Source organism: Merdimonas faecis, from assembly GCF_001754075.1.
Classification (GTDB): Bacteria; Bacillota; Clostridia; order Lachnospirales; family Lachnospiraceae; genus Merdimonas; species Merdimonas faecis.
Genome location: NZ_MIEH01000017.1, coordinates 1 through 57,671, shown reverse-complemented (window position 1 = coordinate 57,671; position 57,671 = coordinate 1). Strand labels below are relative to the sequence as shown.

Genomic DNA, 57,671 nt, shown 5'->3' with positions numbered 1-57,671 from the left:
ATCCTGTTGGATTTATAAACTATATCTATTAGAGTTACTATAACAAAATTCAGATACAAATTCATTATATGGTACGAATTAATTTGTCTTTTCTTTCTGTCTTACCGCTTACCAAAAGAAAAAGCCTGTGGTTTCCCACAGACTTTTTACTCTTTCTCCGCTTCTTCGATCATCACATCCAGAACACGGTAAATCTTATTTTGTTCCTTTAGCGGCAGTTTCCTTATCCGTTCTTCACGCTCGATATACTGCTCATATTGTTTTATGCTCAGGACATCTGCCAACAGATCATCTGCCGATGCACCGATTGCATTGGCAATCCTCACAAATGTCGATAGCTTTGGCTCTTTCACGCTGCACTCGATGGCACTCAGGTAGGTACTACTGATGCCGACTTTTTCTGCCAGCCGTTCCTGTGTCAATCCCGCTGAAATCCGACTCGCCTTGATTCTTTTTCCTATTCCTTCCATCATGCCACCTCCCACTACATCTATTAGTTGAAATCATGTACCTCTAGTATATGTATTTCAACCCGCATAAAACAGAATCCAATCGAATTATAAAGTATATCTATTAGATTGACTTAAACTTGGCATAGAATTGTCTTTAAGTGGCATATTCATGCGATTGTAACGGTAAATCCCATATGCTAACATTGATATTGTCAAAATTATATGCAGACGTAAGATCACGGCCAGGGAGGGCCTCAATTCCTAAAGCCGTCATCTTCCAGGAGGTGAACGCAAACGACAATTTCATATGGAACATAGAAAGCAGTCTGATTGGCCAGGCTGCTTTTTCATTGCGTAAGACCGCAATGTGAGGCAGAAAACTATAAGCGATTCCGGGATCTCCACGAAGGGATCCCGGATCAGAAAAGGAGGGAAACACTTGATTCATCTAAAGCACAAACAGCACCGTATCAACCGGGGCGCAGTCCTCTATACCACTTTCCTCTTGGCAACTTTTGTATTCGGCTGTACCCAGACGGTTTTTGCCGCAAATATGTGGGACAAGGCAAATGAGATCATGCGGGATGTCTATAACCAGATTATCCTGATCTCCACGATTGCCGCTGTCGTTACAGCTTCTGTGGCTCTCCTTCTGATGAATTTTTCCAAATCCGGAAAGACCGTGGATGAGTCCAGAGCATGGCTGAAACGGATCATTATTACCTGGGCTATCCTAAACGGCTTAGGTTTTATAATGGCCTACATTACCCCTTTCTTCGCTGGCGGACAGTGGAACGGCTAAAAGGAAGGGGGCGTTCACATGGGCATTTTAGATGGAATCGTAGAATGGATTGCCGAACAGATCATGTATGTACTGGATCTGCTGACCACATCTGTGATTGGCGCGCTGGGCTGTTCTATGGACACGTTCTTGCGCTACTTTCCGGCTGCTGAAACCATGTATGACATTTTTGTAGCGCTTGCGTTAGGACTGGTCCTGCTGAACTGGGTCTGGCAGCTTTTTAAGAACTATTTCCTGGGTGTCGGCATCGAAGCAGAGGATCCCATCAAACTTTCAATCCGTACGTTTATGTTTATCTTCATGATCTTCTACGCCGAAGACATTGTAAACCTGCTTCTTGAGATTGCCGGGACGCCTTACGACTGGATACTCAACGAGGAACTTCCCCCCCTGAACTTTGCCAGTTTTAGTTCTGTTGTCACCGTCATCCTTGGCGTATGCGCCAGCGGCGCAGTGGCCATTACCAGCCTGATCCTGGTACTGATCCTGGCCTGGAATTACATCAAACTCCTCTTTGAAGCGGCAGAACGCTACATCTTATTAGGGGTACTGGTCTACACAGCTCCCGTTGCCTTTGCCACGGGTGCCTCACAAGCAACCTCAAATATTTTTAAGAGCTGGGGACGCATGATCGGAGGACAGCTCTTTCTGTTACTGATGAACGCCTGGTGCCTGCGGCTGTTTACCAACATGGTGGGAAACTTTCTTTCCAATCCATTATCACTTTAATTACAAAAGGAGGGCAAACATGAAGTACATCAAACACCTCATCCCCTGCCTGTCACTGCTCTTTTGCCTCATCCTCCTGTTCTCCCTGCCCGTCTCTGCGGCGGATCTGACAGAGGCCGAGGTGGAACAGGCCGTTGCTGAACAGGGAAAAGACGCCGTGACCGGAAACATTTTTATCTGGTTCCTCTGTGCCATCGGCTTTTTAAAGGTATCGCAAAAGATAGACAGCTTTCTGTCGTCTTTGGGAATCAATGTCGGAAATACCGGCGGGAATATGATGGGCGAACTGCTCATTGCAGGCCGCAGCCTTGCAGGCGCTTTCCACGGCCACGGCGGCGGTTTCCGGCACGCCGCCTCACCTGGTGCCGCAGCTGTCGATGGAAGTTTTCTATCCGGTGGCCTTGCAGGTGCTGTCGGGAGGCAGGCTGAACGAAGTGCTGTCAATGCCGCAACCGGATATTCCGAAGGCGGCATCGGGAATTCCCTGTACCAGTCATCCTTAAAGAAGGGCGGCGCCTTCGCCAATCAGGTCGTCGGCGATATCGCACGCGGGGATTATGGAAAAGTGGGCTCCATCACCGGAGCTGACGCTGTGAAAGCGTTTGCCGCATATATGGGCCTGAACGAAGCAAACGATGAGCCGGTCCCCAATTATACCAATATGGAGATCGGCGGAGGCCGGATTACCGGCAGCGAAACCATAGATGGGACCTCTACAGATTTCGCCATGTACGATTCAGAGCAATATGTCGCTCCAAGCGGCGACTATGAAACGGTGCAGTCCGTAGACGGCGCAACCTGGTATAAGCAATATGCCCAGGATACCGTAGAGCGCAGGCCATATACCGATGACAATGGAAACATTGCCTACCACGAATCCATTGTCCAGGTGGTTCCGCCTGCCCCTGCACGTAAGGACCGGATTTAGCCATGTCTGATCAGCAGCGAACCGGTTTAAACGACGCGATGCAGGTAGGCGCATCCAAGATCCTTAACAGGAACACCGCTTCCGCAGCCGGTGCTTTGGCCGGCGGTCCAGTGGGCGCTGCCAGCGCGGTCCTTGCCAGCAAGCGCACCCGGAAGGTTGGAGCTGCCCTGTTATCCATCCCCATTTTATCAGCTTTCTTTATCCTCATGCTGCCCGGGTTGGTCTTTGGTTCCCTAACCGATAACAGCGGTGCCCTCAATGATAACAGCAAGCTTCAGCAAAACCTGCAGGATGCCAACCAGGCAATCGTGGAGGTCCTACAGGAGTGCCATGATGCGGTTTTAGCAGAGGTCAATGCCGCCATTTCATCCTTACCGGAAGGGGACACCGCTGTCATCACAGACCCTTATGCCTATGGGATTGCCACCAATGCCAATCAGCTCATTTCCCAGTTTTGTGCCTCTCAGGATGACTATGAAAACATCAATCTTTCCCGTCTGAAAGAGGTCATACACCAAAACAAGGATGGGCTGTTCTCCTATAAAGAGACAACCGAAACCATAACAGTTACCCCAGAAGATGGATCTGGACCTGTGACATTTACCCAGCATACCTACTATATCCAGTATGCCGGGGATTGCTATTTTGCAGACCATGTCTTCCACTTAACCGATGAGCAGAAAGAACTGGCCAAGAATTATGCGGAGAACCTGACAACATTTTTTTGTACCGGTTCCGGCGTCGCCATCGCCAATGTCTCTGCAGAGGTCGAGGCTTACCGCAGTACCGTGCAGCGGATCGCCGCAAAATACGGCATGAGCGATTACGTGGAACTGATCCTGGCCGTCATGATGCAGGAAAGCGGCGGCATTGGCAAAGATCCCATGCAGGCATCCGCCTGTGGCTATAACACCCGATACCCAGGCGGTATCGAGGACCCGGAATACTCCATAGAGTGCGGGATTCAGGTGCTGCGTAACGTCCTTCAGAAAGCCGGATGCACCGGGCCGACCGATCTGGACCGGATCAAGCTGGCCCTTCAGGGGTATAATTACGGCTCCGCATATATCGACTGGGCGATGGAGCGGGACGGCGGCTATACAAAGGAAAACGCCATTGCTTACTCTGACATGATGTGCGCCCGGCCCGGATGGAATTATTCCGTATACGGCGACAAGGACTATGTAGACCATGTCCTGCGCTATTACATCATTACATCCACCGCCGGAAACTATCCTGCAAATGGGATGCAGATCCCGCTGTATATCCAGACTGACTACCCCAACATCCCTTACGGGAGCAGCAATCTCGCCAAATGCGGCTGCGGTCCCACAAGCTTTGCGATGGTCGCAAGCTACCTGACCAACTCCACAATCACCCCGGTGGATGCCGTTGCCTGGTGCGGCAATGCCTATTATGCTTCCGGACACGGGACCAAGTGGTCCTATTTCCAGGCGGCAGCCAACCATTTTGGCTGTGGCAGTGTTACACAGACCACCGATCCCAACGCAGTCCTGCAGGCCTTGTCCCAGGGGTGTCCGGTGATTTCTTCACAAACGCCAGGGTTATTTACAAAAGGGGGACATTTTATTGTATTGCGGGGCGTGACTGCAGGCGGCAAGGTCCTGGTCAATGACCCCAATGATAACGAGCAAAAGAACTATGTAAATCGGGAATTTGATATGCAAACGGAGATCCATGCCACCTCGGCCCAGTACTGGATCTTCCAACGCAAATAAAGGAGTTTTATCACCATGAGTAAGTTGAGAATTTTCATTGCCATTGTTGTATTCATCCTATTGATCCTCATCGGGATCTTCCTGCCACGGATCTGGAACACGCACGCTTCCAATCCCAAAAAGGATTCCGGCACGCCACCGAAATCAGCGGAAACGGAAGCCGATACTGCTTATACATTCCACGAGTTTGAAGGGCTATCCGCCTTCCTATCCAAGAGCCTGATCTCGGATCTCAAAGAATGTTTCCCGGTGTACCTAAGCCGCATAGAAAAGCCCAGCATTACAGACATCACGTTCCTTCCAGAGGAGACGCAATACCCGGACACCTATACGACACAGCTTTTCTTCCTGCTCTCGGATGACACCCGGCTGCCGGTTCGTTACCGGGCCGATCTTGGCGTGTTTCTATTCGGGGAGGAGGAAACGGAATTTACAACCAAGCAACAGGTTTACGAACAGGAAACGGATGATTCCCTGCCCGCTGTCACCTCTGAAGAGGTCGAGAACCAGCAGGAAGGCGGGTTAAATGACACGGGAAGCAAGGAGGTGCAGCCATGAGCAATTCCAACCAAGAAAAGCAGCATCCCGCACATATTCCACCAAATTTCATCGAAAAAGGCAAGTTCCTTGGCGGTATGTTTGAGATCCGAAATGCAATCGAGGGCGCGATCCTGGCAGGTCTCATTACTTACCCTGTTTTGCAGCTTCCTCTTACATTAACAGCGCGGATCATCCTTTTATGCATGACCGCACTGCCGCTTTTTATGGTTGCACTGATCGGGATCGGGGGCATGAGCATCACGGCCTTTTTCGGCAACGCCCTCGTCTTTTGCAAGAATCGACGGATCCTCTACCGCACAGACCAGGTTCCAGAGGCGCCGGTTGTAAAGCGGCAAAAAAGGGCCCGCAATAAGGAACCGAAAGCAAAAAAAGTCAAAAAGAAACGGGAGTGCGGCGAGGAAGCTCCTCCCCAGCAAACGGAAAAGCGTCCGCCAAAAAAAGAAAAACCCGTTAAAAAAAAAGAACGCCGCCAATATGATACCTCAACCAAGAAAGGCATCCGCAGGCAGGCGCGGGAAGACATCCGGATCCTAAAAGCGGAAAAGAAACAGAAAAAAAGGCAGAACCGTAAGGACAAGAAAGCAGCGAAACAGGAACAGAAACGGGCCGCAAAGCAAAAGAAGCGGGAAACAAAAGCAACAAAAGCCGCTGCAAAGCAGGCCCGCCAAAACGAGCGGCGTTCCAGCCGTGATGGTGCGGCACCAAGAAAAGGGATCGACTCTATTCGCAAAAAAGGAAAGGCTTTGTTCCTGGAAGAGTATCTGCCCATCGAGAAAATCGCAGGCGGTGTCATCTATACGACAGACCACCGGTATATCAAGATCCTGGAGGTTGATCCGATTAACTTTCTTCTGCGAAGCGCGCAGGAGCAGCAAAGCATCATTTACGGTTTCATTTCTTACCTTAAAATCAGCCCAGTAAAGCTGCAGGTCAAGATGATTTCGAAAAAGGCAGATATCAACAAACATCTGGAACTGGCAGCACGGGAACTGGAACAGGAAAAAGACCCACATTGTCAGGAACTCCAGAAGGATTATATCCAGTTTGTCAGAAATCTAAGTTCCAGAGAAGGGGTGTCCAGGCGTTTCTTTTTAGTGTTCGAATATGAACCCTTTAACATCAACAGAAAAGAAACAGAGAAGGAAATCCTAGCCCAATTGGAAACAGCCACCCAGACTGCCAAGACTTTTTTAGCTCAATGCGGAAACCATGTAGCGGAACATGACAATGAGGATGCGTTCGCTGCGGATGTTCTTTATACCTTGCTGAACCGTAGCCTTTGTACCGCCAAGCCTCTATCTGACCGTATCCGCGAAGTACTGGACCACTATGTTGGTGAGAATCGCGAAGCAGAGACCGATCAGATTCGGATAAACGAATTTATCGCTCCGAAGTCCGTAGATTTCTGTCATGCAAATTATGTCATCGTCAACGGTGTCTACCATTCTTACCTGATGATTCCCAGTGACGGATACAAAACCCGTGTGTATCCCGGATGGCTCTCGCTGTTAATCAACGCCGGGGAAGGCATCGATGTGGATCTGTATCTGCAGAAACAGCCAAAAGACCGGATTCAGCAACGGCTGGGGCAACAAATCCGTATCAACCGGTCAAAGCTGAAAGACGCATCGGATACCAACACGGACTATGATGATCTGGATTCTGCCATCCGGGCCGGCTACTACTTAAAACAGGGGCTTGCCAGTAATGAGGATTTTTACTATATCAGCCTTCTGATCACCATTACTGCCTCCACGTTAGAGGAGCTTGAGTGGCGAATTCAGGAGATGAAAAAATTACTCATCTCACAGGATATGGAACTGCGTTCCTGCTATTTTCTTCAGGAACGCGCCTTTTTGTCCACACTGCCGCTGATGAATCTGGATAAAAAACTGTTTCAACTCTCAAAACGGAACGCCTTAACCAGCGGCGTAGCAAGCTGCTATCCTTTCACAAGTTACTCTGTCTGCGACGACAATGGAATTCTGTTTGGCGTCAATAAACACAACAACTCCCTGGTCATTGCAGATATTTTTGATGCCAACCAGTACAAAAATGCCAATCTGGCAATCCTGGGCTGCTCCGGCGCGGGAAAAACCTTCACCCTGCAGCTTATGGCGCTGCGGATGCGCCGCAAAGGGATCCAGGTATTTATCGTTGCTCCCTTAAAAGGGCATGAGTTTTACCGGGCTTGTAAAAATATCGGTGGGGAGTTCATTAAGATCTCACCGGCCAGCCGGAACTGCATCAACATCCTGGAGATCCGGAAAACGGATAACTCCGTCAATGAGCTGCTGGACGGTCCTTCCATGGACAACTCGGCCCTCGCCGCAAAAGTCCAGAAACTACATATATTTTTCAGCCTGCTCATCCCGGATATGACCTACGAGGAACGGCAGCTTTTAGACGAGGCTCTGATCAAGACCTATGCATTAAAGGGTATCACTCATGAAAATGAATCCCTCAAGGATCCTGCCCATCCCGACCGGTATAAACCCATGCCCATTCTGGAAGATGTCTACGATATCCTGACGGAAAGCGATGACACGAAACGTATGGCTCATATCTTAAACCGGCTGGTCCACGGCTCTGCATCCTCTTTTAACCAGGAAACCAACGTGGATCTGACCAATAAGTATACGGTTCTCGATATCTCCGAGCTGACCGGGGATCTATTGACCGTGGGCATGTTTACCGTCTTGGATTATGTCTGGGATAAAGCCAAGGAAAACCGCACGGAAGAAAAAGCGATATTTGTCGATGAAGTCTGGCAGCTCATCGGTGCGTCCAGTAACCGCCTGGCTGCAGAATTTGTCCTGGAGATCGCCAAGATCATCCGGGGGTACGGCGGTTCTGCCGTCTTTGCGACGCAGGATTTAAATGACTTTTTCGCTCTGGATGACGGCAAGTACGGAAAGGGGATCATAAACAACTGCAAGTCTAAAATTGTCCTCAACATGGAAGAGGAAGAGGCACAGCGCGTCAAACAAATCCTACATCTTTCCGAAACGGAGCTGCTTAATATTACCCACTTCCAACGGGGCAACGGTTTAATCTCAACAAACAACAATAACATCACGGTGGACTTTAAGGCGTCGAACCTGGAAAAAGACCTAATTACAACGGACCGGCAGGAACTTCTGGAAATCCTGAATCGGCAAAAGAAAAAGGCCGGCTAACCTATGTTACATCTGAAAGGAGGAGTCTTATGCAAAACCAACACACAAGCAACTGTAAACGCACGATCGCACTGATTCTAATGCTCATTCTCGCAATCAGTGCCATTGCCGCAAACCAATTCCCTGTCTATGCCGCTGACGGCACGCTGAATTTCCAGGCCGGGAAAAATATCCATTACGGCGACTATGTCACCGCAAAAATGACCGTGGACGGAACCAATACCGCTTACTGCGTACAGCCAATGGAACGCACCCCGGCTTCCGGAACCTATGCGTACAATCTGCTCCCTAGCAATTCCGAACTCCGGAAAGCCTTATACTACCTGCCCGGAGGATATGGCTACGAGGAGCAGAACATCGAAAGCCAATACCTTGGCGGCTGGTCGGAAGATGACCGCTATGTCATCGGGCATCTGGCTGCCTCCTATGTATATGGCGGTTACGATGCTGGGAGCGGATCCTTCTGGGGCGCACCGCAGAACTATATTGATAAGGCGGTCGAACTTGCAAACGCAATCCGTTCTCTGCCAAATCCACCTGCTTCCTTCCGCGCTTTTATCATCCCATCCTCCAACAGCCAAACCGTTGCCGGCAGTTGGTACGAGGTTCCTTACGGTTGGATTGAGCTTCAGAAAACTTCAGCCAATCCTGGCATATCAGATGGCAATGAAAGCTATAGCCTGGAAGGCGCAAAGTATGGCATCTACAGGGGCGAAGATCTGGTGGAAACCTTGGTCACTGATGCAAACGGTTACGCAAAGTCCGGGAATCTGGAGATTGGATCCTACATCGTGAAGGAACTTGCTGCTTCCAAAGGCTACAGTATCGATACCAGCTCCTATGAAGTCACGGTTACCTCGGATACCACCAGCTCCCTTGACGTAAAGGAAATCCCATTGAACAATCCGATCGACCTGGTTTTAGAGAAACTGGACGCAGAACTGGGTACCGCCACCCCGCAGGGCGCCGCCTCCTTTGCCGACGCAGAATTTACCATCAAGTTCTATACAACACAGTCCGATACCGATCCGGCAGAAAGCGGCCTGGAACCTGCCCGCACCTGGATATTCAAAACGGATGCCGAGGGAACCTTTCACTTTACGGAGGACTATTTCCTCTCCGGCGACGAATTCTATTATGCCAGTGATGGAACCACCATCTGCCTTCCTTTAGGAACAGTCACCATTCAAGAGACAAAGGCACCGGAAGGATATTTGCTCAATGAAACCGTATTTGTCCAGAAAATTGCGGCTGAGAGCGATACGGAAAGTATCTCTGTGTACCAGACAACGGAAGTGGAAGAACAGGTCATCCGGGGAGACTTAGAGCTTGTCAAAGTCAGTGACCAGGATCAGAACCGGCTTGCCAATATCCCCTTTACCATTACCTCAAATACAACACAGGAAAGCCATACCATCCTGACCGATCAAAACGGATACGCCAGTACCTCGGCAAGTTGGAATAAACATACTTCCAATACCAACCGCGGCGAAACCGCAGAAGACGGCGTTTGGTTTGGGGAGTCCGAACCGGACGATTCCAAAGGCGCATTACTCTACGACACGTATACTGTGGAAGAACAGCGCTGTGAAGAAAACGAAGGCCGGAACCTGCTTTCTTTCGAGGTACAGGTCTATCGGGATTCCGTCACCATCGACCTGGGAACGCTGACCAACGATAAAGTGGAGCTCTCCACTTCTGCGGTCGATCAGGAAAGCGGATCCCAAATGGCCTATCCGGATGATAGCGTGACCATTGTGGACACGGTCGAAATGGAAGGCCTGCAGAAAGGGAAGGAATACCGGCTTGTTGGTTCCCTGATGAATCAGGAAACCGGTGATCCGATTGAAAACAATGGCAAGCCTGTCACAGCCGAAAAGACCTTTACAGCCAAAAAATCCATCGATTCTGTAGAGGTTACATTCACACTTGACGCAAGCGACCTTGCGGGCGTCACCGTCGTCTGCTTCGAGGAACTCTGGCAGGGCGAAGTGAAACTGGCCCAGCATACCGATCTCTCCGATCCTGACCAATCGGTATTATTCCCATCCATCGGCACAACCGCATCCGACGCCGATGACGGAGACCAGGAGGCCCGCGCGGATGAAGAAGTTACGATCACCGATGAGATTGCCTACAAAAATCTGGTGCCGGGGCTGACTTTCCGCATGGACGGCGTCCTTATGGATGCAGAAACCGGCGAGCAGCTCCTCATCGACGGAAAGCCGGTGACCTCCCAATTGGAATTTGTCCCGGAAGAATCTTCCGGAACTGTTGAAGTCTCCTTTACCTTCAACGGAAGCGGCCTTGCCGGTAAGAAATTGGTTGTGTTTGAGAAACTGTATCTTGTGACCGGCGGCACGGAAGTTCCGATTGCCTCCCATGAGGATCTGGAAAGTGCGGAACAGTCCATTCTGCTTTCCGAGAACCCGCCGGAAGTCTCTGAGGTTTCCCCGCCGGTAAAAACAGGCGACGATACTCCGCTTACCTTCTACTTCATCCTTGGCGGCGCAGCCCTCTTGCTGCTTGCCTGCACAGGCGGATATTTGATCTATAAGCGGAAACGTAACCAGAAAGACTCATAATTGCAGATAGGCCCGGCAGAAAACCGGGCCTCTTTTTAGGTGGTGAGACAATCATGCTGACTTCAGATCCAAAATTATTGTGCCGTTTTCTTACTTCCTGTGGCGGGAACTGGCACCGGACCGTATACGTATCCTGTAAGCGCTGCATCTGCGATACCCCTTGCGGCAACAGCGATTTTCTCTTTGTTTCTGATCAAAGTGGTCATCCTGTCTGCCTTCCCCTCGCAGATGCCACCATCCTGTTTCCCGAACGCCCGGTACCAGACGAGTGCCTGTTCGCTTTGACGATTCGGCAGTTCTGCGACTTTTATGCCGCACGTTTGCTGCAACTGCCCCACGGTCAATGTCCGGTAAGATGGCTGACACAGAAATTAACGGACACGTTCTATGACTGGTAGTTTGCGCTTTTGGGAAAGACACGGTAATTAACGATAGAAAGAAAGGAGGTTTTCACATGCTTCAAATCATACAGCAGATCGACCAGTTTTTTCTTACATTCATCGCAATCCCCTTGGTCTTTGTACTGCTTTGTCACTTCCGGGTATTTCATAGAGAACGCCCAAGAATCCATCAGGTCTATAAACTCTGTGTTGTTTTGATCCTGATCTTTTTGATCCGGTGTTTTCTTACGCAGTTTGTATTTACCCCCGTAAACTATCCACGCTTTGTAGACAGCCGCTATTTCCCGCTGATCGAAGCACTCTTCTATTCTGAATAGCAAAAATGGGGAAAATCACCATTTTTTGAATAATCCGAACCAGTTTTGGTGGTTTTCCTCTCGTTTCTCATCACCTGTATCTTTACAATAAACTCAAAAGAGAGGTGATCCCTAATGAAACAAAAACAGAACCTTCGCTGCAGTTACTGCGGCAGCCCTGCAGTCTTGAAACCGGCCGCCGAGGTCTTCCAGGATCCCAAACAGAAAGGCTACGTCTATGTATGCAGTCATTATCCTGTCTGCGATGCTTATGTGGGCGTGCATCCCGGAACCAAACTCCCCATGGGAAGCCTGGCAAATGCCGCGCTTCGGAAAAAACGGATTCTCGCCCATCAGGCATTTGACCAGATCTGGAAACAGGGGGTGATGTCCCGCAAACAGGCCTACTACTGGTTATCTGACAAGCTGGGAACAGATCCTGCCCATACACACATTGCTATGTTTGGAGAGTATCTTTGCGATCAGGTGATCTGCGAATCCCGGAAAGTCCTGGCAAACAAGCGAAATATCGCTTCTGCAGCATGAAAGGCGGTGGATCGAATGACGAAGCAACTCCTAAATCCCAGGCAGAAACAACTGGTAGAGGACCACTTATACTTGGTAGAGCGTATTCTGAAACGCCACAATCGCCTTTACGGACGGAGCCCCGTTACAGAATGGGACGATCTTTATCAGACCGGCTGCTTGGCGCTCTGCCGCGCAGCACAGCACCGGGATCCGAAACTGCCATTTGCGCCTTACGCCTGCCGGGCAATCCAAAACGCAATGATTGACTATTCCGTACAGGTTTCCCGTTACCATCAGATACATGGCCCCTGGGAAGATTTCCTAGAGGTACCGGATGACAACCCGCCGGACCCCCTGCAGTTCCTGCAGGAAACAGAGATCCTGGAAATCCTGACGGACCGGCACGCAAGCAGTACCGGCGTTGTCAGGAAAGGTATCTATTCTCTTGTCCGGAAGTCCATGGGTTATAGTAGTACGGATATTTCCAGGGATTTTCAAGTTTCATCCAACTCGGTCCGTGCCTGGATGAGCCTTGCGGCAAAACAGCTGCGCGCGGATGAGGATCTAAAACAATTCGCATCATAAAGGAGGATTTCTTATGTTGACCATTTTCACAGCCATCGGTAACCTGTCTTTAGAAAAAATCGATTCCGGGAAACGGATCCCTTTTGTCCGCGTCGATCCGCAAGATTGTTACGCCGTATGCCCGCACGAACTGATCCTCTGGTCCGGGCTTGCATTTCGCATTATGACAAAGAACGAACTGCAGGAGTACTACGATCTGGCCACCGCCCGGCAGGAGCTCCCCGGGAAACCTGACTTTGATTATATCTTGCGAAGACTTCTTGTCCGGGGTATCGTTGTGGAAGGGACCGGGCGTACTGCTATCGATGCGCTTTACCGGCTGTATAATGGTCTCATAAATTAAGACACTTTTTCGGACAATTTTTAATGAATCTGATATACTAAAATCAATACGAAAGAGAGGATTCATTACTATGTCCAGACAAAGAAGAAGTTTTAGCGCCAAATTTAAATCAGACCTTGTGATTGAACTGTTAAAGGGTGAGAAAGATCTCAATACCCTTGCCGCGGAAAATAACATCCAGCCAAACCTGTTGCGGAACTGGAAAAAAGAGTTCCTTAACAATGCTTCCCTTGTGTTCGATGACAAGCGTGAGGAAAACCTCAAAGAAAAACTTGCCGAAGAACGGAAAGAGAAAGCGGCGTATGCTAAGAAAGTCGGTCAGTTAACCATGCAGGTGGACTGGCTCAAAAAAAAATCTGAAGAAATTTGCGGACCTGACTACGAGAGTAAATTTAGTCCAAAACCTTTTGACGACTAAAGAACTCCCCGCTTCTGTTGGTGCCCGGCTTCTTGGTATTAATCGTACCAGCATTTATTATAGAGGCACGCCTGTTTCTGAAGAAGAATTGGCCTGCAAGGAGATCATTGACCATCTGCATACAGATAATCCTACCTGGGGTGCCAGACAAATGTCTGCGCAGCTCAAAGCCCGTGGATATCGGGTTGGTCGACGCAAAGCAAGGCGTTATATGAATGAGATGGACATTTATCCCATTTATCCCAAAATGAATCTTTCGAAACGGATGCAGCAGGCCAAGGTATGTCCCTATCTCCTGCGTAATGCGGTGATAGACAGGCCAAACCAGGCATGGTCTATTGATATTACCTATGTTCCCATCCGGCGAGGGTTCCTGTATCTGACAGCCGTAATCGACTGGTACAGCCGCTGTATTGTCGGCTGGGAAGTAGATGATACTCTCGATACAAGGATGGTGATCAACGCCCTGAAAAAGGCTTTCAAAGTAGCAAAACCGCAGATCCTGAATTCTGATCAGGGATGTCAATTCACAAGTCAGCAGTACATTGACTTCGTAAAGGAAAACGGCATCCGTCAGAGCATGGACGGGAAAAGCAGGTGGGCAGATAACATCATGATCGAGCGCTGGTTCCGCAGCTTTAAGTATGAAGAAGCTTATCTGACGCAATATAACAACATCCGTGAAGCAAGGAGTGCCATTGGGAAGTATATCCATACTTACAACTTTGAGCGCCGTCATTCCGCACTCGACTACCAGACACCGGCTGAATGCTACTATCCGGCAATGTTGTTGCCATATGTAGCTTAGCATATATGGGAATGGGAGTATTCCACCGTCCTATACCTCATCCCTGTAACTTATCCACCGTATCAGTTCATTATAAAAATCTTAGATTTTTGTCTTGACAACTGAGCCACTATACTGCTTGGTCAACTACGAATCCTGCCCGTAAAGGATCGGTTCCATGTAAGGCTCTTTGCCTGCATCAAACTTTGGCTGCGTGGCCAACTGCCGCTTCGCCGGTTACTCCATTACATGCAAAGGCCTCAAAACACACCCATGGAAGATCTTCTCTTAAAGCTGGTCTCGGAATCCTCCTTTTCTGTAGCCCAACTGATCGGCTACCTGGACGCCGGCTCCCGGACGGATCCTTCTTTGGATGAAACGCCACGTACCGACAGCCGTGACTATGTCGAGTACACCGCTCTTCACCATACCCAATACCCGGTACTGCAAGGCGTTGCAAACCTGTACCTAAAAAAACAGATTCTTTTTCTAAAATAAGGAGACCCTATGCCAAAACCGTTATTTACAAAGCTGGTTGCTGTTGCTGCAATCGGCTTTCTTTGTTTGCTGGGCGGCGGCGTATATGGCTTGAGCAGCGGCGACCGGATGCTTCTTACCCTAAGCGTCCTGATCGGCCTTTGCAGCCTGGTACGCTTCCTGCTCTTATTCAGAACGATCCGCTCCAAGTCCTATGATGTTCTAAGTGGAATATGCAAAAAGAAAGAGCCTTCCCTTTTCAGAAAAAATCAACAGATTACCTTTCAGGCAGATGATGGGAAAGAGTTTTGTTTCACATTTGAAAAAAGCATCCGGTTGTTGGAAGGACATCGGTATAACCTGTACTTTCGCAGGAATTCCAGCGGTCCGGAAGGATATAAGGACGCACCGCCGGATCTGTTAGGCTTTGAGGAAATCGTAGAATATTCCAGCCAATCATAAAGCGCAAAAAAAGTAAAGGAGCTGGAAACATAGGATTTTTTTTCTATTTCCAGCTCCATTAACTGTTTAATCCACTTTCCGCCACATCGAAAATAATCGATACAATAGTAGAAAAGTTTAGATTAACCGTCTAAAACAGTTCTCTACTAACTTATCTGTCTCCCTAATAATAAGTGGGGTTATCAAATTATTCATTACAATTTTCCTTTACAAAAAAAATATTTCCTGATAAAATTCTTTCTTCCTACTTTCTCTTTCCTTTTTCGATCTTTCAATATCTGACCATCCTTTAAATAGATAATCTTGTCAGCATAGTTTGCTATTTTAGGGTCATGTGTAACCAATAACACTGTTTCCTCAATTCCTAGTTTATTTTACATATTGTATCTATCACATGCTGTAACGAATAAAAGTCCAGTTTGCCAGTAGGCTCATCTGCCAACAGGAGCTCCGAATCTGACACCATCGCTCTACATATGGCAATTCTTTGCCTTTCTCCTCCCGAAAGTTCATGTGGCTTTTTGTTTATAAATGAAATATCTGAGGTTTTCTGTCAAAAACCCATTTATCTTATATATGATTGTTTCATATTAGGAACACTGTAAATACAAGGCTTTTCGGAGCCTGCAATCCGAAAAAAATAAAAATTGATCTATCACATTACGCGAAAGGCCGTCCAGGTGCTATCTTGGGCGGCTTTTTTGCGTGGATAGACCGGAAGGAGGCCAAAAAATAATTACAGAAATTTAAGCCCGAAAATTGTGCAACTTTCACGAAAAGGAGGTTAGTGAATGGCAGATGAAAAACTGAACACGGGGCCCGAGGCGGCAAAAACCGAGGAGGCTCCCGCGCCCGTTGCGGCCGATCCAGCCCGCAGTGAGGCCACGGCTCCCGAACACCAGCCGGAGCAGGCCGGGCCTGCCGAGCCCGGTGATGTGGTCATCTCTGCGGATCAGATTGACGCGCTCATGGCGGATAAGCGCCGGGCGGCCCGGGCCGAGGTGGAAAAAGCGGAAACGCCCCCGGAACAGGAGGCCGGGGCTCCTGCGATGGAGCATCCTGCCGCTGAAAAGGGGGAGCCCGAAAAGCCGCGCCGTGGCCGTCCCCCGAAATCTGAAAAGGCGGAGCACACCGAGGCGGAGTCTGAAAAAGCACCGAAGAAGGCCGGGCCCCGCAAGGGCCGCCCGTCTAAGGCTGACAAGGCGGCCCCCGGCGAGGCCCAGCCGTCCAAACGAGACAAATTGTCCCGAAGTGGCGGGAAAGCGCCCGAGGCTCCGGCTCCCCCGGATGCCGGGAAAGGTACTCCCACAAAGGAGGCTGCTCCCCCGGAGCAGGCCCCGCAGGAGCCTGCTGTGCCGCCCCGTCCCGTTGAGGAGGGCAAGCTGGTTTATCTGAAACTTTCCGAGCTCCATCCGTTCCACACATTCCGGCCCCACCCGTTCAAGGTGCGGGACGATGCGAAAATGCAGGAAACGGTGGAGTCCATCAAACTCAACGGCGTTATGGTTCCCGGCCTTGCCCGCCCCGAAAAGGACGGAAACGGCTATGAGATTGTGGCGGGCCATCGGCGCTGTCGCGGCAGTGAGCTGGCGGGCCTGGAGGAAATGCCCTTTATTGTCCGGGATATGACCGACCATGAGGCGGTTGAGGCCATGAAGGACAGCAATAAGCAGAGGGATCAGACGCTCCCCAGCGAGCTGGCCGCCCTTTTGGATCTGGAAGTGGAGGACATTAAGCACCAGGGCGGGCGGCTGAAAGGCGTGGCCGAGGGGGATGTGGGAAAACGCTCCGTTGAGATCGTGGGTAACGCGCATGGCATGAACTATAAGAAGGTCATGCGTTATCTGCGCCTTAACCATCTTGTCCCGGAGCTCATAAACAAGGTGGACGATAAAAAGATGGGCTTTATGCCTGCGGTGGAGCTCTCCTACATTAAGCCGAAAAACCAGCGTCTGATTGCCGTTTCCATTGACGGGGAGCAGGCGTCCCCCTCTCTGGCCCAGGCCAAACAGCTCCGGGAGCTGGATAAGGAGGGCAAGCTCAACGGCGATGTGATTGACGGCATCTTATCAGAAAAGAAAAAGGAGGATCGCGGCGTGATTATTTCGATGGCTGAACTGGAGAAATACTTTGGCAAGGAGGCTACTCCCGCCAAAATGAAGGAGCAGATTATGACCTTGCTGGACGAGTGGAAAGAGAAACAGCCGCCCGAGCTGGCAAAGGCCCCGAGAAAGATGGAAAAAGACAAGTAACTTATCCACTTCGAGACAAATTGTCCCGAGGGGCCCCGCCCCTCTTGCAGAGGGCTCTGTGGTGATATATCCCCCGTCGCCGCCTATATTCCTGCACAGCCGGGAGTGGGCCGTCAAGGGTGCAACGCACCGCCGCTTGCGGCGGCCTGCCCTTGACGGTCTGCCCCGGCTGTGCTACTTAAAACGGCGCGGCGGGGGCATATATCCTCCAGAGCCGCCCCCTTTCCCATGAATGGGAAAGGGCGGGGGGATTGGGCTGAAGTATCCTTAATAAAAGATCGGAGGTTTTGACAATGAAACGCCCACTTGCTTATATTACCGCCGCATGGCTTGGCGGGGACAGTGAAAACGCGGAACAGGCGGCCCGGTATTGCCGGGCGGTGTACGAGGCGGGGTTTTCTCCCATCTGCCCTACCCTGTATCTACCTTTGTTCCTTAATGATGCCGTTCCCGAGGAGCATAAAAGCGGGATTGACATGAGCCGTGACCTGCTCCGCCGTTCCCATGTGCTGGTGGTCTGCGGCCATACCATGACCGAGGCCATGAAAAACGACATCGCCGTTGCCCAGCGCCTGGGGATTACGGCCACTACTCTTGAGGGCATTTTGACCGTCAAGGGCCAGGGCCGCCGCTGATGGCGGCCCTTTTTGAAGCCTACATCACGAACCTGGGGAAATACAACGAGGGCGAAGTGGTAGGAGAAACGCTGAAATTCCCCACCACAACGGAGGAAGTGCAAGCGCTCCTAAAGCGCATCGGCGTGGACGGGGTGCGGTATGAGGAGTTTTTCATTACCAGCTTTGACGGCGATGTGCTGGGGCTCTATGGCTATCTGACGGAATATGAAAATCTGGACGAGCTCAACCATCTGGCCTGCCTGCTCTCCGAACTGGATCAGAGCGACCTGGAGAAATTCGAGGCCGTGATTGACTGTGGCAGTCATACTTCCAGCGTGGCAGACCTTATCAACCTTACGCAAAATCTGGACTGCTACGAGTTTTATCCCGATATTGAAAACGAGGAGGATTTGGGCCGCTATTTTTCGGAGGACTTGCCGATCCCGGACGAGCTGAAAGATTACTTTGATTATGAGGCATACGGGCGGGATATTTCCATCAACGAGGGCGGCCACTTTGCCCCCGGCGGCTATATTGTCCAGACCAGCGGAGACTTCAAAGAGTTTTACCGCGATACAAAGGACATTCCCGCCGAGCACCGGGTTTTCTCCTATCCGAAACTTTCCATCCGGGAGCAGATGGCGGCCTACAAAGAGATTATTGACGGCTCCTCCCTGGAAGGCTATCGGAAACTTTCTAATAAGGAGCGTGAGGAACGATAGGCGGCACTTCGAGACACTTTGTCCCGAGGTGGCCGCCGGAAAGGAGGCGGTGTAACTGATTGATGAAGATGTTTCCCGGCGCACGATTGCCGTATCTGTCCGCGCCAGCAAGCTGACGGCCCGGGGCCTTGCCTATGTGGTGGGAGCTGTGGGCCGGAAGATCCGAAAGGCCCACCGGGAGCACCAGACGCCCCACGGCAGGCAGAGCGTGAAAAAGCTCATGGCCCACGGCGCGGCCACAAACAGCATTGAGCTATCCGGGGACACGAAGGCGTTTGACCGGGTGGCCCGGAAGTGGAATGTGGACTATGCCTTTTACAAAACCGGGCCGGACAAATATCTGCTGTTTTTCAAGGCTGGGCAGGCGGATGCGATTACCGCCTGCTTTTCTGAATACTCGCGGAAGGTGCTGAATAAATCCAAGTCCCGCCGTGTTCCTATCCGGGAACAGCTTAAACAGGCGGCGGATCAGCTTGCGAAGGAGAAACCGCGCAAGCGGGAACGGGTAAAGGAGGCGGTTCGTGAGGACAGATAAAATCAAGAAATATGTACTTCCCAACATCCCCTATCTGTTCGTGCTGTGGGCCTGCCTAAAGCTGGGGACGGCCTACCGGCTGGCCGGGGGCGCGGATTTGCCCCATAAGCTCATGGGCCTGGGCCAGACCATCGGCCCGTCCTTTGCCGACTTTGCGCCGGGGCTCAATCCCCTTGACTGGCTCATCGGCATCGTGGGCGCAGTGGGCTTTCGGCTCTTGATTTACTTCAAAAGCAAGAACGCCAAAAAATACAGACGGGATGAAGAATACGGATCGGCCCGGTGGGGCGGGCCTAAAGACATCGCCCCTTTCGTCGATCCGAAGTTTGAAAACAATATCATTCTGACCGGGACGGAGTTCCTTACTATGAACACCCGCCCCAAAAATCCAGCCAACGCCCGCAACCTAAACGCCTGCGTCATCGGTTCGTCCGGCTCGGGAAAAACCCGCTTTTGGCTTACTCCCCAGCTACTCCAGGCCAGCGCGGACAAAAAGGGCGGGTGCAGCTTTGTCTGTGTCGATCCGAAAGGCGGGGTGCTCTCCCAGGTGGGAGCTTTCCTGCAACGGCGGGGGTATCGGATTAAGGTTTTCAATTCCATTGATTTCTCAAAATCCATGCACTACAATCCGCTGGCCTATATCAAGAATGAGGCGGACATCCTCAAATTTGTGGATGCGCTGATTTCCAACACCAAAGGCGAAGGCAAGGAGGGCGATCCGTTCTGGACGAAGGCGGAGACGCTCTTATACTGCGCTCTGATTGCCTATATCATTTTTGAGGGGCCCGCCGAGGATCGGAACATGAACACGCTGGTTGATATGATTTCCGGCATGGAGGTAAAAGAGGACGATGAAAATTTCCTAAATGCCGTGGACTATATGTTCAAGGGGCTGGAAAAACGCAAGCCGGACTGCTTTGCGGTCAAGCAATACCGCAAATATAAATTAAGTAGCGGCAAAACCGCCAAGTCGATCTTGATTTCCTGCGGTGCGCGTCTGGCTCCCTTTGACATCCCCCAACTTCGGGAGATTATGAGCTATGACGAGATGGAGCTTGACCGCATCGGGGATCGGAAAACGGCGGTGTTCTTTATCATTTCGGACACCACGCAGACCTATAACTTCCTTGTGGCCCTGGCCTTTTCGCAGATGTTCAATCTGCTTTGCGAAAGGGCCGACAATGTTCACGGGGGCCGCCTGCCCCACCATGTACGGGTGCTGTGGGACGAGGCGGCCAACACGGGACAGGTGCCCCAGCTCGAAAAAATCTGCGCCGTGATCCGCTCCCGGGAAATTAGTCTGACCTTGTTCTATCAACAGTTGGCGCAGTGCAAGGCCATTTACGATAAACACGCGGAGACAATCCTCGGAAATATGGACAGCGTGGTATTCCTGGGAGGCCGCGAGGCCAGCACCATCAAGGAAATATCGGAAAACTGGCTGGGGAAGGCAACCATCTATATGCAGACCGATGGCCGCTCGAAGGGGCAGTCGGAAAGCTACAATCTGAATACCCAGCGGCTGGGCCGGGAGCTGATGACGCCCAGCGAACTGGCAACCATGCCCGGGGACAAGTGCATTTTACAGCTTAGGGGCCTGCCCCCGTTCTACTCCCCGAAGTATGACCTAAAAAAGCACCCGAATTATCAATACACGGCTGAGGCCGACAAAATCAAAAACGCTTTTGATCTTGATAAGCTCATCAACCGCCGCAGGCGGCCTGGGCTTAACGAGGCGTGTGAGATGTATGAGGTGGCTGTGCCGGACGATGCGCTCACGGAAGAGGACGAGGACATCCTCAACTATGACGACATCGACGATCCAGACGCCTTTGCATAAATGGACTTTGGGACAAAGTGTCCCGAAGTTGTAACCTGCCGCCAGTGATGGCGGCTTTTTTCATGGCCGGGGAACACCCGGAGAAATGGAGGCTCTATGCAGTTCTTTTCTTCCGCTATTGATACTTTACAGACCCTTGTTGTGGCTCTCGGCGCTGGCCTGGGCGTGTGGGGCGTAGTCAATCTTCTGGAGGGCTACGGATCGGACAACCCTGGCTCCAAAAGCCAGGGCATGAAACAGCTCATGGCGGGCGGCGGCATCATCCTGCTCGGCACTACGCTGATCCCTCTGCTGTCCGGCCTGTTTTAAGGTAGCGGCTTATGGGATTTCTCACCGACTGGCTGACCGACTGGCTCAAAAGCCTGCTCATTGAAGGCATTTTAGGCAATCTGAGCGGCCTTTTTGATACGGTAAATGCCCGAGTCGGGGAGATTGCGGGGGAGGTGGGAACAACTCCGGCGGCGTGGAACGCCGGAGTTTTCTCCCTCATCCGCCAGATTTCCGAGACGGTAATTTTACCGATTGCCGGGTTAGTCCTAACCTATGTGGCAGTCTATGAGCTCATTCAAATGCTGATAGACCGCAATAACTTACATGACATCGACACCTGGATGTTTTTCAAGTGGATTTTCAAGACGGCGGCGGCCATCCTCATCCTCTCCAACACCTTCAATATCGTAAACGCGATTTTTGATGTGTCGCAGAGCGTGATTGCAAGCTCGGCGGGGGTGATCCAGGGCTCCACGGACATATCGCCGGATATGCTGGCGGATTTGGAGGCCACGCTGGAAACAATGGGGCTGGGCTCCCTTTTGGGCCTGTGGCTCCAGTCTATCTTTATCGGCTTTACCATGACCGCGCTGAATATCGTGATTTTTGTTCTAATCTATGGCCGTATGCTGGAAATATATATGCTGACCAGTTTAGCGCCCATCCCGGTGGCTACCCTGTCCAACCGGGAAATGGGGCACATGGGGCAGAATTATCTGAAGTCTTTGTTTGCCATCGGTTTCCAGGGGCTGTTGATCCTGCTGTGCGTGGGCATCTATGCGGTGCTCATTCAAGAGATCGCCACAAGCGGCGATCCTATCGGCGCGATATGGGGAGCCGTGGGTTATACGGTTTTGCTCTGCTTTATGCTGTTCAAGACCGGGACGATTGCAAAAAGTATCTTTGGCGCACATTGAGAAAGAGAGGTTGAACTATGGCGAAAACGCAGGAGGCGGCGGGCCGGGGAGCCCCCGCTGTGGATATGGCGCAGGAGGATTTCCGGCGCTTATTGTTTGAGGCTCCGATTGCGGAGCTGGCAGAAAACCAGGGCATCAGCATTGATGAGGCGGTAAGGCTCCGGGTGGAGCAGGCGGTGGCGGAGGCCACTATGCCCCAGGTAACGGTGCGGCCCATTGAGCCCCAGGGCAAGCTCATCGGCTTTGCCAGCGTAAACATCGGGGGCGTGGTGGTGGATGATTTTAAGGTGGTGGACGGGAAAAACGGGGTATTCCTGGGCGCTCCCAGCAAGCCCGATCCCACCAGCAGGACGGGCTACCGCACTACGGCGCGGGTAACAAACCGCGACTTGCAGGCCCAGCTTGACCGGGCGGCGGCCCAGGGATACAACCAAGCAGTGGAAAAGCTGCTGGCCCGGGCCGAGGCGGTACGGCCCGCATCAATCCGGGAACAGATGGCGCAGGCCGCAAAGGAGGCCGGAAAGGAAAACGCCGCCCGGCCCGCCCCGGCAAAGGGCAAGGAGGCAAGGGATGACCGATAAGGTGGCTTTGGGACAAATTGTCCCGAAGTCCCCGGACTGCCCGGAGGGGCTGTTCCTTATGGACGGCATCGAGGGCCTGCGCTCCCTCCCCCGTCATTCGGTGGATATGCTCCTTACCGATCCGCCCTATGGCACTACCCGGAACTTTTGGGATGTGCCCCTGCCGCTCCCCGAGCTGTGGGAGGCTGTGAAATGGGCTGTCAAGCCGGAGGGCGCGGTGCTGTTCTTTGCACAGTGCCCCTATGACAAAGTGCTGGGGGCCTCCAACCTTTCCATGCTCCGCTATGAGTGGATCTGGTACAAGGAGCGCGGGACAGGCTTTCTCAATGCAAACCGGGCCCCGCTGAAAAAATCAGAGAATATCTTGGTATTCTATCAGAAGGCCCCTCTTTACAGTCCGCAGTTTACTTACGGCAAGCCGTACAGCCGCGTCCATGCCCGCAGCGGCACCAGCCCGAACTATGGGAAATTTGAGCGGCAGAGCTCCAAGTCCAGCGATGGGCGGCGCTATCCGGGGAATGTGCTCTTTGTCCCCACGGTAACGGGCGGCATCCATCCCACGCAAAAGCCTGTGGAGCTGTGCGAGTATTTCATCAAGACCTATACCCGGCCCGGCGAGCTGGTGGCGGACATCTGCGCGGGCTCCGGCACAACCGCCGTTGCCGCCCTCAATGCGGGCCGCCGCTTTATCTGTTTTGAAACGGCCCCGGCCTTTTACGCCCCGGCCACGGAGCGCATCCGTATGGCGCGGGCGGCGGTGGAGGCCGGGGAGAAAGGAGTCTGACTATCGGAGATTATTCTATCATTTATGCCGATCCGCCCTGGCGCTACGCGCAGAAGGGCCTGCAAGGGGCGGCGGAGCATCATTATCCCACAATGGGAATAGACGAGTTATGTGCGCTCCCGGTGGCGGAACTGGCCGCCCCGGACAGCGTGCTTTTTTTGTGGGCGACTTTCCCCCAGCTCCCCGAGGCCCTGCGGCTCATTAAAGCGTGGGGCTTTCAGTATAAGTCCGTGGCTTTCGTCTGGCTGAAGAAAAACAAAAAGGCCGACAGTTGGTTTTACGGCCTGGGCTTTTGGACGAGGGGAAATGCGGAGGTCTGCCTGCTGGCAACCAGGGGACACCCGAAACGGCAGGCGGCGAATGTCCATCAGTTTATCATTTCCCCCATTGAGGCCCACAGCAAAAAGCCGGACGAGGCCCGGGAAAAGATCGTTGCCCTTATGGGCGATCTTCCACGGGTGGAGCTGTTCGCAAGGCAGACGCCGCCCGGCTGGGATGTGTGGGGAAACGAGGTAGAAAGCACCGTCCCGGACTTTGGGACAAATTGTCCCGAAGTCCCCGGGGAAAGGAAGGAGGTTGATCTATGCCCTATGTGAATGTCCCTAACGACTTATCCAAAATCAAAACAAAGATGGCCTTTAACCTTACAAAACGCCAGCTTATCTGCTTTGGCGGCGCGGCGGCCATCGGCATCCCGTCCTATCTGCTGGCCCGGGAGCCCCTGGGGAATACCGGGGCCATGTTCCTTATGCTGGCGGTCATGCTCCCGGCGTTTTTGCTGGCGATGTATGAAAAAGACGGGCTCCCCTTTGAAAAGGTGGTAAAAAATATCCTCCGGGCCAAGTTCCTGCGGCCCGGGGTGCGGCACTATCAGACGGAAAACCTGTATGCCCCGTTTACCGGGCGGGGCGCTGTGAGAAAGGAGGATGCGATTGCGAAAGGCAAGCAAGAAAAGCAAAAGCAGCCCCGGAAGGGGTAACAGCCGGGCGGCTCTGTCCGTCCAGCAGACGATCCCCTATCTGGCGATGCACCCGGACGGGGTGTGCAAGCTCCCCGGCGGGCTCTACACGAAAACCGTGGAATACGAGGACATCAATTATTCCGTGGCAAGCACCGAGGATCAGACGGCGATTTTCGGCGGCTGGAGCTCATTCCTCAACTACTTTGACAGCTCCCTGCCGTTCCAGCTTTCCTTTATCAACCGCCGCTCCCATTCCCGGAGCCGCTACAAGGTCAACATCCCCCAGGCGGACGATGCCTTTAACAGCGTCCGGGAGGAATTTACCGGGATGCTGAAAAATCAGATTGCGAAAAGCAACAACGGCATTGAACGCTCCAAATACATCACTTTCGGCATACCCGCCGAGGGGATCGCGGAGGCCCGCCCCCGCCTGGAGCGCGTGGAGGCCGATGTGATGGGAAACTTCAAGCGGCTGGGCGTTCCCTCCGAGCCGATGGACGGGCGGGCGCGGCTGGCCCTGCTCTATGGGCAGATGCACCCGGGGAGCCGGGAGCCGTTCCGCTTTTCGTGGAAGGACATCCCGCAGACGGGGCTGGGCACAAAGGACTTTATCGCCCCGGACAGCTTTGACTTCCGGCAGTCCCGCTCGTTCCGTATCGGCCAGTATTGGGGCGCGGTGTCCTACTTACAGATTTTAGCATCCGAGCTCTCGGATAAGCTCCTTGCTGAGATTTTGGAGCTGGATGCGGAAATGACGGTCACGCTCCATATTCAGACGGTGGATCAGCTAAAGGCCATCAAGACCATTAAGGGGAAAATCTCGGACATTGGGAAAATGAAGGTGGAGGAACAGAGGAAGGCGGTGCGGGCCGGGTACGATCCCGACATCCTGCCGCCTGACCTCATTACATTCAGCAAGGACGCGGCGGAGCTCTTGGCTGACCTGCAGTCCCGCAACGAGAGGATGTTTCTGCTGACCTTTACAGTGGTAAACCTTGCCCCTACCCGCCAGCGGCTGGAAAACGATGTATTCACAGTGGGCGGTATCGCGCAGAAATACAACTGCTCCTTAAAGCGGCTGGACTGGCAACAGGAACAGGGCTTTGTGTCCTCGCTGGCTCTCGGCTACAACGAAGTGGAAATTCAGCGGGGCATGACAACCAGCTCCACGGCGATTTTCATTCCCTTTATGACCAGGGAGCTGCGGATGGGCGGGCAGGCCCTCTACTACGGCATGAACGCCCTTTCTCATAATGTCATCATGGCTGACCGCAAAAAGCTGAAATCGGCCAACGGCTTGTATCTTGGCTCTACGGGCTCGGGAAAATCCTTTGCGGCGAAAAGGGAGCTCTTAAATGTATTCCTTGCCACGAATGACCGGATTGTGATTGTCGATCCGATGGGCGAATATGTCCCGCTGGCCCGCAGATTGGGCGACCAGGCCCAGGTGATCGAAATTTCCCCGGACAGCCCCCACCACTTAAACCCGATGGATGTGGAGCTCAATATGACCGCCGGGGAGAGTCCGCTTTCCATGAAAGCGGATTTTCTGTTGTCCCTGTGCGAGCTTGTGGTGGGCGGCAAGGAGGGCTTACAGCCCATTGAAAAAACCGTCATTGACCGCTGTGTGCGGCTGGTCTACCGGGAGCAGGCCCTGGGGATTGCCACGGAACGGACGCCGCTTTTGCAGGATTTGTACGAGGAGCTTTTGCGCCAGCCGGAGCCGGAGGCCCGCCGTGTGGCAACGGCCCTGGAGCTCTACTGTACCGGCTCCCTCAATCTCTTTAACCATCCGACCAATGTGAAAACGGACAAGCGGGTGGTGTGCATCGTGCTCAAGAACATGGGAGAAAACCTCCGCAAGATCGCCATGCACATCACAAACGAGTTTGTCTCCCAGGCGGTGGACGCCAACTTCCGGGAGGGCGTGGCGACCTGGTGCTACTTTGACGAGTTCCATGTCCTGCTCCGCGATCCGCTGACGGCCAGCTACTTTGTGGCGGTCTGGAAGATGCTCCGCAAAAAAGGCTGTGTCCCCAGCGCACTTACGCAGAATGTGAAAGACCTCTTGGCCAGCCGGGAGATTGAGAACATTCTGGACAACACGGATTTTATGATCCTGTTGTCCCAGGCCCAGAGTGACCGGACGATTTTGGCAAAACAGCTCGGCATTTCCGAGCACCAGCTTTCCTACATTACCCACTCTAATTCCGGCGAGGGCCTGCTGTTCTATGGGAATGTGACCATCCCCTTTGTGGATCGGTTCCCCCGCGGGGAGATCTATGACCTGCTGACTACCCGCCCGGAGGATATGAAGAATGAAACGAAAACCGAATAATGGCGCGGGAAACGCCGGGGGCACTTCGGGACAAAGTGTCCCAAAGTCTCCGAAATCAAAATTCCGGCAGAAAAGCCAGCAGGAACAGGCGGCGGCGTCCAAGCTCCGTATGGAAAAGCGCGGGGAAAAGCTGGAGGCCGCCAAAGAAAAGCTGGCGAAACAGAAACCGCCGAAAAAGCCGGGCCCGGTCAAGCGTGTGGCCCGGGTGGCCAGCGGCTCCGTCCACGGCTTTGTGCATGGCAAGATTTATGAAAACGAGCACGAAAATGTGGGCATCGAAGGGGGCCACCGCTCCGAGCTTGTGGGCGAGGCCGTCCTGCGGCATGGCTCCCGGTATGTGAAACGGAAAATCCGCGAGCACCCGGCAAAGGCTGTCCGACGGGCCGAGTCCAAATATATCAAGGCCACGGCGGACTATCACTTCCGCACCGCCGCCCAGGAGCACCCGGAGCTTTCTAAAAATGCCCTGTCCCGCTACTGGCAGAAACGGCGGCTCCGCAGGCGGTATCAAAAGCAGGCAAAGGAGGCCGCCAAACAAGGGGCGCGGGCCGCTGAAAAAACGGCTGTTACTACGGAAAAGCTGGCGGCCCGGGCGGTGGGCTTTGTCAAACGCCATCCCGTGGGCTGTCTGCTGGCTCTGGCCTGCGTCCTGCTTGTGCTGGTGATGCAGTCCTGCTCGTCCTCCCTTGTCACACTGGGGAACAGCACCATCGGCGCGGTGGGGGCCAGCACCTACCCTTGCGAGGATGGGGATATGCTGGGGGCGGAGGCCGCCTACTGTGACTTGGAGGCGGAGCTTTCCGGCTATCTGGAGAGCTACGAGAGCACCCACGACTATGACGAGTACCATTTTGACCTGGACGAGATCGAACACGATCCCTATGTGCTGCTGTCCCTTTTGTGTTCGCTCCATGAGGGGCAGTGGACGCTTGACCAGGTGGAGGGCTCCCTGCAAATGCTCTTTGACCGCCAGTACATTCTGACCGAGGATGTGGTGGTGGAGGTGCGCTACCGGACGGAAACCCGCACCGACAGCGAGGGCAACGATTACGATGTGGAAGTCCCCTACAATTACTACATCTGCTATGTGACGCTGGAAAACAAAAACCTGTCCCATCTGCCCGTCTATGTGTTGAGCGAGGAACAGATGTCCCGGTACGCCATCTACATGGCAACATTGGGAAACCGCCCCGACCTGTTCCCCGGCTCCGAGTATGTGGGAAAGTACACCGAAACGCCGGACGGCTACGAAGTGCCCGGGGAATATCTGGACGATGAAACCTTTGCCGCCATGCTCTCCGAGGCGCAGAAATACATCGGCTATCCCTATGTGTGGGGCGGCTCCAGCCCGTCCACTTCCTTTGACTGCTCCGGCTATGTGTCCTGGGTGATCAATCACTCCGGCTGGAATGTGGGCCGCCTGGGGGCCCAGGGGCTCTATAACATCTGCACGCCGACCAGCAGTCCGAAACCCGGTGATCTGGTCTTTTTCAAAGGCACTTATGACACGCCGGGCGTGAGCCACTGTGGGATTTATGTGGGCGACAATACGATGTTGCATTGTGGAGATCCCATCGGCTACGCAAACCTGAATACAAGCTACTGGCAGTCTCATTTCTACGCCTACGGGCGTTTACCATGATTGGAGGTTATCTATGGCAACGGCAAAAAGCGCGAAAATCCAGGCCGAGATTGATAAGGTCAAGGCCAAAATCAGCGAACAGCAGGCCCGGCTCAAGGAGCTGGAGCAGAAAAAGCTGGAGGCGGAAAACAGCGAGATCGTGGATATTGTGCGGGGCATGAGCATCCCCTTGGCGGAGCTCCCGCTCCTGTTTGAAAAGCTGAAGGGCGATGGAGCTTTGGGACAATTTGTCCCGAAGTCTGAGGACGATAGGAAGGAGGAAAACTGAATATGAGACAATGGAAGTCTATGGCGGCGGCGCTTTGTGCCGCCGTTCTTTTATGCGGCTTTTCGGCTGTCCCGGCCTATGCTTATGCGGACGGCGGCGAGGGCGAGGACTACGGCGATCCCACCATGACCGAGGAAACCACGGCCCCGGAGCCGGATCCCACTATCGAACCGGGCGAGGGTTTTTCGGAGGAAGGCAACCTTGTTACCCGCGATCTGCTCTATGACGAGCATACCAACAAGCAGTTTATCACGGTGCAGACCAGCGGCGGGAACACCTTTTATATCGTCATTGACTACGATAAGCCCGTGGACGAGGAAGGCGAACAGTACGAAACCTACTTTCTGAACATGGTGGACGAGGCCGATCTGCTGGCGGCTGCGGAGGCTGCTGGGGTGGAGCTGGGCGCCTGCTCCTGTGCGGAAAAATGCGCGGCGGGGGCTGTCAATACGGATTGCCCGGTCTGCGCGGTCAATATGACCGAGTGCGCGGGCGCGGAGCCGGAGCCTGCGGAAACGGTGGAAACCGGGGAGCCCGCCCCGGAGGAGGAACAGCCGGAAACGGGCGGCAATCTGGGGATGCTCCTTTTGGTGCTGGCCGTGGCGGTGATCGGCGGCGGGGCTGGCTGGTACTTTAAGATTTACCGCCCGAAACATGAAAAGGCCGCCGAGCCCGAGGAGGACTACGGCGGGGAGTTCCCGGACTATGACGGGCCGGAGGGCTACGGCGACGAAGAGGACGGGCCGCCCTGGGACGAGGAGGATGATGACGGAAAGGGGGCGGACGAATGAACTTTACCAACAGTCCCTTTGAGAAAATGATGAAACGGCCCCCGCGCCAGCAGGCTCCCTCCGCCGTGAAACCGCCCAGGGGCTCCCGGTGCTCCGGGTGTCCCTACTGGCGGGGCATCGGATGCGTGTCCTGCTACCGGGAACTTCTGAAGGCCCCGGCTGGCGGGAGGTGAGGCCATGCCCCGCGAGCTTACCCGGGAGGAAAAGGCGGCCATCCGCGCCCTTGTGGTAAAATGGTGCGCCAACTATGACCGGGAGTGCGGGTGCCTGCCGCTGGACGGTGAGTGCTATATGCTGGGGAAATGCTGGACGGGTGCATACTGCCGCTACTTCCGGGAGGCCGTCCTGCCCCTTGCCCCGGCGCTGGAGTCGGCCCTCTTGACCGAGGGGCCCAGGCCGGATTTCAAGCCTTGCCCCATCTGCGGCGGCCCCGTTCCTCCGGATCGGCGGCAGGCGTACTGCTCGGCGGCCTGTGCAAAGAAGGCCCACCGCCGCCAGCAGAGGGAATATATGCGGAAAAAGCGGGGCTGGTCTGTTGACAATTAGGCCGCTGAAAAACCGCTTGTAGCAAGGCTTTCCGGGGCCCGTTTTGGGGTGGGCCGTATCAGACTATGGCCTGCCCCGTTTTAGCCCGGATGCTGTCAACATTTACGCTGTGGGACTTTGGGACAATTTGTCCCGAAGTGCCCGTTTTTAAGGAGGTGCTGTTTTGGAAGAAAATCAAGGATATGTGATCCGGCAGTCCGTACTGTTTGACAATGGCCGGGGCTTTGCGATGGGGGAAAACTTCAAGGCCCCTAATCCCTTTGTGACCTGGCAGTTTACCCAGGAGGACGGGAAACGGGACTACTACTGGGGCCACTACTTCAATGAGGAGGGTGAGGCCATCGGGGACTACAATCGGCGGGTGTTCTACCATGAGCGGGATTATGGAGTGCATCGACTGGAAACCTCCGGCCCGGATTTTTTCAAGTATTACTCTACCCAGCGGCCCGTGGATATAGCCACTTATCCCCGCCCGAAGGACAACCTGCCTGTGGCCCATCTCAACTACAACGCCCGCCAGCCGGTGGAGGGCGAGTCATTCCGGGCATGGGGCGAGCTGTGGTATCTCCACCCGCTGACGGAAAAACAGATGGCTGATTATGAGCTGAGGCCCGCCCATGACAATCCCGTGGGCCGTGAGCCTGTGCCGGAGCGGGGCGCGGCAAAGAAACCGCCGATTGCCCGGCAGATGAAAGAGGCCGGACGCAAGGCCCGGGAACACCGGGCCCCGGATGCGCCGGATAAGAAAAGCCCCAGCCGGGGCGACAGATAGGAGGACTGCGCGATGGAGAAAAAACGGGAACAGGAACTTGCTGACCAGGAGGCCCTGCGGCTGTACCGGGAATTTCACGCCCCGATCCCGAAAAGGCCCCCGGAACGGGAAAAGCCGTTGGACAAGGTAAAGGAGCCGCCCCGGGCCAGCCGGAGCCTGGAACGGGAGGAACGATGACAAAGAAACGCCGCCGCCCCGTCCATCTTCATGTGATGGTATCGGAGGAGGAGCAGGCGCTCATACGGGAGCGCATGGCCGAGGCGGGCATCCGCAACATGGGAGCCTATATGCGGAAAATGGCCCTAAACGGCTATGTGCTCCATGTTGACCTGTCCCCCGTCCGGGAGCTGGTATCGCTCCAGCGGCGGTGCTCCAACAACCTAAATCAAGTGGCGATCCAGGCCAACACCTACGGCGGCATTTATCCCGAAGAGATCAAAGGGCTGCAACGGGACTATGAAACGCTGTGGGGGCCCTTGTCCGATCTTTTGAAAAAGCTGTCTGCGATTGTGGAGTGTTAGCCCTGCCGGGGAGCGGTTTAGCCGTTCCCCGGCTTTCACTACTTCGGGACAATTTGTCCCGAGGTGCTGAAAGCCGGAGCCATCCTTGTTGTCCCTCCCGGACAGAGGTATAATTATCATATAGGGATAACCTGTCAATCAAAAGAAGGAGGTATCAAGCTATGCGGATCATTCTGAAAATCATCGCGGCCCCTTTTGTGCTGGCCCTTACGCTCCTGGTAGCGGTATTAAACTTTAGTGTGTCTCTTGCATCCTGGGTGTTCGGCATCCTGGCCTTTTTCCTCGCATTGTGCGGCCTGTTTGAACTGTTCATCCAGGGCAATCCACAGTGGGGGATTACGGGGCTGGTGCTTGCCTTTTTACTTTCCCCTTTCGGCCTGCCCGCCGCAGCCGAGTGGCTGGTCTGCAAACTGGACGATCTCAATTACTCGTTAAAGAGCTTTATCACGGGATGACGCTTTGGGACAATTTGTCCCGAAGTCCTATGCGGCGGCTGGAGAACAGCCGCCCTTTTTCTTGAAAAGGAGGTGCGGCCACGGCTACAACTTACATCCGGCCCTACAAGGTAGCGGCGGGAAAAAGCGCCGTTCAGACGATGGAGGAGCGGTTTGCCTATGGGCTCAACCCGAAAAAGCTGGGGGCCGTGTCTGCTTATCTCTGCGATCCGGCATCGGCCCCCGCCGAGTTTCTTCTGACAAAAAGCCAGTACCAGGCGGAGACGGGCCGGGCCGTGGAGCGCGGGGCCCTGTTCTTTCAGATCCGGCAGGCGTTTCCGCCCGGTGAGGTCACGCCGGAGGAGGCAAACAAAATCGGCTATGAAACGGCCATGCGCTGGACAAAGGGCAAGTATCAGTTTTTCGTCTGTACCCACATTGACAAGGGCCATCTGCATAACCATATTTATTTCAATTCTACGGCCTTTGACTGTTCCCGGAAGTTTCATAACTTCATCGGCTCGTCCTTTGCTCTGCGGCGGCTCTCTGACCGGGTATGTATTGAACATGAGCTGTCGGTTATTCAAAATCCGAAACAGCACAGCAAGGGCCGTTTCCTCCACTATGGCCAGTGGATCGGGGAAAAACCGCCGTCTGCCCAGCAACGGGTGCGGCTGGCCGTTGTGGAGGCTCTGGGAAAAAAGCCCGCCGACTTTGCGGCCTTTCTGCGGCTCATGGAGGAGGCTGGCTTTGCGGTAAAGCATGGGCGCGGCGGTGCGCTCTCGTTCCTGGCTCCGGGGCAGGATAAGTACACCCGCCTGCGGGCATCCACCCTGGGGGACGGCTTTGATCCCGAGGACATCCGGGCGGTAATCGCCGGAGAGCGGCCCATCCCGGAGCTCCCGGAGGACAGGCCGGCCCCGTCCCGGCGCGTCAATCTGATGATTGATATTCAACAGCGCATGGCCCAGGGCAAAGGCCCGGCCTATGAGCGGTGGGCGAAGGTTTACAATCTGAAACAAATGGCCGCCGCGCTCCAGTATCTCCAGGAGCATAACCTTACGGACTATGACGAGCTGGCCGCAAGTACCGAGGCGGCGGTGGATCGCTTTCATACTTTGGCCGGGGAGCTGCGGGACACGGAGGCGGCGCTCTCACAGACTGCCCGGCTCATGGGGGTTACGGTGGACTATGCAAAGACGCGGCCTGTATTTAACGGCTACAAGGCGGCCCGGTACAGCAAGAAGTATTTGGCGGAACACGAGGCGGAGCTGGCTACCTACCGGGCGGCAAAGGCGGCGATGAATGAGATATTAGGCGGGGCAAAACTCCCGAAAATGGACGCGCTGAAAAAGGAGCGCCGGGAGCTCTCCGAAAAGAAAAAGACCCTTTATGCTGAGTACCGCAAGGCCCAGGCGGATATGCGGCAGGCTGTGGCGGTCAAGGCGAACATTGATTATCTGCTCGGCCACACGGACGGGCGGGAAAATAAGGCCCAGGAGCGTTAGCCCGGGCCGCAGGCAACAGGCGCATCGCGCCGGGACTTTGGGACAATTTGTCCCGAAGTCCAGCGGGTTTGGGGAGCTCCCCAACAAGCATTTTTGCGGGCCTTGTGCCTGCAAAAATTTCGGAGTGTGGCCACACCCGAATTGCTTGCCGTTTGCGGCAACCCCTATACATGGCGCGAAAAACGGAGGTCGCGTTTTCTTACGTTCCCTCCGTTTCCCTGGCTTTTCTGATACCCTCTGCGGCTCCCTCGATAATGATTAGCTCCTTTTCATCCATGCCGTTCAGCATCCGGTCAATATGTTTCCGGCGCTCACTCTCGCCGCCCAGCTTGTCCGGGTAGAAAAATTCATCTACGGAAATATCAAAAAGGGTGACGAGTTTGTAAAAGGCGTTGAGGCTGGTGTGCTGTCCCCGGTTCTCAATATACATGATGGAGCGAGGGGTGAGGTCTACAAGCTGGGCCAGATACTCCTGCGTCCAGCCCTTGGCTTTTCGTCTGCGCTTGATTTCTTGGCCCAGGGCATGACAGTCCAGGCGTTTTTCGTATTGGTACATTTTCATATCACCCCTATATTATTTTACATTTCGGGGTTGAGTATGAGAACGAAACAAAATTTTATATTTTAGTAGTATTTAATTTCATCTTGACTGTGTTCTCACCATTTAGTATACTATTAGTATACTAAATAGAATGGTGGTTTAATATGAACAGACAAAACAAAAAAGAGGCTATTGCAGCTTTACACAAAGAGCAGATTATGAAAGCGGCTGAAAGACTGTTTTCTGAAAAAGGTTTTGCACAAACTACAATCAACGATATTTCAAAGGCATCTGAATATAGTCGCCGTACAATCTATACCTATTACGAAAGCAAAGAAGATATTTTACATCATATTGTCGAAAAAGGATTGCTTATCTTAAAACAGAACATTGAGGAGAGTATAAACCTCAATGAAGATTTTATAGAGCAGTACAAGGGGATTTGTATTGCGATGAGTAAATATCAAAAAGACTACTCACATTCCGCAAACAATGTAAATAGTGCTAATTCTGCCAACCTTGATTTCAATAGCCTTTCAGACACAGTAAAACATATTTTAGTTTTGGGAACGGAAATTAACAATCTGCTGGCAGAGTTTATTGAGGGCGGAAAAAATAAGGGTATTGTCCATCCAGATGTTGTTCCAATGATGACAGTATATATTTTGTGGTCAAACATTGACGCCTTACTTGTACTTGTCCAAACAAAAGGAAAATTCATAGCAAAGCAGTTTTCGATTTCGGAAAAGGACTTTTTAGATTATGGCTTTAGACAGATTATCAATTCAATTTTGAAGGAAAGGGTTTGAAATGAAAAATCGCACATGGCTGATATGTCCAATATGCGGCGGAAAAACCCGAAGTCAAATTCGGGAAGATACAATTTTGATAAACTATCCTCTTTTCTGCCCTAAATGTAAACATGAAATACTGATTAACGTACAACGGCTGCACACCATCATTGTGCAGGTATCAGAAATAAAAGCGGTAAACCTCTAACCAGAACTTTGGGACAAATTGTCCCAAAGACTGAACAAGGAGAATGAAATGGATAAAGACAACTCGTATTTATCTCTTGCATCAATCGGCGGGGCGTTGATGGAACAGCAGGTCACAAATAAAATACTTTCTTGTAATCAAGATACGGCGGTATACGGATTAGTATTAACACAAGAGCAAGCCGTTGCCCTCGCACATACCCGGACAAGTGCCTTAAAGGATACGAAACGGATTGAATTTAATAGCGGTATTATCGACAGGCTGATTATGGCATTTTGTAATTCACCGTATATATCAAACGAAAACTACGAAGATACTTTACATGAACTGATTGGAATGTTCTACGATTTCAAAAACGATACTTGGGATGCTGTAACAGATGACGAACTAATCAGTTTTATGAAAAAAGCATTTAACGGGCGCTGTCATGGCTCACTGGAGCTGCTTTCAAGTGAGGCGTTGCCGCAATTATCCAAACATATCCACAGTGGACGTTCTTTTGGAACATTCAAGCAGTATTCGGAGGAACAGTATGACCGTACTTGATGTTTTACATCCAATCTTACCAGAGCAGTTAAATTCAAGATATTACTTTCAATCCCTTATGGAGCGGGCGCACCTTTGCGGGCTACTGTCGGATCAAGAATTATCAAAAATCCAAACGGAACTGTTAATCATTCTTGCGGAGCAGACCGACAAATGGAGCCAGGGAAAAAGTAGCTCCATCCCCATGGAAAAGGCGCAGGAACTTTTGACTTCTGCCGCTTTTGTGATAGGAGTGCAGTTAAAGTCCTATCAAGCACCGGAAAACGCGGTAGAGGCATTGAAAGCAGAACCGTTGAAGTCTCTTTTTGAAAAGGGCTTAAAATTAGTACAGCGCAAGATAGCAATTTCACGTCACCGCCAAAAGCGTATAACGGCACATTTGCTTAACACACCCAATGTATATTATCGCTCCACAATCGCAGATGGCATTAACGGTTTTTTCAAATTATACCGCCCACAATTTTCCGCCCAGGATATTCACATAACGGCTGATTATCCCACCTACTTGGGCAGGCCAAATTTTGATGGCATTGAATTTATTGAACGGTATTTGCGGTGTATTGAAGCGGAAAATGAATTTTGTATGCACTTTTCTCCGCAGGACATACACCATCTGTTGTGCGGGCTTACGCAAGATTACCGCAGTATTCCAATGAACCTGTTTGAACCTGTATTTCTATCTGCGCTTGGACTTGCCATCCTGCACCGCAACCCTGAACGGCTTGATTTGTCGAGGGAAGATATTGTTTCTTTGCATCGGCTTTTTTCTGGAAAATCGAAACAAGAAATACAATCTGTTCTTGAAAATGCGTTTTGTGATTTAGACAAAAAGATGGAACTGCCGGAAATTTCAAAACGCTATATTCGTTTGTGCATCCCCAAATTTGCTGAAACAATCCAAAAATCAGTTGCCTTAAAAACGATGGACAAAGTATTTCTTGCCCCGGCCTATCCAGAACGTGAGACGAAAATCACAATTTCTTATGGAGAACATATGGACGATACAAAATATCAAAAGCTGGTCGATAGGATTTTACAAGCAAATAATAGCAAAGATAGAGTAAATCTGATATTGCAAGAAGTCCACTCACTGGCAGACCTTTTGGATATATTATCTGATGCGGAGCTATATAAGGAGGATTTTGAACTTTTAACAAATTTGTTGCCCGCTCCTGTTTTTGCTGCTCTACTTAACCAATATCCAAATGATGATTTTTTGGAGCGGGAAAGTGAGAAACTGTTATACGATGCGTTGCAGAGCAGAAAGCAACATATCTCCCCCGAAGAAATGCGACAGATAAAGAAAGTAACTGCTGCACTTAAAAACGGAAATATTGACCGAGAATAAAGAGCCAGACGCTAAGACGCAGAGCCGATAAACTCGTGAGAAATCACGGTTTATCGGCTTTTTCTGTTTCCGCGCAAAACCGCTTTTAGTATTTGGGATATGAATAAACGGCGGTTTTGAAATAACAAATTTCAAGCCGCCGGTTTCTTTTTGAAAAATTAGAATACGGAGGGTGTGTTAAAGTCGCCCTTTTTAAGGATACGGCGGTGTCCGGGAGGTATCGCCGTGTCCTTTTTCCTTTTCCATTCCCCTAACCTGTCAAAAAAAGTCCACCCGTCCGGCAGGATCAGTCCGGCGGTGGATGCGAAATTTGGCAGTACATAAATGAATTTGTAGTTTCATGCGCTTGTGTGGCTTTGTGTCGCGCAGGCGCTTTTCTTTTATCCCGGCCCCACTTCGAGACAAAGTGGCCCGAGGTACGGAGCGGCTCCCCAGGGTGCCGCTCCCCGCCGGGCCCCGTTTCGGTCACTCGTCCACACAACACCGAAACGGAGGTTTACTTATGACTACGATCAATCTGAAAGATTTTTATTATTGGTACACTCAGGATCAGCTCATCGAGGTTTCTGACGAAGTGGCGGAGGTCTTTCTTGCGGATGCCCGTTATGAAATGGCCTATCAGCGGCGTCTCTCCCGGCACAAGGCGCAGTATTCTCTTGACTGTGAGGACGGGATCGAATACTCTGCCTGCCTGCATGAGCCCACGCCCCAGGAACTTTTGGAGCGGATGGAGCTCTTTATCCGTCTGTGGAACGCGCTCAACTCTCTGCCGGAAATCCAGGGCCGGAGGATTGACGCGCACATCATTCTTGGCAAAAGCATAAAAGCGATTGCCGAGGCTGAAGGCGTACATGAGGAGTCTGTCCGCCAGTCTATCAAAAGAGGGCTGGAACGCATGAAAAAAATCTTTTGATTTTTCCGTTTTCCCCACTTGGAAATGATGAAAAAATGTCTCGGTTTATGAGAGGAGGTTTTCTTTTCTCCGCAGACGAACAAGGGCGGCCCCGAGCATGATCCGGGGAGCCGGGCGGCGGGTACGCGGTGACTTCCCCTAAATGGGAATGAGCGAACAACACCAGCGCCGCAAGTGGGACGGGCCATCTCACGGCCACGATCCGGCAGTGGACAGGCTGGCCGCCTGCCCCTCCGGGCCGCCCTCTCGCCTGTGAGGGAACGCCGCGCCGAGTATCGTTGTCTTTGGACAGGTCAAGAAAATGGGCGCGGCGTTCCCTAAATTTTATCAAAGGGGGAATGAAAAAATGAAGTACGATCCTGCACTGGCCGCTATGCTGGCCGAGCCGTGGAGCAATAACGCCTGCCGGGGATATGTGATGTATGCGATGGAAAACTGCGGTTTTTCCCCCGAGGACATCCGGCGCGTTGTTCGGGAGCTCCATTATGTGTTTGACTTCAAGTCTTTAGCCGAGGCCCAGCATCATTACGAGAACGGGCCGTATTAACTTCGAGACAATGTGTCCCGATGTGAGGACAGGCCAAAGGGCGGCACTTTTGCGGTGCCGCTTTTTTGCGTTTCCCCACAGGACAGCGGGAGGCGTTTAACAATTTGAAAGAAGGAGGTTTTACCGTGAGATTATCCGCAAAGGAACTGGAACAAATGAAAAGCGTTGACATTGGCGCAGTTGCCCCCGAGTCTCTGCCCGATGTGAGCGGTATGACCTTTGACAACGCCCTTTCCCGCAAAGAGCGCATAACAAGGTTTTTACAGATTGTCAAAAATCCGTACTGCTTTTGCATCGGTGGTGTCGGCGTTCAAATCGAATTTTCGGAGAGCGGGCCCTCCCTGCAGGACACTTTAACGGACTATTTGATCCGGCAGAAAAGCGGGCTGTAACTTCGGCTGCGGCCCGCCCTACTTCGAGACAAAGTGTCCCGAGGCAGAGCCATCCTTGTTGTCCCTATGGGACAGAGTTATAATATAAGTGTAATGTGATAGGGAAGGAGGAACAATGTCACGAACAAAAAACAGAGGGTTTCAGCAGAGTTTCTCTCCCTCTTATACCATCCGGCGCTGGCGGCTGGGGAAATATATCCGGCTATCCAAAGAGGACTTGAAAAAGGGAAAGGACGATAGCAACAGCGTAAAAAACCAGCGCGATCTGCTCAATGATTTTTACCACAAGCACATAGACGAATTTGAAAGCACTTCCGAATATGTGGACGATGGGCACACGGGAACGGACGCCAACCGCGAAAATTTCCAGCGGCTCCTGGCCGATGTAATGAGCGGAAAAATCAACTGTGTTGTGGTAAAAGACCTTTCCCGTTTCGCCCGGAATTACAGCGATGCAGGAAGTCTGATTGATAACCTGTTTGTGCAGATGGGCGTCCGCTTTATCAGCCTTGCCGAAAATGTGGACAGCTTTACAAACCCGGACAGCGTTTCCAGCATTATCGTCCCCATTACGAATGTAATGAACGATCAATACTGCTATCAGACTTCAAAGAAAATCCGGCAGGTATTTGATTACAAGCGGCGCAACGGGCAGTACATCGGCTCCTTTGCTCCCTACGGCTATATAAAAGATCCGAAAGACAAGCACCAGTTGATTGTCGATCCCGAGGCCGCCGAGATTGTAAAGCTCATTTATAACATGACTTTGCAAGGGGAAACAAGACGGGCCATCGTCTACCACTTGAATGACCACGGCATCCCCAGCCCGACAACCTATCGGAAAAATAAAGGTCTGCCGTATTCCTGCTCTGTATCTGACAATCCCATGTGGGGAGATCGGGTGCTGAAAAACATTCTCACAAATCCCATTTATACCGGGGATTTAGTCCAGGGCCGCCGCCGTGTAAAAAGCTACAAGGTACATGAGATTGAGGCGGTGCCGGAGGAAGAATGGGTGCGGGTGGCTGATACCCACGAGGCAATCATAGACCGGGAAACCTTTGATAAGGTGCAGGCCCTTTTGAAACGGGACACCCGGACGGCCCCACGGAAAAAGGAGCTCCATCTGTTCAGCGGCTTTCTCCGCTGTGCGGACTGCGGAAAATCCATAACACGGAGCCAGAGCGGAAAAAATGTTTATTACGCCTGCTCTACTTACAAATACCGCTCCCGGGCCGCCTGCTCCATGCACTCAATCAAGCATGAGCGGCTGGAAACTGCCGTCCTGTTTGGTATTCAGTACCAGGTGCATTTGGCTGTTTCCTATTCCGAGGCGATTGCCCGTATCAATTCGGCCCCAATCAAAAAAAGCCAGTCTTTCCGACTGGACGATCTGATTACCGCAAAGGAGCGGGAACTGGCGAAAATTACCCGCTACAAACAGTCCCTTTATCAAGACTGGAAAGACGGGGAAATTACCCAGCAGGACTACCGTAACATGAAAGCCGACTATGAACGGCAGGCCGCCGCCCTTTCCGATGTGCTGGAACGGCTGACAACGGAACGAGCAGAACTGGCAAACGGTGTTGACAATGAACATCCGGCGCTGGTGGCATTTATGAAATATCAGAACATTGAAACGCTCAACCGGGAAATCCTTATTGAGCTTGTGGATCACATAAAGGTCTACGAAAACGGCAATATCAAGATTAAATTCAAGTTTGCTGACGAGCTCCGCAAGATTGCCGAGTACATTGAAATTAACACTTCTGAAATTCCCGCCGTGGCGGGCTGATGCTCGCCACATCCTTTCTGGCAGTGTGTTTTCCTAATATGAAACATTCATATTTATACTATCCTGCTATGAAAAAGAATATTATTAACAATTACAAAAACTGACTCCCAATTCTTTAGAAATTCATTTAAATATATAACCCCCTCGTTAGTTAAAGAATAATACTTTTTCGTAGGCCCTATAGTAGATGGATACTCTTCTGTAATAATGAATCCCTGTTTTACTAGTCGTTTTAGTATTGGGTAAACAGTCCCCGCCTTTATATCTTCAAATCCTTGTTCTTTTAATCTTTCTATTAATTTGTAACCATAAATGCTTTCTTCTGACAAAAGTTTTAGTATACACCCTTCTAATATTCCTCTATTCAGTTGTGTTCTATCATACATATCTATTATCCTCTTTGTCTATTCCATATACTTATTTATATATTTCTTATCTGATTAGTCTGATTCGCATACTTCTCCTCCATATCTTTTTGGAGCAGTGTAGCATATTTCTCTTTGGCAAAGTTTAATCCCTTCTATGTTATGGTTACTAAAAAGATTGTTTTCCGTCTTTCTCGTTTTCGCCAGCAACCTGCAAATCTCCTCTACGCTTCCTATATTTAAACCACCAAAGGATGAATAGTTAGGATATAACATAATAGTATGGACATTCACCTCATGCCACTTTACCCTTTCAAAGATTTATCCAATATACCCTTGTTAATCCAAAAATAACAATTTGCTACTTTCAATTGTTTTCCCCAATACCTTTAACAAAGCTAACATTACACCACTAGCCCCCTCTAGTAATGAATAATTATTAATATATCTTTCTTCTCCTATATTTTTTTCATGATATTTTAATGTTTCACATATTTTCTCTTCTATTGTAATTAAAAAATCCCTATCTTGCGTTTCCAAATATGCACAAATTTGTATCATTAACAACCCAGCATATCCATGGCATACAATTGGTTCAAATAAATTGTTATCAATTAATGATCCTGACATAATTTTCAGAAGTTCATTTTTATAGAACCTATAATCTAGTTCTTCCTCACAATATTTTGCCACTTTCATTAAGCCGAAAACAATACTCCCATTTCCATAGCACCAGCCATTATTAAATGTATAGTCTGTTACCTCTTTTTGCTTAAAACCAGACAATTTTAATTGCGTTGGAAACTGAAGTCTGCCCTTATCATCGATCCGCATAAACTCCACATACAAATCTTTTAAGAATTGTATTGATTCTTGAAGTCCTTTTGTTTGAAAACCTTCGTGCATTGCTTTTGCCATTATATATAGCGGTCCTATAATGCCATGCGCCATTCCAAAATCAAGATATAAATCATATTTTGAATGTGTATTTTTATACTCTGATAGTTTTATTACAAAATATTTTGTGACTTTTTCTTCATTTTTATCTGTCAAGTAAATAAGATATTTTAACATCCCTAAAATAATATCTTTCTGTTCTTTACGATATTCCAGATAGTAATTCAGCATTCCGGACACACCATATATAACATCGTAAAGAACAGGAACTGTTTGTGTTTTATAATACAGCACAATTTGTGTCTTATAGAATTCATCCATCCAGCAGTCACAATATTTTTGAAACTGGTTTAAATGTATTCCCTTTTGGTTTAAAATTCTCAAACTAAAGGCTATATTGCCTATTCCTTTGCTCTGCCCCATATAGTTTAAATATGTAGTGTCACCGCTATACAATTCATTTTTTATTGTAGATAGAATTGTCTCAATTATATCTCTAATTTTATTCTTATACTTTTTTAAAAAGGACACATCATAAATTTCTGAACAAAAAAGCAATACATCATCATACTCTTCTCGTTTTATTTTTTTATTTTCGAACGCATATATGAAATCATCCGTATATTTACAAACCGTTTCCTTAATCGCTTGAATTATTTCTTTATTATCCATCATATAACTCTTGTACGAAATTTGTAAAAAGTAAATATCGTATTTCCTTTCTCCATATCTCAAAACCAATTAGTACATCTCTTCTTTTACATTTGTAACCTCCAGAATATTCCTTTTAGCGTCAAATCACAATTACTTAAGAGACATAGTATCTATGAAATAAGAACACACTTCAATAAATACCAAACTAAACTTTATTGGTATTTAATTTCTGTCTTTTATCACGATACTTTTGTTGTTGAATTATGTGATATAATGTATTTCGGACAATTTCTGTGTATTTTTCTTCATACATTTTATCTCCGGTCAGTCTGTTACAATGCATATGAACAAGGGATAATATTATATTCTCTTTGCTATTTGTATTTTTCTTCTTATATATTTGAATATATAATTGCTCGGCAAACGTTTTTAAAACCATTTTTTCTTTAATATATTCTTCTTTTATATCCATATAAACTTCCTCTTTCTCTTCTAATACGGCTTGTACATATGAATAATATTGTTTTTGCCCTTCTCTATATTCTTTTCTATATTGATCTTGTCTTCGTATGACATTTAAAATATCAAACATTTCTTCTAAATCATGTGTCAAATTTTTTAATACAAAAGTGATACCAATAATATATGCTTTTTCTAAATCCTCCTTACTATTCAAATCATAGTGTTTTAGAGTTTTTTCTACTGTTATGGAATCTTTAAAAAATATTTTTTCGCAAGCTTCAATAAGTTCTTTTCCACCATATCTATTAGTTTCTCGTAAATATGTATCAAATACCACTACACTGATTAACTGATTATCAATCAACTTTTGAATCCACATGTTTATTTTAGGTAGATAATAATATGCATCCTCTTCATTTTCAAATTTAATTCGTATTCTTAGGTGTTTCCCATTTTCATCTATGTATCGTAAGAAAAAATGTTCTGCACAATTAATATCACTAAACAACTCTGGAAGCTTGACACTTAAAATTTCGTTTTCACGATTATTTATTCCGTATAATTTAAAATATATCCATCCGTCTTCACATAATATTTTTTTACGCTCCTCTTCGCATAGCAAACTACAATCATTAAGTCTTTCATATATATCTTCATTTTGTTCTAAATTTAGCACACTAAACACACATTCGTTCACATAACCTCTACCCTCCTTATCTTTCACTATCGTTCGATCCAATAAGCCCTTCTCTATTTCAGAAAATTGCAATCTTTTGTTTCTCTTAAATTCGTTATATAATAAATGAATATATTCTTCTTTATCCAATTTAACTATGATTCTATTATCTGCTGTCGCATAATAAACAATTGTATCCATTTTATAGGTTTTTCGGAACTCAAATAATTGAGCCTTAAACTCTTCGTAAGAACCTTGTACAATATCAGCGCCTTCCACAAGCCACATTTTAGGTAATATAACAATGCCTTCAAGTATAATTCTTGGTAAGTATTTGTAATGTAACTCCGAAGGAAGAATAGACAGCCTGCTTAATGGATAATTTTCATAATCTTGTGAAATCCCCAGTAAAAGTCTAGATATTTCACTAATTAATGTTGGATTTAACATATTATCCATAACAAAACGCAAGCGCTTTTTCAGTTTTTTTGAATATAAATACATTTTGTTATTATCCATACCAACATAAATGTCGTCCAATGTAATTTCTCGATCATCCTCCTCAGAACAGCAGCCCATAACTATATAATAATTCCAATTCCTATTCATATTTAAAACATTACTATGACGTCCGTGATTTCTGAATTCTCTAATTTCAACAGTTACATATTCACTGCATAATACTTCTTCTTTCTGATACAATTTATTGTAATCCATTAATTTATTCTCATCTAAACACTGTGAAAATCGTTGTATCATTGAACCCGCTCGATTAGAGCCAAAGTTTGGTCCTACCCATAGACGATACTCACCATTTGTATCTGTAATCAAAACGTTCACATCAAAAGAACTTATAAATGTTGGACTACTTTGTATTTTCGCAAAATCTTCTGCCACCAACCTTATCTCTTCTTTTTGATTTATAAGCGCTTGTTGAACTTTAGTATTAAAGATACTTATAATTTCTTTTTCCCCTGCAGAATGGATACTACTAATATTAACCAAACCACATCCATTAAAGTCATTTTTATCAATTATATTTCTAATTGGGACCTCCACATTTGTCCCATATACCTCTTGAAATTTTTTTTGTAGCTGAGATGTGGAATTAAATCTAAGAGGAATTTTATACAATACTTCAGCTAGGTTCTCTACTTGTTTTTTTATGTTACAATCCAAAACATTCTCTAAATATTGATTTCCAACATTAATAATAATATAGTTTTGCGCTTTTTTAATCTCAGCCATTTTTTTATAAACATCTAAAAGAACCTCTTCTGTCTCTGTTTTTTGAAACTCCAATAACCCCTCATCAATTGACTTTAATTTATCAAGATACTCTCCTGAATACTTCATTTCTTTAAGTTGTTGTATTACATACTCTAACGAATTGGAACAATATGCTGGTATACGAAGATTAGAAATCAAATATTCATTCTCTAGCATATCAATTAATGTCTTCATTATTATTCTTTCAGAAACATCCGCATATACTTCTTTTACTTTTTCTAACAAATCCGATAATAATATAAAACTCTTTGCTGCGTTCCTAACCAGATCAATCAAACCAGTGTGACGTATACTATTTTCTTTTATAATCTGTCTTTCTTTTTCTATTTCCCCATGACTTGTAAAATATGGATTTTTCACCCTATCTCCACTCATATAACACAATGAATTAAATTTAACTTTTAATCCATCTTGTATATCCTTTTGACTCTCTAATATTTTGATAACATGATTAATCCAGTTATTGTCAACGCGTAAATCTAAAATGTATTCTCCACGCTTTATTTTTGTATTTGCCCCGAAATTTCCAAGCGATACTGTCGCAAAATACCCAAATGGAGTTGGCCTACCTACACTTCGCAAAAAGTATTTTAATAATGATTCTTTTAAATTTTCGTACTTCTTTTTATCAGCAGGTTTAGAAATATAACTATGATATAGTGATGGGCTGGAAGCTAATAAGGCCTTTCGAAAAAATTGATCTAATTCTTTATCTTGTTGTATGAATTCATATATATCTAATTCTTGCTGCTCATATTTCTCTAAATAATCTACTGACAAACCAGGGGTTCTAATCATATAAATATCTTGACATTCTGCTTTCATCTTCAACATCTCCTTCATCCATTATTCCAGTTTGAATTTCAAATAGGGATTTATACAACTGATTTGTTTTTAATAGTTCCTCATGTGTTCCATTCCCTATGATTTCCCCACAATCTAATACAAGAATATTATCAACATCCATCACGAGGTTATTAAATTTATGTGCGACAATAATCCCTTTCTTCTGATTGATTAGTTTTGAATACAATTTTGACAAATTATATTCTGAAATGGCATCTAATGCAGCATTGGGTTCATCCATGATATATAAATCCGCATCTTTTGAAAACGCTCGTGTAATCCCAATTTTTTGCCATTGTCCAAGAGAAATTTGTTTACCACCATCAAACCAATATCCTATTTGACAATCTAATTTTTCTGGTGTTTCATTTATCAATCCATCTAATTTAAATTTCTTGCAAAATTCTTCTAATATATCATCCTCCTGCATAAGATTTAAATTTCCATAAGCTATGTTCTCTCTAAAGGTGGCTTCATATTTATAAAAATCTTGAAACATCGTTGCAATTCTCTTTGTTACTGATTCTTTATTAATTTTTCCAAACTCTATCCCATTAATTAATATTTCACCTTCATAGTCATGATAAAATCCCATTAATATTTTAAGCAGTGTTGTTTTTCCACTTCCATTTGGCCCCACAATCGCTATCGATTGTGTTCCTTCAATTTTAAAGCTTATATTCTTTAATACATAATTTTGATCTTCTTTATATCTGTAATAGAGATTTTTCACTTCTATACTTTCCAAATTTTTTATATTAATCAGTTCGCTATCAGAATGATGTTTTGCCCCTTTTTCTTCTTCGGATAAATTTAAATACTCAATTAATTGATCAACAAACATACTTTCTTGATTCATTTGAGACAAGGACTGCAATATTGCTGTAATTTGCGTTTTAATCTGTGTAATAGTTTTCATATATGTTACAACATTTCCAATCAATATTTCTCCCGAATACCCACAAAGTATGATATAGAAAAATATTATTCCATCTATCATAGTTTCAAAGAAAGTCGCTCCTCCCAATTGAAAATAACTAGTCTTTCTGAGTTTTAAATCTTCATAATTAAATTTTTCCTTATAGCGCCTATATTTTTCAATAAAATAATTGAACAAATTATATATTTTTAATTCCTTATAAGCTTCTCCTGCGGTCACTAAGTGTTGAAAATACCAACATTTCCTTGAATCATTTGTTCTTTCTCTTAGTAAAAGAAATGTTTTTCTATTAATTTTATTATTGATTAAAAACTTGACACATGGCACAACTAGAACGCATAATAAAATCCATAGACGAAATTCTAGAATAATCAACAGATAAGATATTGTCATCACAGTACTAGAAATAATGCCTATAAATAATTCAAAAAAAACCAAAAGCTTTCCTTCCACTTCATATTGAGCTCTTGAAATCATATTATAAATTTCACTATTCTCATATGATTTCAATTCCAACGCTGCTGCTTTTTTTAGAACTTTTTGGCTAATATTCAAGTTGTAGCCTTGTGCAAATTTGAATTTGTAATAACTTGTAAAATAATTTATCAGCCCTTGGATCAAATCAATACCTATATAAATAAATACAAAAACTAGTAATGTTTCCAAATTTGCCCTTTTTTGTATACCATTCATAATATTTTGCGACATTATAGTTGATATGGGTGGTAATACTCCCAATATAATAGTTATAGTTATAATAACAAACAAATATAAAGGATTATATTGTACAATAGTCTTTGTTACCCACCATATATTTTTTATCATATTCGTTTTGTTCTTCATATACATCAATCCACTAACAATATTTTCCCAAAAGAAAGATTTAATGTTAAGCTATTCTGCATTGCTAGTATCGCGCCGGTACTTCCATCTAAAAACGAAAAGTTATTGATATAGTTTTCACTATCTCGTTCCTTCTTTTGATGTTCAATCAGCGTTCTTTCCAAATTACGCTTTATATTTACAAGACATTTTTCGTCTTTACTCTCTTTAAATGCATATACTTGTGTTGAAATTATACCTGCAAATCCATGACATATAATCGGACTATCTAGGTTATATTCAACTTCCTCTCGATCTATAAGATCAATAAATTTATTTAAATAAAATTGATACATAGATTCATCTTCCATATATCTCGATGTCTTCATTAAATTTCTAATAATCCCTAGATTTCCATAACACCATCCACTGTTTTCTGTGAGATCGGTACTTTTTCCGGTCACAAAACTTTCCACTGCCAATCTTCTCGGAAATAGGACATCGCTTTCTAGTTCCACACAAAAACGTCTATATAGTTCCCTTAATCGCTCTATCGATTCGTCTAACTCCTGTTCTAAAATCCCTCTCCATTTTGCTTTGGCAAGTGTAACCATTGGCCCTGCTATGCCATGAGCTGTCCCAAAATTAATATGCCCTAATTTCATCTGCGCTCGTTCTTTCTGTAAAAACTGCTGTTTCTTTCTAATATGATATCTGATAACTCTATTCCCCTTATATGTATAATCCTTCGCCAAATATATCAAGTATCGAATAAGTTCTCTCATTGTTAACATGTCTTTTGAATCCTCCAATATATCTTGGCAATCTAACAAATAGTAAACTACACCAGAAACTCCTCCTAATATGTCATAATCAGAAAATGTAAGTTTCGATTGCTGAAACCTTTGTATTTTTCTATAATTGTTATTTAATATTACTTTGTTCAACAATTTCGACGTTTCTTGTAATCCGTCTACTATTTTATTCAATTCCCGAATTGAAAAAGCAAGTAACCCTAACTTGCTATACATTCCTGTATCAAAATAGCTCAAACATTTTTTTGGATATTGATTTATAGCAAAAATCAAATTACTAATTGCATTTAAAACATTTTGATCCATCTTTTTTTCGTCATCATGCATTATTTGAGTAAGGAAAAATAAAATATCAATACAATTGTCATACCATTTAGCAGAGTGAGTATTTAAACTATAGCTTAATATATAATCCACATAATTGTTTATTTCTTCCTGTATTTTCCCCATTTATTTCACTCTTTCTCAGCTTTTCTTTTATCCAACACTTCTTGATATGTATTACATTTTGACATTTCAGAATTATACCAATAAGTTACTTCATAATTTTTTCCAATAAATTTTTCATTGTCAGGGTTGATATATTCACGTTTATTTATTTGAAATCTTTTTTCCAATTCATCTGTTGATTTATATTGACTTTCATTTATAATAGATGATGTAATATCATCTATTATTTCCTCTAACTTATACTCAATGTCCACATTCTCTACTTTTACAAATTTATATTCTCCAATCACATTACATCCCATAAGCCTAAGGATATTTTTTAAATAGAATGACACAAATTCTTGTCCACTTCTATCCGTTACAGTTATTACCACTCCTATTTTCCCCAAAAGATGTAAAGTGTGAACCCAGGAAGTAATTCTATCAATATATGTCTTCATTGCTCCTGATAGATTATTTAAATAGACCGGTGAAATCCATATAATCAGATCAGACTCTAACATTTTTCTTCTGATTATATGCATGTCATCTTTTTGATCAATTGGACACTCTCCTCTTGTAAAACACTGGTGACATTCTATACACTCTAATACCGTACTCTCTTTTGAACTGAATGAATCTACTATTATCCCTTTCTTTTCTAATTTCCTTTTCAATTTTGTACCTATATGGAAACATCTGGATTCTAATGAATTACTACCTATATAACACATCGCTTTCATAATCGCTGCTTCTCACTTTCTTTTCTATATTCTTTTGCGAACAAAAATAACATCAGTACTATTGGCCGAAAAACTCCCATCGGTATATCATCAAAAACCATGTATAGCTCCGTTAGCAATCCACCAACTGCATTGTTATAACCATGAATCAAAACACAGCACCATATATTTTCTGTTTTCATATATGCCCATCCCATAAAAACAGCCATACCAACTGTGCTTAAAAATCTATAAATAACTACCATAACCATGGTTGTCACTTCATACTCATTTATATGATACAAACCGAACCATGCCGGAATATGCCAGCACTCCCAAATAATCCCCAGTACAATGACTCCTTTTCTTTTTCCTAATACTGCCTGTAATTTAGTCTGAATACACCCTCTCCATGCATATTCTTCCCCCATCAACAATATGCTGCTAAATAAAAATACACTAAACGGTATTGCCACCATATAACCAAGTGGTTCTAGTAGCATAGTAACTATATCAAACTCTTGAAAGTCCTTCTCAAAGTAAAAGATATATTCAATTAAATAAAACACCACCAAGACCCATATCATATCTTTGATGTTTTTAAATGGATATAACTCATTGCCATATAAACAACATCCGCAAAACAGTACAATACTTAAAGGCACTTCAACTATCGATTGAAAGGATTCCACAAACGTATCTTTTAGGCCCAAAACAGCCCAAAGGCTCAGCATTATGAAGAAGAGGGCAAACGTTATTAGAAATAGCCATTGCAGCCATCCTCTAACTGCCTTTGTGGCTACAATTCTTCCTAGTATTATGGCACTTGCAGGTAATATCATCAAATAAGGACCCAACACCTGTGAATCAGAATTTTCCATACCGGATGCCACAAAAAACCAAGGGGTAATAAAGGCAACTATAATAAAACAGTAGATTTTTATTCTATACTCTCTATAAGCGTCTTTTATCATGCTTATAACTCCTTTCTAAAAAAAAAGCGTGGTTAAACCACGCTCTTTTTAAGGCACACACTGAGGTTCTACATCAGTTCCACCTTTTTTGCAACAAGCAGATGTCATCCCTGTGGTTGGTGTTTCAACAGATACACATTGTCCTTTAAACGTTCTAGTGATGGTTTCTGTTACTTTTGAAATAATCTCAGATGTTATCATGTCGCTAGCTGATAAGGCATTTGCCGAGTTCCCATTTTCTGCAATTTTTCTCAGATCAAGATCAAAATCATCCATTTTTCCCATAATTTTCTCTCCTTCGATTACTGTTTGTTTACTTGTGGCAGAATTTTTCAAGCCACACAAAATGAATAAAACTACTATTTAAATCATTTGATCAAACCATTGGTCTCCCCTCCTTTATCGTATTATTTAAACCTCACATTGAAGTCCGTCCAAATATGTCCTAACTTTAATGTGCTCAATATAGAAACAAAGTACAACAAATATTCATTATTTTCTTTGTTTCATATTGTTTTTTGAATATATCTAAAATTTATATTATATACACTTATTTTTCAATTCTTTGACCTTATTTGTCTGTTTCTTTGACCATATTAGTTTTGGACAGAAAATAATATAATATTCCTCCATATCCATTCATAAAACCTGGATTCCTTTTTTCTTGGGGAAGCCATTGTATTTCGCTAGGTAGCAATTGTTCTCTTTTATCGGTCCTCTTGTGCCAAAATTCTCGGTCAGTTTTTTCAAGAATCCATAGATTTCCACAAATGCCGTGACATAATGACCAGCTGTCCCTTAACCAATAATCATTCAACTTTGTATATGCTTTTTTTATGTCTTTGCTCAATCGTTCTTTCCATTTACTTTCTTCTGCCATTTTATAGCAATTTAAGCGTGACAACAGAACTCCCCCCACTCCATGGCACCATGCTACTGGACCAATTTCATCTTCATCAATTTCCTTAACCCTCTTATCTATCCAATTCTGAATCGTGGAATCATACAGGCTGTTTTCGTACTTCCAGATGTTCTCTGCCAAGTTCTCATATTTTTCATTCTTCGTTTCTCTCCATAATGCAAAGACTGGCATTAACACGCCACTGTTTCCGTGTGCCATTCCTGCCATTGACGGCTGATCAGCAATTCTCCATCCAATCCCTTCTTCTTGCTTCTCACTTGCGGTAATTAAGATATCTATTGCTTTCTTTGCTATATCCAAAAAGTAATCATCTCTGGTTATATAATATAATTGCAGCATTACCCATGCGGCCCCTGCATTTCCAGAAAGAAGGTCATATACTTCATCTTGATCCAGCAATCTCTCCACGATTGCAGCATGCCTTTTTGCATATTCTAAAAAGATTTCTTCTTTACTTTGCTGATAAAGCAATAGATATACATAAACAACAGCTCCCTCTCCCTCATACATTCCTGTACATTTAGAGCATAGACTCTTAAGATTCTCTTCCCCCTCTTTCGTATATCGAAAAAACATCTCGCAAAGTGTTTGATAGATTTCCTCGGCAACTCGCCCAAACATTTCTATATTTTTAATCTTCCAAAATAAGAGTAGCATCCCGGCAAGACCTTGATATAAATAATAATTCATTGGTTCTATATTCCAGGTAAACTGACACCCTTGTCCAAGAGTTAATTGTTCCCACCCCACTTCTGTTTTGTCCTCATTCCATACTGCCTCAGATATTACTTGTTCTATTAGTCTTTTGATGATTTGCACTATACCAAATGATTGTTTTGAGATTTGATCTTTCACTCGATATGCTCCATTATGATATACGTTTGGGTCCTTTAACATAAACCCCAACGCAGTCTGGATATACTGTTTCTGTTTTACTAAATCTTTTGGGGTTAGCTTATCTATTTTTTGCTGTACTTTTACCAACGGTTCTCTTTTAAAATAAGTTCCAATCTTTTTCCCTTCTCCATCCCTCAAATTTCTGTCATCCAACTGGTATTCAAAATATGGAATATCTCCCTGCATCATACTATGTATCTCTTCTTCTATTATCCTTCTTTCCTCTTCATCCAATTTTCTTTCAAAATAAAAATCCTTAAAAAAACGATATCTATTTTCTCTATTTCTCAGCAGGGTCGGATGATAAGAAGCCGACAATAGCATACTGTATTTTTGTGTGTCTGCATGTATGTAACGACTTTTTGAATGTTCCAACTTTTTTATTACCATATCTCTAAATATCGCTTTTTCAGCAAGCACTGCTTTATATGCTTTTTCAAATCCTTCTACAACTTCTCTAGTATATTGATTAGGAATAATTTTTTCGCCATGCAAAATCACTTTATTTTTCGCTTCTTCTATCGTAGGATATACATACCCCAGATACATATTCGATGTTTCTGGATATTCCACTCTCGGAATCCGGAAGGGATATTTCTGCTTTGCGCCACCACCAATGGCACTTGCATCAATTCCCCCTCCGTTGCGATCCCAATGATAAACCGGCAAAATCCCCGTATATAGAACAGACCCTTGAAGCCTTTCGTATATTTCTTCCTGTACCTTATATCCTTTTTCGTCGTTCGATGTGAATACCAAGCTTTCTAAATCTATAAAAACTGGATACTCTCCAGCTACAATCAAATTTTCACAATGGAGATCTCTTGTATTCAGAATATAGGCTAAAAATAATTGCGCTCCCATTCTCTGATAAAATCTTTTGACCGCTTTATTTGATTTACATTCCTGATATTCCACTACTTTACTCCATCCATATGTTTCTCTGGATAAAACATTATATTGTTTTTGAATGATTCCTGTACGCCCGGCCAACCACTGCAATAATTCAGAAAATATCACTTCATTCCTTAATGAATGGGGTTTATATAATATTTTTTCCCCGTTATCCAATGTTAGTTTTAAAACCTGTTTTCCCTGACAATGTGTATCTCCCACTCCTCCGTCTATTTTTATGATCTTATTTATTTCTCTATTACATATTGTTCTTGAAATTTCCGATTTATCTTGTTCAAAATTGTGTAAAACTTCTTGATAATAGTCCGTAACAAATTGTATCTTCTCTTGTACACACCGATAAAGTTCCGGATATTTTTCAAAACAGGCGTCTATAAACTTCTGTTTTCCAATAACTTCTCTACAAAAATATAGGTATTCTTCTTGCGAATTTTGCCCTTTTAATAAATGTTTATCCTTATACTGATGCATTTCTGCAATCAGTGTCCTCAAACATATTGCTTGTAACTGCTGTGCAAAATATTCACAGGGAACTCCTAAACTCTTTGAAATTTTAAAATAAAATTCTCTAAAGTACATTTTTCTTCTTTCCTTTCACATTTTGTTTATATTAAAAAGGCTAGGATATCAGTGATATCCTAGCTCCCTATTTTAGCAACACAAAATAGTTAAAAGTGCATCACACGCTCTTGTAAAGCTACTTCCAAAATCCTGTTCTTTTTTTTCTGTCATCACCTTCTTTATTTCGTCAATTTCGACATTTAAATCTCCAGCATATTTTTCTTCCTTGTTCTTTTGCATTTTAAACTCCTCCTTTACTATACATTGAGATGGTCACAGAATACTCACCACTCATTAACTGGCAATTCATTTCTCCTTTATGCCGTTCTACAATTTGCTGAACATTTATTAGCCCATATCCATGGAGTCCCCCTTTCTTACTCTTTCTATCTGTATCTTGCTCTACACTATTGATAATTTCCATAAAAAACATATTATGCTGTTTTTTTATCAATATATGTATCCACCGTTCTCCAATCTCTATTTTTTCACAAGCGTCTATTGCATTGTCCAAAAGGTTCCCGAAAACAGATACTATTTCTAAATCCGAAAAAGGTAAAAGATCTATCCGTTGTGTTTCAACCTGGAATTTAATATTTCTTTGTTCTGCTTTTTTCATTTCCTGTGTCAGAAGATAGTCCAAAATCTCTATCCCCGTCCAAACCTGCATCTCATAAAGTGTAATCTCCTGGCATAAATCTTGTATATATTGATGTAATTTTTCTTCTCGGCCTTCGTCATCGTACTTTTTTAAAAAAATAATATGGTTTCTCATATCATGTGCAATTTGACGAGTTTGCTGCATCTCACGACATCGATCTCTTAACATCTGGTCTTGAAATTTTAAAATTTTAGTCTCCTTTATCTTTATTACGTATTGAAAATAAAGAAAACTCCCCAGGGTTGTTATTGTTAGAATAGTTGTCAAGACAAGTGCCTTATCAACACCTTGAATTTCTTGTTCGCCTGTGGCCATTGCGCTTAAAACAAACTGGTATCTGACCATTACAATAAACAAAAAGGCACAGGTTATAAAAAAAATTTTTTTGTAGGTTATCAAGATAATATGCATTTCTTCCGACGATTCTTTTTTTAATTTGCATAACAGCATCCCCATTATGATTCTTGCCATACTGTATATTCCTATCGCCCAGAACGAGTATTCCTCTACATATATGATTCTTTCAAATTTTGCGCCAATAAATTCAATACAAATATAGGAAAAAATAAAATCTAATATTGTAAGAAAAATATAATAAAGCGCGACAACCCCAAACACCGTCCATCCTTTTCCTCTAACAATTATACTTACGCATATAAACGTTATAAAAACGCAAAGAATAACCAGCGTTCTTGAAGAAAATGCAATCATTCTGTTCTTCGCCACTATGGTAGCAAGGGCAAAAATGTTCCCCCATTTAATAATTATATATTTTTTTGTTTTAGCGCCTTTCAATAAAAAAATCTCTTCTACAGCACTATAAGCCATCGACACTTCCCAAATACCAAAGAAAAACATCACCACAAAATAAGTAATGCTATTCATACAAAGTCCCTCCAATGCTTTGCAATATGCTTCTTTACATTTGTCATCTGGACCCTACTGACTTTAAATGCCTCCTCCGTTTCCAAATAAATAATACATTCATCAATTTGATCTATGTATTGTATATTAACGGCATGTCCACGATCAATTGGAACAAATCTGGCATCATCTATCTCTTTTAATATCTGACCAAATGGAATCCTTTCTCTATATGTTCCTCCTTTTGTCACATATTCTGTATACTTCTTCTCTTTTTTCTTTTGAATGTAAATGATATCTTTATAATAGAGTTTGACTTTTTTATAACTATTTCCAAAAACACGATAATCTTTTTTCTCTTTTACTTTATCGGCCACTACCCTTTTTAAAATTAACGGAAGCCGCTCTTCCATATTCCTTTTAAGTATATATTGATATGCTTCTATCAGATAACTTTCCCATGCATATTCGGTATATGATGTTAAATAGATTAGTATAGTATCCTTACTATCTCTTAAAATTCTTTTCCCAAGTTCAATTCCGTTCATCCCCGGTAGATCAATATCTAAAATGACAATGTCATAATCTGTCTTTTCCTGTCGAAACTTCTCGGCATTTTCAAATCCCTTACATTTCACATCTTCGTACTCCTGTATTGCTTTTGCAATAACCTTCTTTGTCATTTCCCGCATATTAGAATCATCTTCTATAACCCCGATCCGTACCATGCGTCTCCTCCTGCTTTAGTATATAATATTTATTCTTATTGATATCTCTCAAAATTGCTTCGTCTTCATATACATATAGTATAAATGTTTTCTCCCATAACATTTCGCCTTCACTTTCTCTTATGATTTTCCCACAATGATAAAGAAATGTTCCTTTTTTACACTCTTTAACATTATTTATAATATCCTCTACAGCCTCTTTTATTCTCATAGACTGCAGCTTGGGATTCCATTTTCCTAATAATTGACTAATATTTGACCTTTTCAAAATGATAGGTTTATAAAACCATTGCTTGGCTGGAAATAATTCTTCTCTGCTATGCCCTAACTTCTGTAACACATCATCAAACACTTCATGGCCGCTTTCATAGGGATATCCTAATTCTAGATAAGCATAAATATGCCAGACAGCTTTCTCTAGATATTGTTTATCACTGGTTGCATCGTACCTTTCTACTAACCAGACCACACTTTGTATAAGAATATCTTTACTATTCTTTTTGCCTCTCTCTATTCCACCTACACCTATCTTTATCGCTTCCACTTCTATTTCACTATAATACATATTTCCGCCTCCTTTTTCACATATTACATTCATGTTTACTATTTGTAAATATGCTTCGCATTAGTAAATTTCTTTTTATATATTCCCTTGTTAAAATGTAATAGAAAAGGAGCGAAATAATCATGACAATCGGAGAACGCATACGATATATACGGGAGGCAAAAGGAATTACCCAGAATACCCTTGCAGAATCAGTCCATGTTACATCCAGCTATATTAGTCGTATTGAACATGGCTCTTCTACGCCCACTCTTGAACTGATCCAGTCTATTGCAAATGCCCTGGATACTCCTGTTCAAGATATTCTTTGTGACCTTTTTTCCTATTCCGCTGAAGTTTCTGTATCCGAAAAAATAAAAATCATTGTAGAACGATTCTCTCCCGAAAAGCAACAGCTTCTATTGGACACATTGGAATATCTTGCCAGTCGTTTAGAAAAATTATAATATAACTGTTAAAAAGCCTCATCACTTTGGCCATGTTTGATAGTTATTTTGGCCATGAATTTCCACCTACATAATAAACACATCTTTTTCCAGAAACTGACGCATAAATTTCAATAACTTTGATTTTTATATGATTTTCTTTCACACTCTTCTCTTACTTTTTAACACAAGCCCATAAGATCTCCCTCTCCTGTGACCAACTTCTTTCCCTATACTCCCACTATATCCTTCCACAGTATGAATCATTCCTTCTTACACATTTGTTACATTCCTTCAGGATTGGCACTTCTATCATTTCCCTAATTCAAAACATTTACGCACTTCCTTCACACTTATTGCGTTCCCCATCTGCTCGGTTTTATGAACAGCCGGAGTATCATTACCCTTGCAGCCAGTCATCTACTATCCGACATTTAATAAAAATTAGAATCATGGTGTGTCTACTTATGCTGCTTGCATGCATAAAGATAACATCCCGAATCTATAGATGTTTGAATATGAAATAAACAAATGCATAGCTATTCCTAAAAAAAGAAACAGATAAAAAGTACACGGTAAACCATGAGTA

At 46.4% G+C, this 57,671-nt stretch carries 62 protein-coding genes; 45 read left to right on the top strand and 17 right to left on the bottom strand.

Translation table 11 applies throughout. The annotated features are described in order from the left end of the window. Positions 1-146 precede the first annotated feature (146 nt). Positions 147-473 (bottom strand): helix-turn-helix domain-containing protein, encoded by a 327-nt coding sequence (locus tag BKD12_RS08245; protein ID WP_083262908.1) that lies wholly within the window; start codon positions 471-473, stop codon positions 147-149. Positions 474-891: 418 nt separating this feature from the next. Here BKD12_RS08245 and BKD12_RS08240 point away from each other — a divergent pair, with 418 nt between their 5' ends. The 7 genes from BKD12_RS08240 to BKD12_RS08210 are packed head-to-tail and all read left to right on the top strand — an operon-like array spanning position 892 to position 10,975. Further along, a complete protein-coding gene (locus BKD12_RS08240) occupies positions 892-1,254 on the top strand; it encodes a fimbrial protein (protein ID WP_330385564.1) in 363 nt (120 codons plus the stop codon). Between the two features lie 18 nt (positions 1,255-1,272). Beyond that, positions 1,273-1,983 (top strand): hypothetical protein, encoded by a 711-nt coding sequence (locus BKD12_RS08235; RefSeq protein ID WP_070088848.1) that lies wholly within the window; start codon positions 1,273-1,275, stop codon positions 1,981-1,983. Positions 1,984-2,002: 19 nt separating this feature from the next. Next, positions 2,003-2,911: a hypothetical protein gene (locus BKD12_RS08230; protein ID WP_070088847.1), complete on the top strand. Its 909-nt coding sequence runs from the start codon at positions 2,003-2,005 to the stop codon at positions 2,909-2,911. 2 nt (positions 2,912-2,913) lie between these two features. Then, positions 2,914-4,650: a lysozyme family protein gene (locus tag BKD12_RS08225; protein ID WP_070088846.1), complete on the top strand. Its 1,737-nt coding sequence runs from the start codon at positions 2,914-2,916 to the stop codon at positions 4,648-4,650. A gap of 15 nt (positions 4,651-4,665) precedes the next feature. Beyond that, complete coding sequence (locus tag BKD12_RS08220; protein ID WP_070088845.1) at positions 4,666-5,208, top strand: DUF5038 domain-containing protein; 543 nt, start codon at positions 4,666-4,668, stop codon at positions 5,206-5,208. Continuing rightward, positions 5,205-8,390, top strand: a complete 3,186-nt coding sequence (locus tag BKD12_RS08215) for a VirB4 family type IV secretion system protein (protein WP_070088844.1) — start codon at positions 5,205-5,207, stop codon at positions 8,388-8,390. Before BKD12_RS08220 ends, BKD12_RS08215 begins: the two co-directional genes overlap by 4 nt. Before the next feature lie 29 nt (positions 8,391-8,419). Further along, positions 8,420-10,975, top strand: coding sequence for a VaFE repeat-containing surface-anchored protein (locus tag BKD12_RS08210; RefSeq protein WP_070088843.1), 2,556 nt, complete (start codon positions 8,420-8,422; stop codon positions 10,973-10,975). Positions 10,976-11,049: 74 nt separating this feature from the next. Here BKD12_RS08210 and BKD12_RS08205 read toward each other — a convergent pair whose 3' ends face one another. Further along, the gene (locus BKD12_RS08205; protein ID WP_141736938.1) at positions 11,050-11,304 is read right to left on the bottom strand and encodes a hypothetical protein; all 255 of its coding nucleotides are present in this window, start codon (positions 11,302-11,304) and stop codon (positions 11,050-11,052) included. 125 nt (positions 11,305-11,429) lie between these two features. Here BKD12_RS08205 and BKD12_RS08200 point away from each other — a divergent pair, with 125 nt between their 5' ends. The 8 genes from BKD12_RS08200 to BKD12_RS08170 all read left to right on the top strand — a co-directional run bounded on the left by BKD12_RS08200 (position 11,430) and on the right by BKD12_RS08170 (position 15,272). Next, entirely contained in the window at positions 11,430-11,693 is a 264-nt protein-coding gene (locus BKD12_RS08200) for a hypothetical protein (protein WP_070088841.1), read from the top strand. A 114-nt stretch (positions 11,694-11,807) separates the two neighbouring features. Beyond that, positions 11,808-12,218 carry a zinc-finger-containing protein gene (locus BKD12_RS08195; protein WP_070088840.1) on the top strand — a complete coding sequence of 137 codons (411 nt, stop codon included), beginning with the start codon at positions 11,808-11,810 and terminating at the stop codon, positions 12,216-12,218. Positions 12,219-12,233: 15 nt separating this feature from the next. Next, positions 12,234-12,785 carry a sigma-70 family RNA polymerase sigma factor gene (locus BKD12_RS08190; RefSeq protein ID WP_070088839.1) on the top strand — a complete coding sequence of 184 codons (552 nt, stop codon included), beginning with the start codon at positions 12,234-12,236 and terminating at the stop codon, positions 12,783-12,785. 13 nt (positions 12,786-12,798) lie between these two features. After that, positions 12,799-13,128, top strand: a complete 330-nt coding sequence (locus BKD12_RS08185) for a hypothetical protein (protein ID WP_070088838.1) — start codon at positions 12,799-12,801, stop codon at positions 13,126-13,128. Positions 13,129-13,198: 70 nt separating this feature from the next. Continuing rightward, a complete protein-coding gene (locus BKD12_RS17250) occupies positions 13,199-13,546 on the top strand; it encodes a transposase (protein ID WP_070088837.1) in 348 nt (115 codons plus the stop codon). Then, positions 13,536-14,354, top strand: coding sequence for an IS3 family transposase (locus tag BKD12_RS08175; protein ID WP_242872741.1), 819 nt, complete (start codon positions 13,536-13,538; stop codon positions 14,352-14,354). Before BKD12_RS17250 ends, BKD12_RS08175 begins: the two co-directional genes overlap by 11 nt. A 252-nt stretch (positions 14,355-14,606) precedes the next feature. Then, entirely contained in the window at positions 14,607-14,831 is a 225-nt protein-coding gene (locus BKD12_RS16925; RefSeq protein WP_176730944.1) for a hypothetical protein, read from the top strand. A 9-nt stretch (positions 14,832-14,840) separates the two neighbouring features. Beyond that, positions 14,841-15,272: a hypothetical protein gene (locus BKD12_RS08170; RefSeq protein WP_070088836.1), complete on the top strand. Its 432-nt coding sequence runs from the start codon at positions 14,841-14,843 to the stop codon at positions 15,270-15,272. A 364-nt stretch (positions 15,273-15,636) separates the two neighbouring features. On the opposite strand, the gene BKD12_RS17615 is transcribed toward BKD12_RS08170, so the two are convergent. Beyond that, the gene (locus BKD12_RS17615) at positions 15,637-15,801 is read right to left on the bottom strand and encodes an ATP-binding cassette domain-containing protein (RefSeq protein WP_408606949.1); all 165 of its coding nucleotides are present in this window, start codon (positions 15,799-15,801) and stop codon (positions 15,637-15,639) included. 262 nt (positions 15,802-16,063) lie between these two features. Here BKD12_RS17615 and BKD12_RS08165 point away from each other — a divergent pair, with 262 nt between their 5' ends. From BKD12_RS08165 to BKD12_RS08070, 21 genes are all read left to right on the top strand, one after another. Further along, a complete protein-coding gene (locus BKD12_RS08165; protein WP_070088835.1) occupies positions 16,064-17,524 on the top strand; it encodes a ParB/RepB/Spo0J family partition protein in 1,461 nt (486 codons plus the stop codon). A gap of 293 nt (positions 17,525-17,817) precedes the next feature. After that, positions 17,818-18,159, top strand: a complete 342-nt coding sequence (locus BKD12_RS08160) for a DUF7768 domain-containing protein (RefSeq protein ID WP_070088834.1) — start codon at positions 17,818-17,820, stop codon at positions 18,157-18,159. Next, positions 18,159-18,863, top strand: coding sequence for an antirestriction protein ArdA (locus tag BKD12_RS08155; protein WP_070088833.1), 705 nt, complete (start codon positions 18,159-18,161; stop codon positions 18,861-18,863). The genes BKD12_RS08160 and BKD12_RS08155 overlap by 1 nt, the downstream gene beginning before the upstream one ends. Positions 18,864-18,921: 58 nt before the next feature. Further along, complete coding sequence (locus BKD12_RS08150) at positions 18,922-19,398, top strand: PcfB family protein (protein ID WP_070088832.1); 477 nt, start codon at positions 18,922-18,924, stop codon at positions 19,396-19,398. Then, positions 19,385-21,238 carry a VirD4-like conjugal transfer protein, CD1115 family gene (locus BKD12_RS08145; RefSeq protein ID WP_070088831.1) on the top strand — a complete coding sequence of 618 codons (1,854 nt, stop codon included), beginning with the start codon at positions 19,385-19,387 and terminating at the stop codon, positions 21,236-21,238. Before BKD12_RS08150 ends, BKD12_RS08145 begins: the two co-directional genes overlap by 14 nt. A gap of 96 nt (positions 21,239-21,334) precedes the next feature. Next, entirely contained in the window at positions 21,335-21,547 is a 213-nt protein-coding gene (locus tag BKD12_RS08140) for a Maff2 family protein (protein WP_002578752.1), read from the top strand. Positions 21,548-21,558: 11 nt separating this feature from the next. Further along, the gene (locus BKD12_RS08135; protein ID WP_070088830.1) at positions 21,559-22,425 is read left to right on the top strand and encodes a VirB6/TrbL-like conjugal transfer protein, CD1112 family; all 867 of its coding nucleotides are present in this window, start codon (positions 21,559-21,561) and stop codon (positions 22,423-22,425) included. 17 nt (positions 22,426-22,442) lie between these two features. Further along, complete coding sequence (locus BKD12_RS08130) at positions 22,443-23,006, top strand: septation protein SpoVG family protein (RefSeq protein WP_176730943.1); 564 nt, start codon at positions 22,443-22,445, stop codon at positions 23,004-23,006. After that, positions 22,996-23,790 (top strand): DNA-methyltransferase, encoded by a 795-nt coding sequence (locus tag BKD12_RS08125; RefSeq protein WP_070088829.1) that lies wholly within the window; start codon positions 22,996-22,998, stop codon positions 23,788-23,790. Before BKD12_RS08130 ends, BKD12_RS08125 begins: the two co-directional genes overlap by 11 nt. Then, positions 23,787-24,386 carry an MT-A70 family methyltransferase gene (locus tag BKD12_RS08120; protein ID WP_070088828.1) on the top strand — a complete coding sequence of 200 codons (600 nt, stop codon included), beginning with the start codon at positions 23,787-23,789 and terminating at the stop codon, positions 24,384-24,386. The genes BKD12_RS08125 and BKD12_RS08120 overlap by 4 nt, the downstream gene beginning before the upstream one ends. Beyond that, complete coding sequence (locus BKD12_RS08115) at positions 24,374-24,769, top strand: PrgI family protein (protein ID WP_070088827.1); 396 nt, start codon at positions 24,374-24,376, stop codon at positions 24,767-24,769. Before BKD12_RS08120 ends, BKD12_RS08115 begins: the two co-directional genes overlap by 13 nt. Then, on the top strand, positions 24,717-27,089 hold the full coding sequence (locus tag BKD12_RS08110) for a VirB4-like conjugal transfer ATPase, CD1110 family (RefSeq protein ID WP_070088826.1): 2,373 nt from the start codon (positions 24,717-24,719) through the stop codon (positions 27,087-27,089). The genes BKD12_RS08115 and BKD12_RS08110 overlap by 53 nt, the downstream gene beginning before the upstream one ends. Next, positions 27,070-28,731 (top strand): C40 family peptidase, encoded by a 1,662-nt coding sequence (locus tag BKD12_RS08105; RefSeq protein ID WP_070088825.1) that lies wholly within the window; start codon positions 27,070-27,072, stop codon positions 28,729-28,731. Before BKD12_RS08110 ends, BKD12_RS08105 begins: the two co-directional genes overlap by 20 nt. A gap of 13 nt (positions 28,732-28,744) precedes the next feature. Then, positions 28,745-28,999, top strand: coding sequence for a DUF4315 family protein (locus BKD12_RS08100; protein WP_070088824.1), 255 nt, complete (start codon positions 28,745-28,747; stop codon positions 28,997-28,999). Between the two features lie 2 nt (positions 29,000-29,001). After that, on the top strand, positions 29,002-29,790 hold the full coding sequence (locus BKD12_RS08095) for a DUF4366 domain-containing protein (RefSeq protein ID WP_070088823.1): 789 nt from the start codon (positions 29,002-29,004) through the stop codon (positions 29,788-29,790). A 177-nt stretch (positions 29,791-29,967) separates the two neighbouring features. After that, positions 29,968-30,336, top strand: a complete 369-nt coding sequence (locus BKD12_RS08090; RefSeq protein ID WP_070088822.1) for a cysteine-rich VLP protein — start codon at positions 29,968-29,970, stop codon at positions 30,334-30,336. Positions 30,337-30,499: 163 nt separating this feature from the next. Further along, entirely contained in the window at positions 30,500-31,108 is a 609-nt protein-coding gene (locus BKD12_RS08085) for a defense against restriction DarA-related protein (RefSeq protein ID WP_070088821.1), read from the top strand. A gap of 12 nt (positions 31,109-31,120) precedes the next feature. Continuing rightward, positions 31,121-31,285 (top strand): hypothetical protein, encoded by a 165-nt coding sequence (locus BKD12_RS16920; protein ID WP_002595070.1) that lies wholly within the window; start codon positions 31,121-31,123, stop codon positions 31,283-31,285. Continuing rightward, positions 31,282-31,629 (top strand): plasmid mobilization protein, encoded by a 348-nt coding sequence (locus BKD12_RS08080; protein ID WP_070088820.1) that lies wholly within the window; start codon positions 31,282-31,284, stop codon positions 31,627-31,629. The genes BKD12_RS16920 and BKD12_RS08080 overlap by 4 nt, the downstream gene beginning before the upstream one ends. A 161-nt stretch (positions 31,630-31,790) precedes the next feature. Then, a complete protein-coding gene (locus tag BKD12_RS08075; protein ID WP_070088819.1) occupies positions 31,791-32,084 on the top strand; it encodes a CD1845 family protein in 294 nt (97 codons plus the stop codon). A gap of 140 nt (positions 32,085-32,224) precedes the next feature. Further along, the gene (locus BKD12_RS08070) at positions 32,225-33,571 is read left to right on the top strand and encodes a relaxase/mobilization nuclease domain-containing protein (protein ID WP_070088818.1); all 1,347 of its coding nucleotides are present in this window, start codon (positions 32,225-32,227) and stop codon (positions 33,569-33,571) included. Between the two features lie 199 nt (positions 33,572-33,770). On the opposite strand, the gene BKD12_RS08065 is transcribed toward BKD12_RS08070, so the two are convergent. Next, positions 33,771-34,127 (bottom strand): helix-turn-helix domain-containing protein, encoded by a 357-nt coding sequence (locus tag BKD12_RS08065; RefSeq protein WP_070088817.1) that lies wholly within the window; start codon positions 34,125-34,127, stop codon positions 33,771-33,773. A 149-nt stretch (positions 34,128-34,276) separates the two neighbouring features. Between BKD12_RS08065 and BKD12_RS08060 the strand changes: the two genes are divergently transcribed. From BKD12_RS08060 to BKD12_RS08030, 8 genes are all read left to right on the top strand, one after another. Continuing rightward, positions 34,277-34,921: a TetR/AcrR family transcriptional regulator gene (locus BKD12_RS08060; RefSeq protein ID WP_070088816.1), complete on the top strand. Its 645-nt coding sequence runs from the start codon at positions 34,277-34,279 to the stop codon at positions 34,919-34,921. 1 nt (position 34,922) lies between these two features. Continuing rightward, the gene (locus BKD12_RS16485; RefSeq protein WP_083262904.1) at positions 34,923-35,111 is read left to right on the top strand and encodes a cysteine-rich KTR domain-containing protein; all 189 of its coding nucleotides are present in this window, start codon (positions 34,923-34,925) and stop codon (positions 35,109-35,111) included. A gap of 48 nt (positions 35,112-35,159) precedes the next feature. Next, entirely contained in the window at positions 35,160-35,657 is a 498-nt protein-coding gene (locus BKD12_RS08055) for a DUF6323 family protein (RefSeq protein WP_070088815.1), read from the top strand. Next, complete coding sequence (locus tag BKD12_RS08050) at positions 35,644-37,005, top strand: DUF6179 domain-containing protein (protein ID WP_070088814.1); 1,362 nt, start codon at positions 35,644-35,646, stop codon at positions 37,003-37,005. Before BKD12_RS08055 ends, BKD12_RS08050 begins: the two co-directional genes overlap by 14 nt. A 502-nt stretch (positions 37,006-37,507) precedes the next feature. Continuing rightward, positions 37,508-37,918, top strand: a complete 411-nt coding sequence (locus BKD12_RS08045) for a sigma-70 family RNA polymerase sigma factor (protein WP_070088813.1) — start codon at positions 37,508-37,510, stop codon at positions 37,916-37,918. Positions 37,919-38,264: 346 nt separating this feature from the next. Beyond that, entirely contained in the window at positions 38,265-38,465 is a 201-nt protein-coding gene (locus BKD12_RS08040; RefSeq protein ID WP_070088812.1) for a hypothetical protein, read from the top strand. Between the two features lie 125 nt (positions 38,466-38,590). Then, positions 38,591-38,857, top strand: a complete 267-nt coding sequence (locus BKD12_RS08035; RefSeq protein WP_070088811.1) for a DUF6870 family protein — start codon at positions 38,591-38,593, stop codon at positions 38,855-38,857. Between the two features lie 115 nt (positions 38,858-38,972). After that, on the top strand, positions 38,973-40,652 hold the full coding sequence (locus BKD12_RS08030) for a recombinase family protein (RefSeq protein WP_070088810.1): 1,680 nt from the start codon (positions 38,973-38,975) through the stop codon (positions 40,650-40,652). Positions 40,653-40,705: 53 nt separating this feature from the next. Here BKD12_RS08030 and BKD12_RS08025 read toward each other — a convergent pair whose 3' ends face one another. The 13 genes from BKD12_RS08025 to BKD12_RS07970 all read right to left on the bottom strand — a co-directional run bounded on the left by BKD12_RS08025 (position 40,706) and on the right by BKD12_RS07970 (position 56,657). Beyond that, positions 40,706-41,038 (bottom strand): PadR family transcriptional regulator, encoded by a 333-nt coding sequence (locus tag BKD12_RS08025; RefSeq protein ID WP_070088809.1) that lies wholly within the window; start codon positions 41,036-41,038, stop codon positions 40,706-40,708. Between the two features lie 318 nt (positions 41,039-41,356). Then, positions 41,357-42,586, bottom strand: coding sequence for a lanthionine synthetase LanC family protein (locus tag BKD12_RS08020; protein ID WP_176730941.1), 1,230 nt, complete (start codon positions 42,584-42,586; stop codon positions 41,357-41,359). 187 nt (positions 42,587-42,773) lie between these two features. Further along, positions 42,774-45,821 (bottom strand): lantibiotic dehydratase, encoded by a 3,048-nt coding sequence (locus BKD12_RS08015; RefSeq protein ID WP_070088807.1) that lies wholly within the window; start codon positions 45,819-45,821, stop codon positions 42,774-42,776. After that, positions 45,787-47,625, bottom strand: coding sequence for an ABC transporter ATP-binding protein (locus tag BKD12_RS08010; RefSeq protein WP_176730940.1), 1,839 nt, complete (start codon positions 47,623-47,625; stop codon positions 45,787-45,789). The genes BKD12_RS08015 and BKD12_RS08010 overlap by 35 nt, the downstream gene beginning before the upstream one ends. Before the next feature lie 5 nt (positions 47,626-47,630). Next, a complete protein-coding gene (locus BKD12_RS08005) occupies positions 47,631-48,869 on the bottom strand; it encodes a lanthionine synthetase LanC family protein (protein WP_070088805.1) in 1,239 nt (412 codons plus the stop codon). A 5-nt stretch (positions 48,870-48,874) separates the two neighbouring features. Then, the gene (locus BKD12_RS08000; protein ID WP_070088804.1) at positions 48,875-49,591 is read right to left on the bottom strand and encodes a flavodoxin family protein; all 717 of its coding nucleotides are present in this window, start codon (positions 49,589-49,591) and stop codon (positions 48,875-48,877) included. Next, the gene (locus BKD12_RS07995) at positions 49,588-50,544 is read right to left on the bottom strand and encodes a CPBP family intramembrane glutamic endopeptidase (RefSeq protein ID WP_070088803.1); all 957 of its coding nucleotides are present in this window, start codon (positions 50,542-50,544) and stop codon (positions 49,588-49,590) included. The genes BKD12_RS08000 and BKD12_RS07995 overlap by 4 nt, the downstream gene beginning before the upstream one ends. Positions 50,545-50,592: 48 nt before the next feature. Further along, positions 50,593-50,829 carry an FDLD family class I lanthipeptide gene (locus tag BKD12_RS07990; protein ID WP_070088802.1) on the bottom strand — a complete coding sequence of 79 codons (237 nt, stop codon included), beginning with the start codon at positions 50,827-50,829 and terminating at the stop codon, positions 50,593-50,595. Between the two features lie 286 nt (positions 50,830-51,115). After that, positions 51,116-53,857, bottom strand: a complete 2,742-nt coding sequence (gene lanM / locus BKD12_RS07985; protein WP_070088801.1) for a type 2 lanthipeptide synthetase LanM — start codon at positions 53,855-53,857, stop codon at positions 51,116-51,118. Positions 53,858-53,929: 72 nt separating this feature from the next. Further along, positions 53,930-54,079 carry a hypothetical protein gene (locus BKD12_RS16915; RefSeq protein WP_176730939.1) on the bottom strand — a complete coding sequence of 50 codons (150 nt, stop codon included), beginning with the start codon at positions 54,077-54,079 and terminating at the stop codon, positions 53,930-53,932. Position 54,080: 1 nt separating this feature from the next. Beyond that, positions 54,081-55,385 (bottom strand): sensor histidine kinase, encoded by a 1,305-nt coding sequence (locus BKD12_RS07980; RefSeq protein ID WP_070088800.1) that lies wholly within the window; start codon positions 55,383-55,385, stop codon positions 54,081-54,083. Further along, positions 55,382-56,092, bottom strand: a complete 711-nt coding sequence (locus tag BKD12_RS07975) for a LytR/AlgR family response regulator transcription factor (protein ID WP_070088799.1) — start codon at positions 56,090-56,092, stop codon at positions 55,382-55,384. Before BKD12_RS07975 ends, BKD12_RS07980 begins: the two co-directional genes overlap by 4 nt. After that, the gene (locus BKD12_RS07970; protein WP_070088798.1) at positions 56,064-56,657 is read right to left on the bottom strand and encodes a hypothetical protein; all 594 of its coding nucleotides are present in this window, start codon (positions 56,655-56,657) and stop codon (positions 56,064-56,066) included. Before BKD12_RS07970 ends, BKD12_RS07975 begins: the two co-directional genes overlap by 29 nt. Before the next feature lie 122 nt (positions 56,658-56,779). Between BKD12_RS07970 and BKD12_RS07965 the strand changes: the two genes are divergently transcribed. After that, a complete protein-coding gene (locus BKD12_RS07965) occupies positions 56,780-57,103 on the top strand; it encodes a helix-turn-helix domain-containing protein (RefSeq protein ID WP_070088797.1) in 324 nt (107 codons plus the stop codon). The last annotated feature ends 568 nt before the right edge of the window (positions 57,104-57,671 follow it).

Bases quoted from the DNA above. Each gene is read 5' to 3' on its own strand.
- BKD12_RS08245 (WP_083262908.1), bottom strand. From the start codon at position 473: ATGATGGAAGGAATAGGAAAAAGAATCAAGGCGAGTCGGATTTCAGCG.
- BKD12_RS08235 (WP_070088848.1), top strand. From the start codon at position 1,273: ATGGGCATTTTAGATGGAATCGTAGAATGGATTGCCGAACAGATCATG.
- BKD12_RS08230 (WP_070088847.1), top strand. From the start codon at position 2,003: ATGAAGTACATCAAACACCTCATCCCCTGCCTGTCACTGCTCTTTTGC.
- BKD12_RS08225 (WP_070088846.1), top strand. From the start codon at position 2,914: ATGTCTGATCAGCAGCGAACCGGTTTAAACGACGCGATGCAGGTAGGC.
- BKD12_RS08220 (WP_070088845.1), top strand. From the start codon at position 4,666: ATGAGTAAGTTGAGAATTTTCATTGCCATTGTTGTATTCATCCTATTG.
- BKD12_RS08215 (WP_070088844.1), top strand. From the start codon at position 5,205: ATGAGCAATTCCAACCAAGAAAAGCAGCATCCCGCACATATTCCACCA.
- BKD12_RS08210 (WP_070088843.1), top strand. From the start codon at position 8,420: ATGCAAAACCAACACACAAGCAACTGTAAACGCACGATCGCACTGATT.
- BKD12_RS08200 (WP_070088841.1), top strand. From the start codon at position 11,430: ATGCTTCAAATCATACAGCAGATCGACCAGTTTTTTCTTACATTCATC.
- BKD12_RS08195 (WP_070088840.1), top strand. From the start codon at position 11,808: ATGAAACAAAAACAGAACCTTCGCTGCAGTTACTGCGGCAGCCCTGCA.
- BKD12_RS08190 (WP_070088839.1), top strand. From the start codon at position 12,234: ATGACGAAGCAACTCCTAAATCCCAGGCAGAAACAACTGGTAGAGGAC.
- BKD12_RS08185 (WP_070088838.1), top strand. From the start codon at position 12,799: ATGTTGACCATTTTCACAGCCATCGGTAACCTGTCTTTAGAAAAAATC.
- BKD12_RS17250 (WP_070088837.1), top strand. From the start codon at position 13,199: ATGTCCAGACAAAGAAGAAGTTTTAGCGCCAAATTTAAATCAGACCTT.
- BKD12_RS16925 (WP_176730944.1), top strand. From the start codon at position 14,607: ATGGAAGATCTTCTCTTAAAGCTGGTCTCGGAATCCTCCTTTTCTGTA.
- BKD12_RS08170 (WP_070088836.1), top strand. From the start codon at position 14,841: ATGCCAAAACCGTTATTTACAAAGCTGGTTGCTGTTGCTGCAATCGGC.
- BKD12_RS08165 (WP_070088835.1), top strand. From the start codon at position 16,064: ATGGCAGATGAAAAACTGAACACGGGGCCCGAGGCGGCAAAAACCGAG.
- BKD12_RS08160 (WP_070088834.1), top strand. From the start codon at position 17,818: ATGAAACGCCCACTTGCTTATATTACCGCCGCATGGCTTGGCGGGGAC.
- BKD12_RS08155 (WP_070088833.1), top strand. From the start codon at position 18,159: ATGGCGGCCCTTTTTGAAGCCTACATCACGAACCTGGGGAAATACAAC.
- BKD12_RS08140 (WP_002578752.1), top strand. From the start codon at position 21,335: ATGCAGTTCTTTTCTTCCGCTATTGATACTTTACAGACCCTTGTTGTG.
- BKD12_RS08135 (WP_070088830.1), top strand. From the start codon at position 21,559: ATGGGATTTCTCACCGACTGGCTGACCGACTGGCTCAAAAGCCTGCTC.
- BKD12_RS08130 (WP_176730943.1), top strand. From the start codon at position 22,443: ATGGCGAAAACGCAGGAGGCGGCGGGCCGGGGAGCCCCCGCTGTGGAT.
- BKD12_RS08125 (WP_070088829.1), top strand. From the start codon at position 22,996: ATGACCGATAAGGTGGCTTTGGGACAAATTGTCCCGAAGTCCCCGGAC.
- BKD12_RS08115 (WP_070088827.1), top strand. From the start codon at position 24,374: ATGCCCTATGTGAATGTCCCTAACGACTTATCCAAAATCAAAACAAAG.
- BKD12_RS08110 (WP_070088826.1), top strand. From the start codon at position 24,717: ATGCGATTGCGAAAGGCAAGCAAGAAAAGCAAAAGCAGCCCCGGAAGG.
- BKD12_RS08105 (WP_070088825.1), top strand. From the start codon at position 27,070: ATGAAACGAAAACCGAATAATGGCGCGGGAAACGCCGGGGGCACTTCG.
- BKD12_RS08100 (WP_070088824.1), top strand. From the start codon at position 28,745: ATGGCAACGGCAAAAAGCGCGAAAATCCAGGCCGAGATTGATAAGGTC.
- BKD12_RS08095 (WP_070088823.1), top strand. From the start codon at position 29,002: ATGAGACAATGGAAGTCTATGGCGGCGGCGCTTTGTGCCGCCGTTCTT.
- BKD12_RS08090 (WP_070088822.1), top strand. From the start codon at position 29,968: ATGCCCCGCGAGCTTACCCGGGAGGAAAAGGCGGCCATCCGCGCCCTT.
- BKD12_RS16920 (WP_002595070.1), top strand. From the start codon at position 31,121: ATGGAGAAAAAACGGGAACAGGAACTTGCTGACCAGGAGGCCCTGCGG.
- BKD12_RS08080 (WP_070088820.1), top strand. From the start codon at position 31,282: ATGACAAAGAAACGCCGCCGCCCCGTCCATCTTCATGTGATGGTATCG.
- BKD12_RS08075 (WP_070088819.1), top strand. From the start codon at position 31,791: ATGCGGATCATTCTGAAAATCATCGCGGCCCCTTTTGTGCTGGCCCTT.
- BKD12_RS08070 (WP_070088818.1), top strand. From the start codon at position 32,225: ATGGAGGAGCGGTTTGCCTATGGGCTCAACCCGAAAAAGCTGGGGGCC.
- BKD12_RS08065 (WP_070088817.1), bottom strand. From the start codon at position 34,127: ATGTACCAATACGAAAAACGCCTGGACTGTCATGCCCTGGGCCAAGAA.
- BKD12_RS08060 (WP_070088816.1), top strand. From the start codon at position 34,277: ATGAACAGACAAAACAAAAAAGAGGCTATTGCAGCTTTACACAAAGAG.
- BKD12_RS16485 (WP_083262904.1), top strand. From the start codon at position 34,923: ATGAAAAATCGCACATGGCTGATATGTCCAATATGCGGCGGAAAAACC.
- BKD12_RS08055 (WP_070088815.1), top strand. From the start codon at position 35,160: ATGGATAAAGACAACTCGTATTTATCTCTTGCATCAATCGGCGGGGCG.
- BKD12_RS08050 (WP_070088814.1), top strand. From the start codon at position 35,644: ATGACCGTACTTGATGTTTTACATCCAATCTTACCAGAGCAGTTAAAT.
- BKD12_RS08045 (WP_070088813.1), top strand. From the start codon at position 37,508: ATGACTACGATCAATCTGAAAGATTTTTATTATTGGTACACTCAGGAT.
- BKD12_RS08040 (WP_070088812.1), top strand. From the start codon at position 38,265: ATGAAGTACGATCCTGCACTGGCCGCTATGCTGGCCGAGCCGTGGAGC.
- BKD12_RS08030 (WP_070088810.1), top strand. From the start codon at position 38,973: ATGTCACGAACAAAAAACAGAGGGTTTCAGCAGAGTTTCTCTCCCTCT.
- BKD12_RS08025 (WP_070088809.1), bottom strand. From the start codon at position 41,038: ATGTATGATAGAACACAACTGAATAGAGGAATATTAGAAGGGTGTATA.
- BKD12_RS08020 (WP_176730941.1), bottom strand. From the start codon at position 42,586: ATGGATAATAAAGAAATAATTCAAGCGATTAAGGAAACGGTTTGTAAA.
- BKD12_RS08015 (WP_070088807.1), bottom strand. From the start codon at position 45,821: ATGAAAGCAGAATGTCAAGATATTTATATGATTAGAACCCCTGGTTTG.
- BKD12_RS08010 (WP_176730940.1), bottom strand. From the start codon at position 47,625: ATGAAGAACAAAACGAATATGATAAAAAATATATGGTGGGTAACAAAG.
- BKD12_RS08005 (WP_070088805.1), bottom strand. From the start codon at position 48,869: ATGGGGAAAATACAGGAAGAAATAAACAATTATGTGGATTATATATTA.
- BKD12_RS08000 (WP_070088804.1), bottom strand. From the start codon at position 49,591: ATGAAAGCGATGTGTTATATAGGTAGTAATTCATTAGAATCCAGATGT.
- BKD12_RS07995 (WP_070088803.1), bottom strand. From the start codon at position 50,544: ATGATAAAAGACGCTTATAGAGAGTATAGAATAAAAATCTACTGTTTT.
- BKD12_RS07990 (WP_070088802.1), bottom strand. From the start codon at position 50,829: ATGGGAAAAATGGATGATTTTGATCTTGATCTGAGAAAAATTGCAGAA.
- lanM (WP_070088801.1), bottom strand. From the start codon at position 53,857: ATGTACTTTAGAGAATTTTATTTTAAAATTTCAAAGAGTTTAGGAGTT.
- BKD12_RS16915 (WP_176730939.1), bottom strand. From the start codon at position 54,079: ATGCAAAAGAACAAGGAAGAAAAATATGCTGGAGATTTAAATGTCGAA.
- BKD12_RS07980 (WP_070088800.1), bottom strand. From the start codon at position 55,385: ATGAATAGCATTACTTATTTTGTGGTGATGTTTTTCTTTGGTATTTGG.
- BKD12_RS07975 (WP_070088799.1), bottom strand. From the start codon at position 56,092: ATGGTACGGATCGGGGTTATAGAAGATGATTCTAATATGCGGGAAATG.
- BKD12_RS07970 (WP_070088798.1), bottom strand. From the start codon at position 56,657: ATGTATTATAGTGAAATAGAAGTGGAAGCGATAAAGATAGGTGTAGGT.
- BKD12_RS07965 (WP_070088797.1), top strand. From the start codon at position 56,780: ATGACAATCGGAGAACGCATACGATATATACGGGAGGCAAAAGGAATT.